The 57,671-nt window shown below is 41.1% G+C and carries 52 protein-coding genes, 1 tRNA gene and 1 pseudogene (2 of these 54 running past the window's edge); 34 read left to right on the top strand and 20 right to left on the bottom strand.

Features of this window, described 5'->3' with window-relative positions:
* A protein-coding gene (locus FTU35_RS04165; protein ID WP_154320881.1) for a helix-turn-helix domain-containing protein crosses the window boundary here: on the top strand, nucleotides 1-139 show its end. Its footprint begins 224 nt before the window's first position; the window shows 139 of its 363 coding nt (coding positions 225-363); its start codon lies off the left edge, out of view; its stop codon occupies nucleotides 137-139.
* Between the two features lie 64 nt (nucleotides 140-203).
* On the opposite strand, the gene FTU35_RS04160 is transcribed toward FTU35_RS04165, so the two are convergent.
* Complete coding sequence (locus tag FTU35_RS04160) at nucleotides 204-1,400, bottom strand: MFS transporter (RefSeq protein ID WP_167845911.1); 1,197 nt, start codon at nucleotides 1,398-1,400, stop codon at nucleotides 204-206.
* A 215-nt stretch (nucleotides 1,401-1,615) separates the two neighbouring features.
* Here FTU35_RS04160 and cgtA point away from each other — a divergent pair, with 215 nt between their 5' ends.
* On the top strand, nucleotides 1,616-2,830 hold the full coding sequence (gene cgtA / locus FTU35_RS04155; RefSeq protein ID WP_004971687.1) for an Obg family GTPase CgtA: 1,215 nt from the start codon (nucleotides 1,616-1,618) through the stop codon (nucleotides 2,828-2,830).
* Between the two features lie 27 nt (nucleotides 2,831-2,857).
* On the top strand, nucleotides 2,858-3,991 hold the full coding sequence (gene proB, locus FTU35_RS04150) for a glutamate 5-kinase (RefSeq protein ID WP_178865599.1): 1,134 nt from the start codon (nucleotides 2,858-2,860) through the stop codon (nucleotides 3,989-3,991).
* Between the two features lie 101 nt (nucleotides 3,992-4,092).
* Here proB and FTU35_RS04145 read toward each other — a convergent pair whose 3' ends face one another.
* Entirely contained in the window at nucleotides 4,093-4,797 is a 705-nt protein-coding gene (locus tag FTU35_RS04145; protein ID WP_179989310.1) for an SIMPL domain-containing protein, read from the bottom strand.
* Between the two features lie 494 nt (nucleotides 4,798-5,291).
* On the opposite strand from FTU35_RS04145, the gene FTU35_RS04140 reads away from it, so the two are divergent.
* From FTU35_RS04140 to FTU35_RS04100, 9 genes are all read left to right on the top strand, one after another.
* Nucleotides 5,292-6,665, top strand: coding sequence for a diaminobutyrate--2-oxoglutarate transaminase (locus tag FTU35_RS04140; protein ID WP_004971681.1), 1,374 nt, complete (start codon nucleotides 5,292-5,294; stop codon nucleotides 6,663-6,665).
* Nucleotides 6,666-6,669: 4 nt separating this feature from the next.
* Nucleotides 6,670-8,202, top strand: coding sequence for an aspartate aminotransferase family protein (locus FTU35_RS04135; protein WP_167845913.1), 1,533 nt, complete (start codon nucleotides 6,670-6,672; stop codon nucleotides 8,200-8,202).
* A gap of 476 nt (nucleotides 8,203-8,678) precedes the next feature.
* Nucleotides 8,679-9,701 carry a substrate-binding domain-containing protein gene (locus FTU35_RS04130; protein WP_096901088.1) on the top strand — a complete coding sequence of 341 codons (1,023 nt, stop codon included), beginning with the start codon at nucleotides 8,679-8,681 and terminating at the stop codon, nucleotides 9,699-9,701.
* Between the two features lie 100 nt (nucleotides 9,702-9,801).
* Nucleotides 9,802-11,181, top strand: coding sequence for a phosphate ABC transporter permease subunit PstC (gene pstC, locus FTU35_RS04125; RefSeq protein WP_004971674.1), 1,380 nt, complete (start codon nucleotides 9,802-9,804; stop codon nucleotides 11,179-11,181).
* Nucleotides 11,181-12,569 carry a phosphate ABC transporter permease PstA gene (gene pstA, locus FTU35_RS04120; RefSeq protein WP_167845916.1) on the top strand — a complete coding sequence of 463 codons (1,389 nt, stop codon included), beginning with the start codon at nucleotides 11,181-11,183 and terminating at the stop codon, nucleotides 12,567-12,569. The genes pstC and pstA overlap by 1 nt, the downstream gene beginning before the upstream one ends.
* Before the next feature lie 15 nt (nucleotides 12,570-12,584).
* Complete coding sequence (pstB, locus tag FTU35_RS04115) at nucleotides 12,585-13,511, top strand: phosphate ABC transporter ATP-binding protein PstB (RefSeq protein ID WP_004971671.1); 927 nt, start codon at nucleotides 12,585-12,587, stop codon at nucleotides 13,509-13,511.
* Nucleotides 13,512-13,606: 95 nt separating this feature from the next.
* Nucleotides 13,607-14,251: a hypothetical protein gene (locus FTU35_RS04110; RefSeq protein WP_004971669.1), complete on the top strand. Its 645-nt coding sequence runs from the start codon at nucleotides 13,607-13,609 to the stop codon at nucleotides 14,249-14,251.
* Between the two features lie 73 nt (nucleotides 14,252-14,324).
* Nucleotides 14,325-15,287, top strand: a complete 963-nt coding sequence (sohB, locus tag FTU35_RS04105; RefSeq protein ID WP_004971667.1) for a protease SohB — start codon at nucleotides 14,325-14,327, stop codon at nucleotides 15,285-15,287.
* Between the two features lie 172 nt (nucleotides 15,288-15,459).
* The gene (locus FTU35_RS04100; protein ID WP_004971665.1) at nucleotides 15,460-16,086 is read left to right on the top strand and encodes a cytochrome b/b6 domain-containing protein; all 627 of its coding nucleotides are present in this window, start codon (nucleotides 15,460-15,462) and stop codon (nucleotides 16,084-16,086) included.
* Between the two features lie 30 nt (nucleotides 16,087-16,116).
* Here FTU35_RS04100 and FTU35_RS04095 read toward each other — a convergent pair whose 3' ends face one another.
* From FTU35_RS04095 to FTU35_RS04075, 5 genes are all read right to left on the bottom strand, one after another.
* On the bottom strand, nucleotides 16,117-16,737 hold the full coding sequence (locus FTU35_RS04095) for a DUF2238 domain-containing protein (protein ID WP_004971662.1): 621 nt from the start codon (nucleotides 16,735-16,737) through the stop codon (nucleotides 16,117-16,119).
* A gap of 91 nt (nucleotides 16,738-16,828) precedes the next feature.
* Complete coding sequence (gene purB / locus FTU35_RS04090) at nucleotides 16,829-18,217, bottom strand: adenylosuccinate lyase (RefSeq protein WP_004971661.1); 1,389 nt, start codon at nucleotides 18,215-18,217, stop codon at nucleotides 16,829-16,831.
* Nucleotides 18,218-18,272: 55 nt separating this feature from the next.
* A complete protein-coding gene (hflD, locus tag FTU35_RS04085) occupies nucleotides 18,273-19,004 on the bottom strand; it encodes a high frequency lysogenization protein HflD (protein ID WP_004971659.1) in 732 nt (243 codons plus the stop codon).
* A gap of 12 nt (nucleotides 19,005-19,016) precedes the next feature.
* Nucleotides 19,017-20,150: a tRNA 2-thiouridine(34) synthase MnmA gene (mnmA, locus tag FTU35_RS04080; RefSeq protein ID WP_096901081.1), complete on the bottom strand. Its 1,134-nt coding sequence runs from the start codon at nucleotides 20,148-20,150 to the stop codon at nucleotides 19,017-19,019.
* A gap of 4 nt (nucleotides 20,151-20,154) precedes the next feature.
* Nucleotides 20,155-20,640, bottom strand: coding sequence for an NUDIX hydrolase (locus tag FTU35_RS04075; RefSeq protein WP_179991209.1), 486 nt, complete (start codon nucleotides 20,638-20,640; stop codon nucleotides 20,155-20,157).
* A gap of 133 nt (nucleotides 20,641-20,773) precedes the next feature.
* Between FTU35_RS04075 and FTU35_RS04070 the strand changes: the two genes are divergently transcribed.
* A complete protein-coding gene (locus tag FTU35_RS04070) occupies nucleotides 20,774-20,980 on the top strand; it encodes a DNA-binding protein (protein ID WP_104851773.1) in 207 nt (68 codons plus the stop codon).
* 42 nt (nucleotides 20,981-21,022) lie between these two features.
* On the opposite strand, the gene FTU35_RS04065 is transcribed toward FTU35_RS04070, so the two are convergent.
* The 4 genes from FTU35_RS04065 to FTU35_RS04050 all read right to left on the bottom strand — a co-directional run bounded on the left by FTU35_RS04065 (nucleotide 21,023) and on the right by FTU35_RS04050 (nucleotide 24,007).
* Nucleotides 21,023-21,553, bottom strand: coding sequence for a gamma carbonic anhydrase family protein (locus FTU35_RS04065; RefSeq protein WP_004971648.1), 531 nt, complete (start codon nucleotides 21,551-21,553; stop codon nucleotides 21,023-21,025).
* A 106-nt stretch (nucleotides 21,554-21,659) separates the two neighbouring features.
* The gene (dacC, locus tag FTU35_RS04060) at nucleotides 21,660-22,808 is read right to left on the bottom strand and encodes a D-alanyl-D-alanine carboxypeptidase PBP5/6 (protein ID WP_004971646.1); all 1,149 of its coding nucleotides are present in this window, start codon (nucleotides 22,806-22,808) and stop codon (nucleotides 21,660-21,662) included.
* Nucleotides 22,809-22,925: 117 nt separating this feature from the next.
* Nucleotides 22,926-23,318 (bottom strand): MCR_0457 family protein, encoded by a 393-nt coding sequence (locus FTU35_RS04055; RefSeq protein ID WP_004971644.1) that lies wholly within the window; start codon nucleotides 23,316-23,318, stop codon nucleotides 22,926-22,928.
* A gap of 317 nt (nucleotides 23,319-23,635) precedes the next feature.
* Entirely contained in the window at nucleotides 23,636-24,007 is a 372-nt protein-coding gene (locus FTU35_RS04050) for an MCR_0457 family protein (RefSeq protein ID WP_026438310.1), read from the bottom strand.
* A gap of 211 nt (nucleotides 24,008-24,218) precedes the next feature.
* Between FTU35_RS04050 and surE the strand changes: the two genes are divergently transcribed.
* From surE to FTU35_RS04035, 3 genes are all read left to right on the top strand, one after another.
* Nucleotides 24,219-24,995, top strand: a complete 777-nt coding sequence (gene surE / locus FTU35_RS04045) for a 5'/3'-nucleotidase SurE (RefSeq protein WP_180064518.1) — start codon at nucleotides 24,219-24,221, stop codon at nucleotides 24,993-24,995.
* A gap of 106 nt (nucleotides 24,996-25,101) precedes the next feature.
* Nucleotides 25,102-25,929, top strand: a complete 828-nt coding sequence (locus FTU35_RS04040) for a peptidoglycan DD-metalloendopeptidase family protein (protein ID WP_096901076.1) — start codon at nucleotides 25,102-25,104, stop codon at nucleotides 25,927-25,929.
* 95 nt (nucleotides 25,930-26,024) lie between these two features.
* A complete protein-coding gene (locus FTU35_RS04035; RefSeq protein ID WP_180064517.1) occupies nucleotides 26,025-26,918 on the top strand; it encodes a LysR family transcriptional regulator in 894 nt (297 codons plus the stop codon).
* A gap of 118 nt (nucleotides 26,919-27,036) precedes the next feature.
* On the opposite strand, the gene FTU35_RS04030 is transcribed toward FTU35_RS04035, so the two are convergent.
* Complete coding sequence (locus FTU35_RS04030) at nucleotides 27,037-28,248, bottom strand: aspartate aminotransferase family protein (protein WP_131261143.1); 1,212 nt, start codon at nucleotides 28,246-28,248, stop codon at nucleotides 27,037-27,039.
* Nucleotides 28,249-28,409: 161 nt separating this feature from the next.
* On the opposite strand from FTU35_RS04030, the gene grxD reads away from it, so the two are divergent.
* Nucleotides 28,410-28,751, top strand: a complete 342-nt coding sequence (gene grxD, locus FTU35_RS04025; RefSeq protein WP_019837647.1) for a Grx4 family monothiol glutaredoxin — start codon at nucleotides 28,410-28,412, stop codon at nucleotides 28,749-28,751.
* 123 nt (nucleotides 28,752-28,874) lie between these two features.
* On the opposite strand, the gene FTU35_RS04020 is transcribed toward grxD, so the two are convergent.
* On the bottom strand, nucleotides 28,875-31,568 hold the full coding sequence (locus FTU35_RS04020) for a Lon protease family protein (RefSeq protein ID WP_167845918.1): 2,694 nt from the start codon (nucleotides 31,566-31,568) through the stop codon (nucleotides 28,875-28,877).
* Between the two features lie 194 nt (nucleotides 31,569-31,762).
* Here FTU35_RS04020 and FTU35_RS04015 point away from each other — a divergent pair, with 194 nt between their 5' ends.
* The 4 genes from FTU35_RS04015 (at nucleotide 31,763) to rpmE (ending at nucleotide 35,981) form a co-directional block, all read left to right on the top strand.
* Nucleotides 31,763-33,961 carry an MFS transporter gene (locus FTU35_RS04015; protein ID WP_180064516.1) on the top strand — a complete coding sequence of 733 codons (2,199 nt, stop codon included), beginning with the start codon at nucleotides 31,763-31,765 and terminating at the stop codon, nucleotides 33,959-33,961.
* 1 nt (nucleotide 33,962) lies between these two features.
* Nucleotides 33,963-34,364: a lactoylglutathione lyase gene (gloA, locus tag FTU35_RS04010; RefSeq protein ID WP_179991207.1), complete on the top strand. Its 402-nt coding sequence runs from the start codon at nucleotides 33,963-33,965 to the stop codon at nucleotides 34,362-34,364.
* 190 nt (nucleotides 34,365-34,554) lie between these two features.
* Complete coding sequence (locus FTU35_RS04005; RefSeq protein ID WP_171062555.1) at nucleotides 34,555-35,553, top strand: bile acid:sodium symporter family protein; 999 nt, start codon at nucleotides 34,555-34,557, stop codon at nucleotides 35,551-35,553.
* Nucleotides 35,554-35,756: 203 nt separating this feature from the next.
* Nucleotides 35,757-35,981, top strand: a complete 225-nt coding sequence (gene rpmE, locus FTU35_RS04000) for a 50S ribosomal protein L31 (RefSeq protein ID WP_004971624.1) — start codon at nucleotides 35,757-35,759, stop codon at nucleotides 35,979-35,981.
* 86 nt (nucleotides 35,982-36,067) lie between these two features.
* Here the strand turns inward: rpmE and FTU35_RS03995 are convergent, their stop codons facing one another.
* From FTU35_RS03995 to epmB, 3 genes are read right to left on the bottom strand one after another with little or no spacing between them, the layout of a single operon-like run.
* Nucleotides 36,068-38,191, bottom strand: a complete 2,124-nt coding sequence (locus FTU35_RS03995; protein ID WP_180064515.1) for an EAL domain-containing protein — start codon at nucleotides 38,189-38,191, stop codon at nucleotides 36,068-36,070.
* Nucleotides 38,173-39,918 carry a GTPase gene (locus FTU35_RS03990; protein WP_096901069.1) on the bottom strand — a complete coding sequence of 582 codons (1,746 nt, stop codon included), beginning with the start codon at nucleotides 39,916-39,918 and terminating at the stop codon, nucleotides 38,173-38,175. Before FTU35_RS03990 ends, FTU35_RS03995 begins: the two co-directional genes overlap by 19 nt.
* Nucleotides 39,919-39,932: 14 nt before the next feature.
* Nucleotides 39,933-40,949 carry an EF-P beta-lysylation protein EpmB gene (gene epmB, locus FTU35_RS03985; protein WP_096901068.1) on the bottom strand — a complete coding sequence of 339 codons (1,017 nt, stop codon included), beginning with the start codon at nucleotides 40,947-40,949 and terminating at the stop codon, nucleotides 39,933-39,935.
* 312 nt (nucleotides 40,950-41,261) lie between these two features.
* On the opposite strand from epmB, the gene efp reads away from it, so the two are divergent.
* From efp to FTU35_RS03930, 11 genes and pseudogenes are all read left to right on the top strand, one after another.
* Nucleotides 41,262-41,831 (top strand): elongation factor P, encoded by a 570-nt coding sequence (gene efp, locus FTU35_RS03980; protein WP_004971615.1) that lies wholly within the window; start codon nucleotides 41,262-41,264, stop codon nucleotides 41,829-41,831.
* Nucleotides 41,832-42,097: 266 nt separating this feature from the next.
* The gene (locus tag FTU35_RS03975) at nucleotides 42,098-44,197 is read left to right on the top strand and encodes a carbon starvation CstA family protein (RefSeq protein WP_180064514.1); all 2,100 of its coding nucleotides are present in this window, start codon (nucleotides 42,098-42,100) and stop codon (nucleotides 44,195-44,197) included.
* Between the two features lie 10 nt (nucleotides 44,198-44,207).
* Nucleotides 44,208-44,513, top strand: a complete 306-nt coding sequence (locus tag FTU35_RS03970) for a YbdD/YjiX family protein (protein WP_171324790.1) — start codon at nucleotides 44,208-44,210, stop codon at nucleotides 44,511-44,513.
* Nucleotides 44,514-44,669: 156 nt separating this feature from the next.
* Nucleotides 44,670-45,629, top strand: coding sequence for a MoxR family ATPase (locus tag FTU35_RS03965; RefSeq protein ID WP_096901148.1), 960 nt, complete (start codon nucleotides 44,670-44,672; stop codon nucleotides 45,627-45,629).
* Nucleotides 45,630-45,636: 7 nt separating this feature from the next.
* Nucleotides 45,637-46,545 carry a DUF58 domain-containing protein gene (locus FTU35_RS03960; RefSeq protein WP_154320866.1) on the top strand — a complete coding sequence of 303 codons (909 nt, stop codon included), beginning with the start codon at nucleotides 45,637-45,639 and terminating at the stop codon, nucleotides 46,543-46,545.
* Between the two features lie 5 nt (nucleotides 46,546-46,550).
* Nucleotides 46,551-48,578 carry a DUF3488 and transglutaminase-like domain-containing protein gene (locus tag FTU35_RS03955; RefSeq protein ID WP_180064513.1) on the top strand — a complete coding sequence of 676 codons (2,028 nt, stop codon included), beginning with the start codon at nucleotides 46,551-46,553 and terminating at the stop codon, nucleotides 48,576-48,578.
* Nucleotides 48,579-48,610: 32 nt separating this feature from the next.
* Nucleotides 48,611-48,687 (top strand) — tRNA-Val (locus FTU35_RS03950).
* Nucleotides 48,688-48,912: 225 nt separating this feature from the next.
* Nucleotides 48,913-49,449 (top strand): annotated as a pseudogene (locus FTU35_RS03945) (ABC transporter permease); the annotation flags it as partial.
* A gap of 116 nt (nucleotides 49,450-49,565) precedes the next feature.
* Nucleotides 49,566-49,745: a hypothetical protein gene (locus FTU35_RS03940; RefSeq protein WP_180064512.1), complete on the top strand. Its 180-nt coding sequence runs from the start codon at nucleotides 49,566-49,568 to the stop codon at nucleotides 49,743-49,745.
* Between the two features lie 417 nt (nucleotides 49,746-50,162).
* Entirely contained in the window at nucleotides 50,163-51,485 is a 1,323-nt protein-coding gene (locus FTU35_RS03935) for an NCS2 family permease (protein WP_096901065.1), read from the top strand.
* 99 nt (nucleotides 51,486-51,584) lie between these two features.
* Nucleotides 51,585-52,586 (top strand): adenosine deaminase, encoded by a 1,002-nt coding sequence (locus FTU35_RS03930; RefSeq protein WP_096901064.1) that lies wholly within the window; start codon nucleotides 51,585-51,587, stop codon nucleotides 52,584-52,586.
* Between the two features lie 105 nt (nucleotides 52,587-52,691).
* On the opposite strand, the gene FTU35_RS03925 is transcribed toward FTU35_RS03930, so the two are convergent.
* Nucleotides 52,692-53,255, bottom strand: a complete 564-nt coding sequence (locus tag FTU35_RS03925; RefSeq protein WP_179991202.1) for a cytochrome b — start codon at nucleotides 53,253-53,255, stop codon at nucleotides 52,692-52,694.
* Between the two features lie 382 nt (nucleotides 53,256-53,637).
* Here FTU35_RS03925 and FTU35_RS03920 point away from each other — a divergent pair, with 382 nt between their 5' ends.
* Nucleotides 53,638-54,024, top strand: a complete 387-nt coding sequence (locus FTU35_RS03920; RefSeq protein ID WP_004971594.1) for a hypothetical protein — start codon at nucleotides 53,638-53,640, stop codon at nucleotides 54,022-54,024.
* A 93-nt stretch (nucleotides 54,025-54,117) separates the two neighbouring features.
* Nucleotides 54,118-54,699 carry a ribonuclease HII gene (gene rnhB, locus FTU35_RS03915; RefSeq protein ID WP_004971591.1) on the top strand — a complete coding sequence of 194 codons (582 nt, stop codon included), beginning with the start codon at nucleotides 54,118-54,120 and terminating at the stop codon, nucleotides 54,697-54,699.
* Nucleotides 54,700-54,855: 156 nt separating this feature from the next.
* Here the strand turns inward: rnhB and csrA are convergent, their stop codons facing one another.
* The 3 genes from csrA to alaS all read right to left on the bottom strand — a co-directional run.
* On the bottom strand, nucleotides 54,856-55,110 hold the full coding sequence (csrA, locus tag FTU35_RS03910) for a carbon storage regulator CsrA (RefSeq protein ID WP_004971589.1): 255 nt from the start codon (nucleotides 55,108-55,110) through the stop codon (nucleotides 54,856-54,858).
* Between the two features lie 250 nt (nucleotides 55,111-55,360).
* The gene (locus FTU35_RS03905; RefSeq protein ID WP_004971586.1) at nucleotides 55,361-56,641 is read right to left on the bottom strand and encodes an aspartate kinase; all 1,281 of its coding nucleotides are present in this window, start codon (nucleotides 56,639-56,641) and stop codon (nucleotides 55,361-55,363) included.
* Nucleotides 56,642-56,706: 65 nt separating this feature from the next.
* On the bottom strand, nucleotides 56,707-57,671 hold the 3' end of the coding sequence (alaS, locus tag FTU35_RS03900; RefSeq protein ID WP_179996937.1) for an alanine--tRNA ligase. Its footprint extends 1,729 nt past the window's final position; only the last 965 of its 2,694 coding nucleotides appear in the window; its start codon lies off the right edge, out of view; it ends in the stop codon at nucleotides 56,707-56,709.

The raw sequence follows: 57,671 nt of genomic DNA, 5'->3' as shown, positions 1-57,671 counted from the left end.
TACAGTTTACCCAACGGTGCCGCCTAAAGTGGAATATCAACTCACTTTTGAAGGCTCAAAAATTGCAGCAAGAGTGAATCAACTGATTGAGTATTTAGAACAGCATTTGCCTGAAACTTCACAGCAATCTTCTCACTAATGGATTACTCATCTTTTAGGGAAGTCGCTGTAGATGTTCCTACTCCAAAGCACATTCTGGATGATTAAATAGTGCGTCGATGTGAAAAATCATAACGATCAATCAGCAAAATCCCGATGGCAAATACCAAAATACTGACAACACAACCCATCCAGCCCCGGTGTTGCCATGCGTAGACCGCCGTCAGTGAACCAAGTGCTGCACCTGAAAAATAAATAGTCATATATACCGCATTAATGCGGGAACGTGCGGTGGCATCAATTCGGTACACCAAGTTTTGATTCAATACGTGAAAAGCAGTTAGACCAAAATAACTCATCAATACGCCAACGGCATAAGCCACAATATTCTGCTGTGCAAAAAAGAGTGGAATGCAAGAAAACAACATCAAGCCAATACATAATATTGCGACAAAATTCTCACGACCTTTGCCGACCGTTTTACCCGACCAACTTGACGAGAAAATTCCAATCACACCCAATAAACCAAAAAGCCCAATTTGAAAATCACTAAAATAATAAGGCGGATTGGCTAAAACAAAAGTCATGGAAGTAAAAACCAAGGACAAAATGGCAAAGCCCAAAGCGCCCGCGCACGCTCTACGAATTAAATGTGGTTGGGTTATAGCCAACTGAATTAAAGAACGATAAATGCCTGCCACAGTCAAATTTTTATTGGCAGCTGTAGAGGGAAGTTTTGTCCACATTAAGCCTGCAAAAAGTAGGGTGATGATGCCGCTGCTGAAATAGACAGCTTCCCAAGACCAATAGGTCGATACAAAACCCGCGAAAGTGCGCGATAAAATAATCCCCATTACCAAGCCACTCATCAATTTGCCGACAATGGCAGCACTCGATTCAGGTGGACTGATGCTAGATGCAAATGGAATAAGCACTTGTGCAGAAATCGCACCAAAAGTGGCACATACGGTAAAGAAATACAGCATGGCTAAATTGCTGCTAAAAGACAGCAAAATTTGCGAAAACGCAGCAAAAACCATCAGACTGACAATCAATTTACGCTTATTTAGCAAGTCACCTAAAGGCACGAGTAACATTAAACCTAGTCCATAGCCTATTTGTGCCAAAACCACAGCAAAGCCTGCCTGACTGGTGCTAATTCCTAAACTTTTTTCAATTGAATAAATTAAAGGCTGATTAAAATATGCCGATCCCGCACACAAGCCACAGGCGGTTGCTATGAGTAAAATAAATTTAGGCGATAAAGCAGGCGTGGTTGTGGTGGCAACAGCATTAGACATGGCGGCAGAAAGCAAACAAGGGTTAAAGCACTATAAGAACTTAGATGAGGAAGGAGAAATAAGAAAAAACGATCATATCATTGCTAAAAGAAATGAGTGTTTTGAACAATCAAGGATAAAAAGCATCTACGCATACGATTGCATAAATATAATTCGAGAAATTCTCTAAAATATGGCAGAATATACGGCTTTTAAAGTTTTAGAGGATTGGCAAGATGCGCTTTGTTGATGAAGCAGTCATTACCGTAGAGGCTGGCGACGGTGGCAATGGCGTAGCCAGTTTTCGCCGAGAGAAATTTGTACCATTTGGTGGGCCAGATGGCGGTGATGGTGGTCGTGGCGGCAGTATTTTTATTCAAGCCGACGACAACGCAAGCACCCTTGTAGATTATCGTTATACCCGTAAATTTCGCGCTGAACGTGGTAAAAACGGGTCGGGCGCAAACTGTGCAGGTCGTGGCGGTGAATCTGTCGTTTTGACCGTTCCAGTGGGCACAACCATTGTAGATACAGACTCTGGTGATATTATTGCAGATTTAGTCGAAAGCGGTCAGAAAGTATTGGTCGCTCAAGGCGGTGATGGTGGTTTAGGGAATACTCACTTTAAATCATCTACCAACCGAACACCGCGTAAATTCACGCATGGTACCAAAGGTGAATTCCGTGAAATCCGTTTGGAGTTGAAAGTCCTTGCCGATGTAGGCTTGCTAGGCATGCCAAACGCGGGTAAATCGACCTTTATTCGTGCCGTGTCTGCGGCAAAACCAAAAGTTGCTGACTATCCATTTACCACCATGGTGCCAAATTTAGGCGTGGTGGATGCAGATCGTCATCGTTCTTTTGTCATGGCAGATATTCCAGGACTAATTGAAGGTGCAGCAGAAGGCGCAGGTTTGGGGATTCGCTTCCTGAAACACTTGGCGCGTACTCGTATTTTACTGCACATTGTGGATGTTCAACCTATTGATGGTTCTGATCCTGCGTACAATGCCAAAGCAATTCTGCAAGAGTTGGAAAAATTCTCTCCAACTTTGGCAAAGTTACCAATCGTGTTGGTGTTGAATAAACTTGATCAACTTCCTGAAGATTCACGTGAAGAATGGTGTAAACACATTCTTGAAGAATTGCAGTGGGATGGTCCTGTGTTCAAAACTTCAGGCTTAATGTCTGAAGGTACACAGCAAGTGGTGTATTACTTGATGGATCAAATTGAGCAACAACGTGAACGCGAAGTTGAAGATCCTGAGTACGCAGCAGAAATGAAAGCATTCCGTGATCAGCTGGAAGCTGAAACACGTGAACAAACCATTGCCGCGAAAGAAGCGTATCGTGAGATGCGCCGTCAGCAACGTCTTGCAGGTATGCTGGGCGATGATGACGAAGACGATGATGGTGAAGATGGCGAAGTAGAAGTGTACTACGTACGCTAAGCGCTACAAAAAGTGACTGAGGACAAGATGATAGAAGTGGTAGATGGGCAACGTCAGCTCAAGGGTTGTAAACGAATCGTTGTTAAAATCGGATCATCTTTACTCACAGCCAATGGGCAAGGTTTAGATTTGGATGCAATCTCGCATTGGGCGGGACAAATTGCAGATCTACACAATGCTGGACACGAAATTATTTTAGTGTCATCGGGAGCTGTGGCTGAAGGTATGGTGCGAATGAAACTTGAGCATCGACCCACCGATCTACCCAGTCTTCAGGCATGCGCTGCCATTGGTCAAATGGGCTTGATTCAAACTTGGTCAAGTGTGCTGGAAAAACACCAGATTCAAACTGCACAAGTCCTATTAACCCATGATGATTTGGCAGATCGTCGTCGTTATTTAAACTCGTGCGATGCATTGCAAAACCTGATTGAATGGCGCGTGATACCAGTCATTAATGAAAATGACACAGTGTCTACTGACGAAATTCGCTTTGGTGATAACGACACTTTGGCTGCGATGGTGGCAGGGCAGGTACATGCAGATTTGTTGATTATTTTGACCGATCAGCAAGGCATGTTTGACTCCGACCCACGTTCTAATCCAAACGCAAAACTGTTCCATACTGTACGCGCTTTAGATGAAAGTCTGTTTGATATGGCGGGTGGTGGCGGCAAGTTCGGGCGCGGCGGCATGCTGACCAAAGTCCGTGCAGCGCGTTTAGCGGCTAAATCGGGTTGTCCAACTTTAATTGCCAGTGGTGAAAGTGACAACGTGCTTGCGCGTTTAATGGCGGGCGAAATGTTGGGTACGCTGTTCATTACCGACAATGACCGTATTACGGCGCATCAACAGTGGTTGGCGGCACACTTACAAACAGCAGGACGTTTGGTGATTGATGATGGCGCAGTCAAAGCCATTAAAGAAAACCACCGCAGTTTATTGCCTGTGGGTGTAAAAGCGGTAGAAGGGCATTTTGAACGTGGCGATGTGGTGGAGTGTGTAGATACACAGGGTCATCGTGTCGCTGTGGGACGTGTTAATTTTAGTTCGCGTTCAGCTGACTTGGTCAAAGGCTTGGCTTCTGACAAAGTGCATCAGGTGTTAGGCGAGGCACGTTCGTTGGAGATGATTCACCGCAATCACATGGCGATTTATTGATGATGCTGTAAGTTATCATTCAATTGAAGTTATCAAAAAAAACCGCTTGGAATATCCAAGCGGTTTTTTATTACTTAAGCAATTCATGTCATGCTTCAAGTTTATTTAAACTGAATCGTTCCATTTGCATTGACTGTAATTTTAGATTCACCTGCTGCCATATCTTGATCAGCTACAGCCGTTTCTGCGACTGCAAATTTTGCCATGCTTGCGCGCATAACAGGCTGCGGGAAATAAGAATTGGTGTTTAGGTTCAAGTTTACCAAGTTATAGCCCGATTTATTCCAAGCCTGACTTAACATTTGCGCACGTTGTTGAAAGTTTTTAGATGCTTCGACCATCAACTCATTTTCAACTTTTTTACGTTGTGCATCAGACACGCTAAAATTAATAGATTGGGTCTGAAAGTTTTGTTGTAGCTCGCTCACCAATTGGCTTGCGGCTTTAAAATCGGTACTTTGTACCCGTACCTCTGCACGACCGCGCCATTCTTTTAACTTACGACTGTCATTGTCGTAAATTGGATAGGTGGTTTGTGAGCCCGTTTCAACTTTCACTTGTGGATACTTACGTGCAGTTGCAATGGCTTGGTTCATTAACTGGTTAATTTGTGATGCAAGTTCAGCAGGCTGTTTGTGACTTTTTTCAATATATAACACAGCGTGCATTTGATCATTTGAAACTTCGCGTGTAGCTTCGGCTTGAACATTGACGATATTGTAATTTAAAGATTCATTTTGTTGGGCAAAAGCAGTGCTTGCAGCACCAACAGCCAACAGGGTAGCAGCGAGAGAAAGTAAGCGCATATTTTGACCTATTATTCAGGGGATCAGGATTTATGAAAAGCGTTTGAATTGATTTAAATAGTAACTTTGCTTTGTGAGGATTTTTAGTTGAATTTGTGGTGGCTTTGTAAAATATGCGTTAAAAATTGCAGCAAAAAAGCATTTATAAAATTCAATAAAAATAATGATCTATACTATTTTGAAAATAAATGCTGCATGACTTGAGAGATTGTGCAAAAAAACGTATAAAGGAAGTGGAAAGAGTTAAATTTTCTTTCCTTTGTCACAATGTAAGATGATAATTCAATCGAATCATCTGCAAGATATGTTTTTTCGATGAAATTAGGCAATATTTGGGTTAAACCTGTTTATTTTCTAGAAAAATTAGGTATTATCCCGCTTCCTAGTCTTGAAGAACAAAACTCTATCTCGCTAGATCAAAAAAGCACCGAGTCAAAGGACCGCAAGTCACCAGACTTATTTCTTTCAACCCATATCAGAGATGGTAATTCGATATGAGCGTTACTTCTGTAAACCCTGCCAACCATTCCACAAACGAATACTACTTGACTCGCCAAAGTCAGATGGAATCGAATGTGCGTAGTTATCCTCGTAAATTACCGTTAGCGATAGCGAAAGCACTGGGTTGTTGGGTTACCGATGTTGAAGGTACTGAGTACCTAGATTGTTTGGCTGGGGCAGGAACCTTGGCATTGGGCCATAACCATCCTGCGGTGGTTCAAAGCATCCAAGACACTTTAGCGAGTGGTTTGCCATTACATACCCTAGATTTAACGACACCTTTGAAAGATGCTTTTACTGAAGCGTTACTTTCACACATGCCTGGTGGTCAAGAAGAATACTGCTTGCAGTTCTGTGGTCCTACAGGTGCAGATGGCACAGAAGCGGCAATCAAACTTGCAAAAACCTATACAGGTCGTAGCTCAGTCATCAGCTTCTCAGGTGGCTATCATGGTATGACTCATGGTTCATTGGCGATGACAGGTAACTTGTCTGCAAAAAACGCAGTCAATGGTTTAATGCCTGGTGTTCAATTTATGCCATATCCGCATGAATACCGCTGCCCACTTGGTATTGGCGGTGAAGCGGGTGTAGATGCTTTAACGTATTATTTTGAAAACTTCATTGAAGATGTAGAAAGCGGTGTAACTAAGCCTGCAGCTGTGATTCTTGAAGCAATTCAAGGTGAAGGCGGTGTAGTAACTGCACCAATTAAATGGTTGAAAAAAATCCGCGAAGTGACTGAAAAGCACAACATCGTTTTAATTTTAGACGAAGTTCAAGCGGGCTTTGCACGTTCAGGCAAAATGTTTGCATTTGAACATGCAGGTATTGAGCCAGACGTGATTGTAATGTCTAAAGCTGTTGGTGGTGGTTTGCCATTGGCTGTACTTGCAATTAAACGTAAGTTTGACGCATGGCAGCCTGCAGGTCACACGGGTACTTTCCGTGGTAACCAATTGGCAATGGGTACTGGTCTTGTGGTGCTTAAAACCATTAAAGAACAAAACCTTGCACAAAATGCGCAAGAGCGTGGTGAGTTCTTACAAGCTGAATTGAAAAAATTAGCTGTTGAATTCCCATGTATTGGTAACGTGCGTGGTCGCGGTTTAATGATTGGTATCGAAATTGTAGATGAACGCCAAGAAAAAGACCGTTTAGGTGCTTATCCAGCAGACTCTCAATTGGCTGCTGCTGTTCAAGCTGCATGTTTTGACAACAAATTGTTGCTTGAGAAAGGTGGTCGTGGTGGTACGGTAATCCGTTTACTTTGTCCACTCATCATTACTCAAGAAGAGTGTGTAGAAGTCATCGCTCGCTTCAAGAAAGCAGTTGCTGAAGCGTTAGTCGCAGTTCGAGGCGCATAAGTTTATGGTAGATTTTGCAGAACATCGTAAAGCGTTACTCTGCAATGATGCTCAATCCATTGCTGACTACAGTGCAGCAATGGAACAAGCGACTCAAGCAGTCGCGGCATGGTTGCAAAATGACAAAATGTACACAGGCGGCAGCATTAAAGAATTGCGTGAAGCGATTTCTTTCCAGCCTGCAAAACAAGGTTTGGGTGTACAAAAGTCATTGGAACGCATGGTTGAGCTTTTCTTAAACAAAAGTTTAAAAGTTCATCATCCACATTCTTTGGCACATTTGCATTGTCCAACTATGGTGGCAAGCCAAATTGCAGAAGTTCTCATTAACGCAACCAACCAATCTATGGACTCTTGGGATCAAAGCCCTGCAGGTTCATTGATGGAAGTACAACTAATTGACTGGTTACGTCAAAAAGTTGGCTATGGTGCAGGTCAAGCGGGCGTGTTCACTTCAGGTGGTACGCAGTCTAACTTGATGGGTGTGTTATTGGCGCGTGATGCGTGTATTGCAAAGAACTGGAAAGATGAAAACGGTAATCCGTGGTCTGTTCAGCGCGATGGTATTCCAAGCGATGCAATGCGTAATGTGAAAGTCATTTGTTCTGAAAATGCACACTTCTCTGTGCAAAAGAACATGGCGATGATGGGTATGGGCTTCCAATCGGTTGTTACTGTACCTGTTAATGAAAATGCACAAATGGACGTGGTTGCACTTGAGCAAACCATGGCGCATTTAAAATCTGAAGGTAAGATCGTTGCGTGTGTGGTTGCGACTGCAGGTACAACCGATGCAGGCGCGATTGATCCGCTTAAAAAGATTCGTGACATCACTAATCAATATGGCGCGTGGATGCACATTGACGCAGCTTGGGGTGGTGCATTAATTCTTTCTAACAGTCATCGTGACATGCTTGATGGTATTGAGTTATCAGACTCTGTAACACTGGATTTCCATAAGCATTATTTCCAAACAATCTCGTGTGGTGCGTTTTTGCTAAAAGATGAAGCGAACTATCGTTTCATGCACTATGAAGCAGAATATTTGAACTCTGCTTATGATGAAGAACATGGCGTACCAAACTTGGTGTCTAAGTCATTGCAAACAACGCGTCGTTTTGATGCGTTGAAACTTTGGATGACGATTGAAGCATTAGGTGAAGAGCTTTACGGTTCTATGATTGATCATGGTGTGAAGCTAACCCGTGACGTTGCTGATTATATTAAAGCGACTCCAGGTTTAGAATTGTTGGTTGAACCACAATTTGCTTCAGTGTTGTTCCGTGTTGTGCCTGAAGGTTATCCTGCAGAGTTCTTGGATAGCTTGAACCAAAACGTGGCAGATGAATTATTTGCACGTGGTGAGGCCAATATTGGTGTAACTAAAGTCGGTAATGTTCAATCATTGAAGATGACGACTTTAAGTCCAGTGGCAACACTTGAAAACGTGAAAAACTTGTTAGGCCTAGTATTGGCAGAAGCAGATCGCATTAAAGATGCGATTGTCGCGGGTACTTATACGCCACCAATCGACTAATGCTTTCATTATTCAGATTGTTATGAAATACAACAAAAGAAGTCACTACGGTGGCTTTTTTTGTGTCTGATTAAAAATATTGCAGTGAAGTGTTGTACCGTTCTTGCTTGAATTTTGTGATGGATTGGGTGTTTTGGGCTCAAATAATGCACTGCGGATGTCATAAAAATTACGCAATTGGCGAATAAACCATCAATTTTGGTAGAAAAAACCATAAATAATTGATGACATTGGCATGAATTATTACAATTTGAAATTTAAATACTGAAAAAAAATAAGCACTCTAGTGTTTTATTAGTTATTGATTTTAAATCATTTAAAAATTATTTCAGATACGAAAAGCAAATATAACCAAAGCGTAACAAAGCTGTAACATGGTTGTCATATTATAAAACCACAATGCAGTTATCGAAATAAGTACAAAACTTAATAACAAGTGACGTACTCCGAACTTGCATACTATGAGAGAGAACAGAATGCGCTTTACTAACATCGCCATTGCTTTAGCCGTATCTGCAGCAGCTGTAACAACTGCTAACGCAGCTCGTGACACCATCCAAATCGCGGGTTCTTCAACCGTTCTACCATACGCAAGTATTGTAGCAGAAGAATTTGGTAATACTTTCCCACAATTCAAAACTCCAGTTGTTGGTTCAGGCGGTTCTTCAGGTGGTTTGAAGCAGTTCTGTACAGGTGTGGGTGATAACACAATCGACATCGCGAACTCATCTCGTAAAATTAAAGATTCAGAATTAGCTGCTTGTAAAAAAGCAGGCGTAAACCAAGTTTTAGAAATTAAAATTGGTTACGACGGTATCGTATTTGCTTCTAACGCAAACAAAGCGGCTTACAAATTAAAGCCTTACCATGTATATGCAGCAATTGCAGCTCAATTACCATCTAAAGGTAAAATGGTTGCTAACCCATATACACGTTGGAACCAAATTGACAAAACACTTCCAAACGAGCCTATTACACTTGTAATTCCAGCGTCTAACCACGGTACACGTGAAGTGTTCCAAGAGAAAATGGTTGATGCAGGCTGTGAAGCTTATGCTGCAATCAAAGCATTAGACAAAGATGCGCAAAAGAAAGCGTGTACTACTTTCCGTAAGGATGGTCGTGTAATCGAAATCGCGGGTGACTACACAGAAACACTGGCACGTTTGAAAACTTCTCCAAGCGCAGTAGGTGTATTCGGCTTAGGTTTCTATGACCAAAACCGTGACCGTTTACGTGTTGCAACTGTAAACAACGTAGCGCCATCTGAAAACACAATTTTAAATGGTTCTTACCCTGTATCACGTCCATTGTTCTTCTACGTGAAAGGTGAGCACCTTAAATCAATCAAAGGTTTACCGCAATTTACTGAATACTTCTTGAGCAAGAAAGTATCTGGTAAAGGTTCTAAATTAGACAAAGCAGGTTTGATCTCTATGTCTGACAAAGAGCGTGCACAAGTTCTTGCTAACTTCAAAGCTGGTAAAGCGGTTAAGTAATTTGAGTTAAAGCAGCTGATGGCAGGGAACAACCTGCCATCGGCTTTTTGCTAAGAAATGTTTTTTCAAAAACACAAATTGAAAAAACAGTGGAGAATACATGAATCTGCTACTCATAGGTGTGTTATTGGCGATTATCGCCGTAGCCTATCAAATCGGGTTAAGCAAGAGCCGTAACCTAGCAGGTAAGGGAAATAACTCTGCAATGTTACATTCACGCCCAGGATATTATGGCGCGTTGGTAGCATTATGGTGTGGTATTCCTGCTTTTTTAATTTTGATTGTTTGGAACTTGGTTGAACCAAGTATTCTAGAGCAAGTGGTAATTAATAATGTGCCAGCGCACATTGCTGCAAGCCTAGACCCTGCAAGTACAAGTGTTTTGGTTGATCGCGTACAAGCCATTGCATCTGGTTTTGGTGTAAGTGATACACCTGCTGCATACGAAGTTGCAGCGGCAGAGCAATTAGCGAAAATTGAAACCATTGGTTCTTATGCCAAACTTGCGGTGGTGATCTGTGCGGCCTTATTTGGTTTGCTGTGGGCAAAGAAACGTGTTTCACAACAATTCCGCGCACGTAACCAAGTTGAAAAAATCATCAACATTTCTTTGGCATTATGTTCTGGTGTTGCGATTCTAACTACGGTTGGTATTGTGATGTCCATGTTCAGTGAAGCGATGCGATTCTTTAGTTTCGTTAGCCCACTGGATTTCTTCTTTGGTACAGTCTGGAACCCTGGTTTTAGCACCTCGGGTAGTGCAGATGGCAGTTATGGTTTACTTCCATTACTGTGGGGCACATTGATGGTGAGTGGTATTGCTTTATTAGTTGCAGTACCTATTGGTTTAATGATCGCCATTTACCTTGCAGAATATGCATCGCCTAAATTCCGTGCATGGGCAAAGCCGACCATTGAAGTTTTAGCAGGTATTCCGACCATTGTGTACGGTGTATTTGCCATGATGATCATCGGCCCGTTCCTTAAAACTGCGGGTGCAATCATTGGACTAGATATTAATGCCACGAGTGCATTAACCGCTGGTTTAGTGATGGGCATCATGATTATTCCTTTTGTATCTTCATTGTCTGATGACATTATTACGCAAGTGCCGCGTGCGCTGCGTGATGGTTCTTTAGGCTTAGGTGCAACCAAATCTGAAACCATTCGTCGCGTGGTGATGCCAGCTGCATTACCAGGGGTGATTGGTGCATTCTTACTTGCTGCGTCACGTGCAATTGGCGAAACCATGATTGTGGTGTTGGCTGCAGGTAATAGTCCTTTACTACACGCAAACCCATTAGAAGCGGTATCTACGGTTACGATTACGATTGTGAACCAATTAACAGGTGATACAGATTTCGCAAGTCCGCAGGCATTGGTTGCTTTCGCACTTGGTTTGACCCTGTTCGTGATTACCTTAGGTTTGAACATTGTTGCACTATACATCGTGCGTAAATATCGTGAGCAATACGACTAATGAGTACTTCAAATACATCGTCTTTGGATCAGTTAGATCCACAAGCTGCTGCCGAATTACGTGAACAACGTAAAAAAACCATCGCCAGTTCATTGGGTAAGCGTCATCGTAAGGAAAAAACCTTCCGCTTGATGGGTTTCTCGGCAGTTATTGCAGGTTTATTCTTTGTCGTATTGTTATTCGGCAGTATCTTATCTAAAGGTTTGCCTGCGTTCTGGCAAAGCAGCATGAGCCTTCCAATTTACTTCGATCCAGCGATTGTCAATGCAGGTCCAAAACCTAAGGCGATTGCAGGCGAGTCACCAGCACAATACGAAGACCGTATGATTGCGTGGCAAACCGAAATGGGTATGGTCGATTGGGATGCTTTAATTGTGAATGGTATTGTAGCGAAAGACAAAGCGCTAGAAGCTAAGCGTGATGATCTTGGTTACTTATATACCAGTTCTGAAGCATACCGTCTTCGTGACATGGTCTTGGCAGATCCTTCTTTAATTGGCCAAACCAAAGAAGTGAAAGTGCTTGCAGATGCCAACGTCGATGTATGGCTAGAAGGCAAGATTGACCGCAGCTTACCAGATGAGCAGCAACAATTAAGCCCTGAAGTACGTCAATTGGCAGATCAGCTCGAATCACAAGGTATTATTGAAAGTACTTTCAATACCAATATTTTTGTTAGCCCAGACTCACGTAGTTCTCCAGCGACTTCTGGTTTGGCAGGTGCATTCATGGGTTCATTATTCATGATGCTGATTGTGATCTTTATTTCGATTCCAATTGGTGTTGCATCAGCAATTTACTTAGAAGAATTTGCGCCAAAAAATGCGATTACTGATATTATTGAAGTGAACATCAATAACTTGGCCGCTGTACCTTCTATTGTATTTGGTTTGTTGGGTGCTGCGATCTTTATTGGTTGGATGCATTTACCATTGTCTGCACCATTGGTCGGTGGTTTGGTACTGAGTTTAATGACTTTACCAACCGTGATTATTACCACGCGAGCATCATTAAAAGCAGTGCCACCGTCTATTCGTCAAGCTGCTTTAGGTTTGGGTGCTTCTCGTTTACAAACTGTGTTCCACCACGTACTCCCACTTGCATTGCCGGGTATTTTAACGGGTGCAATTATTGGTGTCGCACAAGCTTTAGGTGAAACCGCACCATTGTTATTAATTGGTATGAGTGCTTTCGTTGCCAGTGTACCAGCAACTCCACTTGATCAATCTACTGCGTTACCTGTGCAAATTTTCTTATGGCAGGGTAATGAATTGCGTAACTTCTTCGAGGGACGTACCGCTGCAGCCATTATCGTACTACTTGCGCTAATGATTGGCTTAAACAGCCTTGCAATTTGGTTACGTAAGAAGTTTGAAGTACGCTGGTAATTGAGGGCAGAGAATATGAATGCTGTAGCAAGCACAGAAAAACAGAATTCCTTAGAACAGGATAAGCAAGTGAATCCACAACAAAGCCAATTTACATCTACCGATGTAGAACAGAAGCAATCATCGACTTCGTTTGTTTCACAATTTGATACGCAAACTTCAAGCAAAAAAGAAGCGAAATCTTCAAATGTAAAGTTAAGCACCAATGACGTGCATGTGTATTATGGTGAGTCTGAAGCCATCAAAGGTATTGATTTAAATATCTATGAAAATGAAGTGATTGCATTTATTGGTCCATCGGGTTGTGGTAAATCGACTTTCTTGCGTACTTTAAACCGTATGAACGACACGATTGATAGCTGTCGTGTGACGGGTAAAGTAATGTTGGATAACCAAGATATTTACGATCCGAACTTAGACGTGGTGTTATTGCGTGCACAAGTGGGCATGGTGTTCCAGAAACCAAACCCATTCCCAAAATCAATTTTTGAAAACGTAGCCTATGGCCCTAAACTGCATGGTTTAGCACGTGATAAGTACGATTTAGAAGAAATTGTAGAAAACAGCTTGCGTAAAGCAGGTTTGTGGGATGAAGTGAAAGATCGTTTGAATCAACCAGGCACAGGTCTTTCTGGTGGTCAGCAACAACGTCTTTGTATTGCGCGTACCATTGCGGTAAGTCCAGAAGTAATTTTGATGGATGAACCATGTTCGGCACTTGACCCAATTGCAACGGCAAAAGTAGAAGAGCTAATTTCTGAACTTTCTACTCAATATACGATTGCGATTGTAACGCACTCAATGCAACAGGCAGCGCGTGTATCTGACCGTACCGCATACTTCCATTTAGGTGATTTGATTGAAGTGAATGCAACTGAAAAAGTATTTACTCAGCCAGACCATCAATTAACAGAAGCATATATTACAGGTCGTTTTGGTTAATCTGCTTAAGTCCTGAAAGCTATTAAAACAGAATCTTAGGATTCTGTTTTTTTGTTATAGTATTGATTGTTTTGTACGCGCAGCGAAAATAAAAAATGCAGTTTCCTTCACAAGAAGAACGACAACAGGCAAAACCAGCACGCCAAGCCACGAAAAAAATAATCGATGCCTTGTTTGGATTTCAACATAGTGCAGAGACGATAGCAGCACTTTTGGTTTTGCTGAGTATTTTATTGGCAACGTTTTTTAACCATGATGGGTGGTTTCCAACTTCTCAAAGCCCCAATATGAGCAATTATCATCGTTGGTTGTATGATCAATTTGTGATAGTTTCAGGTGTGATAGTGCTTGTTGTTTATTTTAGGGTACAGCAGCAAGCAAGTGATCCCCATTTTCGGCAGGCTTGGCGAGACTATATTGATGCCAATGCTAAATTTAAGTTTTATCGCTATGTAAAAGCACAACAAAAAAATAAGTTACCGTTCTTGCACAGTGCAGTAGGTGAATTTCTTTGCGTAATGTGTTTCTGCGTAGGTTTAGTGTGTTTCTATTCAATGCTTACACCTTCAGATCATGAGCGTAGAGGTAGTTTTCTACTGTTTGGTTGGTGGCCGATCAACGCACTTATTATTGGGATTTGCTATCAGGGGCAAATTTGGTTTGCTGTACGTTTAATGGCTGTTCGGCAGATTTCTAAACGATATTTACGATTGATTCAAAAAGAAGCTGCTTTAAGATAGAAAAAGTATTGAAAAAGTCGAAATTGACCTAATGTAGTCCTAATAAACCGAATTAAATTGAGAACTCATTTTTATGTTATTTCATTTACCTAAACTACCTGCCGAAATTCGGATTAGTCATTTGAATGCGCGAATTAATGAACAACGAAAAAAAATTGCGCAAACCACGGCATCTAAACTCGAGCTATTACAACTTTCACAACAAATGGCACGTGAAGCGCGCGCCCGTAAAAAGAACAATCAAAAAATTTATGTGTTGGATTTTAAAGGTGATACTGCTGCGTCTGCTGTAGAGCAATTGCGTGAAGAAATCACCCTAATTTTGGCAACGGCCAAAGCTGGACGTGACCGTGTTGTGGTACGTTTGGAAAGTCCAGGCGGTATGGTGCATGGTTATGGGCTTGCAGCTGCACAATTGGTACGTTTGCGTGATGCAGGTTTCCATCTCACGATTTGCGTCGATAAAGTCGCAGCAAGTGGTGGCTATATGATGGCATGTATTGGTTCAGAAATTGTGTCAGCGCCATTTGCGATTTTGGGTTCTATTGGCGTAGTGGCACAAGTGCCTAACTTTAATCGCTTGCTCAAAGAAAAAAATATAGATTTTGAGATGTACACAGCAGGTCAATACAAACGCACTGTGACCATGTTTGGTGAAAATACCGAAGAAGGCAAGGCTAAGTTTGAAGAAGAATTGCAACAAACTCATGTACTATTTAAACACTTTGTCGAAAAATACCGTCCACAACTGAATGTTGAAAAAGTGGCAACAGGTGAGCATTGGTATGGTCAGGATGCACTGGATTTAAACTTGGTAGATAAGTTACAAACCTCAGATGAATACTTACTAAGTTTGTTGCCACAGCATGATATTTATGTGATTCAAACCCGTAAAAAGCCAACTTTGGGTGAAAAACTGGGTTTGCAAGCTGCACAAATGGCAGACAGTTTGATTCCTGCAGTGATGAATAAACTGGTTGATAGCCTAAGCAAAGCCAACAGCAGTTTGTTGCAAATCCGTGATCCTAAACTGTAATAGTGATGATCTAACTTCTAAAATTTATCTAAAAATTGCGCTCAATTGAGCGCAATTTTTTTATTCACTTTTATTCAAAAATATAGGGTCTTTGATTTAAGCATCTTAATTTTCAATTCAGCTTGATGTTATATCTTTGTGATAAGAACAAAACCACCTTGATAGATTGAATATGCAAACAAATAGTGTGCCCGCGAAGCAATCAACATCTACAGATTTAATGATTCGCTTTTTGCATGTGGTGATGCTGCTAAGTTTTACAGGGGCTTACTTAACAGGTGATGCGGAAGAATGGCATCAGTTACATATGGCTTTTGGCTATACGTTGGGGATTAGTTTAGCTTTACGAATCGTATGGCAGGTGTTGAGTATGTTGAACAGCACACAGCCGACAGGAATTTCTAAACGTTTAGGCATGATTCAACAATTTGTAAAACGCGATTGGAAACAGCCACAGCAGTTTTTTTCATTACCGTTTTTAAAGTCAGGCAGTTCCAGTGCGTTTCAATTCAGTATTTTGTTGATTTGGTTGGCATTGCCTTTAACTGTGTTGGTTGGATTTTTCACCGATTATACCCAAAGTCATACTTTAAAAGAGCTACATGAATTTGCAGCAAATTTATTCTTAGCTGCGGTATTGGTGCATTTAGCGAGCTTAACTTTAAGCAGCGTATTGTTTAAAAAATGGCTTGCCAAAACCATGTTTTGGGGTTCAGGTAAACCTGCAGTATTAACGGTGTTGATCTGGATGATTTCAGTCGCAAGTTTAGCTGGCTTCTGGTGGTGGTATTGGCAATAAATTTGGATTTAGTACGAAAGAGGCATCCTGTTAGGGTTTCTTGATCAAGTAGAAGCATCCCATCAGCATTGCTCCTATCGTTGCTAAAAGCATATCCATGTGTGCATCCCAAATATCACCTTGCTGACCATTATAATTTTCAGCATCTTCTGGCGATAAGCCAAGCGCAATGAGCCATTCCACCCATTCATAAATTAAACTGCTTGCCATGATAAATTGAATGACCAAAAGATATAAAACGATAGGTTTGTTTTTTGGAAACCAGACTTCAAACAAGCGCAATAAAACAGGATAGAGCAAAATACCATAAGCCAAATGCACAAAACGGTCATACATATTGCGTGACCAACCCATGCTCTGATCTAAATTGAAGCCAAAGCTGTGCAAAATCCAATCATTATAGGGCACATAAGAATACAGATAATGTGCTCCGACAATATGAATCAGTAAAAATATTAAATACAGCACAAAGCTAGAAAAACTCAGTCCTACTTTTTTAAATGCAATCAATAAAGCCGCGAGCATAAAAACTGTGCCTGCCTGATGCAGTAGATACGATTCAAATTCCAGTGGTTGAATACTGGCAGCAAGCATGGCGAGTATAACCAAGCCTAAAGCACAGTAATGTTGAATGCGGAATTGATTTTGCATGTGATGTTTAAGTTGGAAGATTTGTTTTATTCTAATAAAAATGCGAAGCCGAAGCTTCGCATTTTTGTATTGTGATGAATGCTTTTACAAATTAGATTTTAGCAATTAAATCTTGAATTTGTTTTGCTTGTTCAGCTGCATTACCTGTGTAAGTTGCAGGCGTCATTGTCGCTAAACGTGCGCGATCTGCTGCAGGAACGCCTTCCAACTCATTACCATTCACGAAATCTAGCATCATGTCACGTGTCATAGCTTGACCACGTGTAAGAGCTTTTAATTTTTCGTATGGTTTTTCGATGTTATAACGACGCATCACAGTTTGAATTGGCTCAGCCAATACTTCTTGAGCATTGTCTAAATCTTCAAGAATACGTTGTGCGTTCAATTCAAGTTTGCCAATACCTTTAGAGCAAGCTTCAAATGCGATCAAGCTTTGTGCAAAACCAACACCCATATTACGCAATACAGTCGAGTCAGTTAAGTCACGTTGCCAGCGAGAGATTGGTAATTTTTCGCCTAAGTGAGCCAAGACTGCATTGGCGATACCCAAGTTACCTTCAGAGTTTTCAAAGTCAATTGGGTTTACTTTGTGCGGCATGGTTGAAGAACCAACTTCACCTTCTTTCAGTTTTTGCTTGAAGAAACCAAGTGAGATGTAGCCCCAAACGTCACGGTTGAAGTCGATTAGAATGGTGTTGAAACGACGTAGCGCATCAAACAATTCTGCCATATAGTCGTGTGGCTCAATTTGAGTCGTGTATGGGTTAAAGCTTAAACCTAAAGATTCTACAAATGCTTGAGAATGTGCAGGCCAGTTGATTTCTGGGTATGCAGAAAGGTGAGCGTTGTAGTTACCTACTGCACCATTGATTTTGCCCAAAAGCTCAACTTGCTTGAACTGTTTGATTTGACGTGCAAGACGATATGCCACGTTTGCCATTTCTTTACCCAAAGTTGTTGGGCTTGCAGTTTGACCGTGAGTACGTGACAACATTGGTTGATCTGCGTGTTTTTCTGCCAATGCAACAATCGAATCAATGATTTGCTGCATGGCTGCAACCAATACTTCACGACCATTTTTAAGCATTAAAGCATGTGACAAGTTGTTGATGTCTTCTGAAGTACAAGCAAAGTGAATGAACTCACCTGCATTTTTTAACTCATCAATGTTGGCAATTTTTTCTTTTAAGAAATATTCAACTGCTTTTACGTCATGGTTGGTGGTGCGTTCAATTTCTTTAATGCGATTGGCATCATCTTCAGAGAAATCTGCAACAATTGCATCTAATGCAGCATTCGTTGCAGCACTGAAAGCAGGTACTTCGGTAATTTCAGGACGATTGGCAAGCGCTTGTAACCAACGCACTTCAACAGTCACACGAGCATGGATTAAACCAAACTCAGAGAGGAAAGGGCGGAGAGCATCACATTTGCTTGCATAGCGCCCATCTAATGGAGAAAGTGCGGTTAAAGCGTTCATATCGATTCCTTAAACTTTGGAATTAAACCTAAAACAAAAGCGTGTTCAGCATGGTTTAAACCACCTGATACTGTAAACGCGCCAGATCTTGAATATCACGTAATAATTTACGTTTGCTAAATACCATGCCCCATGAACTGCCACCAAGTTGACGCCAAAGGTGTGCCATTTGTAAGCCTGTAAAAAGCGAAGCTCGAATTCGGTTGGTATGTGCAGAATCCTTAAATGCTTCTGCATTGCCACGTACCATAATGCGCGGGTTAATTTGTCCCGCAGTATCGACATAGGTTTGGGCTAAATTGGCAATAATACTGGGATGCAAATAGTTATGATCAAAAAATGAAAGTTGTTTTAAGATTTTTTGCTGTGACTGCTCAATAATTTCGACGTATTTAGGATTGCTATACACTTTCTTTTCTAATTGTAAGAGTGCCATCGCATACGACATGGGTAGTTTGGTATTGGATAGTTTAGGTAAACGCGATTTAGGAGCAGTATTAAAAGGTTGGTTGATGCTGCTTTCTAGCGTTTTTAAACCCAAAGAAATATCGGCCAAATGATTAAAAAAATCCAAAGTTTGCGAACTGTGATTGCTACTTGGACGGATATTTAAACTGGCTTTAATTAATTGCTCAAAATAAAAGTTACCGCTTTCACCAATACTTTGTCTGCCTGTGAGTGCAGTCATGTGCGTGAGCTGGGTGGCTTGAAACACACCCGCTAACGCCAAGGCACGATTTTGGCGAACATTCAGAGTTGGTGACTGTTGAAACGGTAACTCTGTCATCCAAAACAATCCTTAAATAAAATCGGGTTTAGGGGCATTGGTATGGTGAATCACACCACCGCCTAAACACATTTCGCCTGAATAGAATACGACACTTTGACCAGGAGTGACTGCACGTTGTGGTTCATCAAATTCCACACGTACACCGCCAGGCATGCTGTCATCATTGAAAATTACACAGTCCTGATCATCTTGGCGATAGCGAGTGCGACAAGTACAACGGAAGCCTGACGCTGGAATTTCTTGTTCACCTGCCACCCAATCAATTGCTTCGCTCCATAAAATAGTGCTTTGCATGAGTGGATGTTCATGACCTTGACCAATCACTAAACGATTGTTTTCAATATCTTTATGCAGGACAAACCATGCACCTTCAGCAACACCTTTTAAGCCGCCAATACCAATCCCGCCACGCTGACCGAGCGTATAGTACATTAAGCCGTGATGTTCACCAACCTCTTTGCCATCGTCTAAAACAATTTTTCCAGCTTGAGCAGGCAAATATTGTTTTAAGAAATCATTAAAGCGACGTTCACCAATAAAGCAAATCCCTGTCGAGTCTTTTTTCTTGGCAGTGACTAAATCTAGTTCTTCGGCAATTTTTCGGACTTGCGGCTTTTCAATTTCGCCCACAGGGAACAAGGTTTTATTGATTTCACGACCATGCACTGCATGTAAGAAATAGGTTTGATCTTTATTTTTATCTAAACCACGTAACAGTGGAGCGTATGCTTCACCTTTGGAGTTGTACTGCGTTCCACCACGACGAGCGTAGTGACCTGTGGCGATAAAATCTGCGCCTAAATTCATGGCGTGATCTAAAAAGGCACGGAACTTAATTTCTTTATTGCATAAAATATCTGGGTTTGGCGTGCGTCCTGCGGCATATTCGGCAAGAAAATGCTCAAAAACCCGATCCCAATATTCCATCGCAAAGTTGGCTGTATGCAACTTAATGCCTAGCTTGTCGCACACCGCTTGCGCATCGGCAAGATCTTCCATCGCGGTGCAATATTCAGTGCCGTCATCTTCTTCCCAGTTTTTCATGAAAAGCCCTTCAACCTGATAACCTTGTTGAAGTAGAAGTGCAGCAGAAACAGATGAATCTACACCACCTGACATACCGACGATGACACGTTGTTGCATAGGATTAGGCATCCAAACTAGAAATAAGGGGAGAATTTTGGTGCTCGTAAATGAGCGATAAAGGATAAGATTGACCACTGAGCGCATCTTGAACCGCTTTCAGTACCAACGGACTTCGGGCACGTGCTGATTCAGCCAGTTCGTCTGCAGACATCCATACTGTACCAATAATATCGGGATCGAGCTGGGCTTGCGCATCATGTTGCAGCGATTCGGCTAGAAAGCAGAAGCGATAATAGGTGCGGTCAGGAAACATAGGCGGAGTATAGCTATAAATACCGAGTAAGGCATTAATTTTCACCCGATGCCCAGTTTCTTCCATGGTTTCACGTATTGCTGCTTCAATTAAGCTTTCGCCAGCTTCAACATGCCCTGCAGGCTGATTAAACACGCTATGCGTCACACCTTCTGTACGTTCTTCAACAAACAGGAATTTTCCGTTTTTTTCGATAACGGTGGCGACAGTAACGTGAGCAGTCCAAGCGGTCATTGAAAAGCACCATGGGGTAAAACGCATATTCTACAAAATTTAGGGGGATGTGGCTATGTTGAAAGGGGATTTCTTTAAAACTGTAAATGTAGGTTTGTGTAGTTGTGGGAAGATGTGAGGGGTACTTTGTTCTTTGATTCATTTGGTGATGCTGGATGTGATCTCATTTGCGCTAGGTGTTGTTGCCAAAGTCAAAGCTATTGCACAAATAGAAAAAGAGGCAGATATTGACCGTAAAGCTTTGTATAAAACTCTAAGTCAAGATTCAGCCTCTCGATTTGATAAGATTAATCATGTCATTCATACACTGAGTTTAAAATTAACGGTGCAGAACGTGTAATCCCTCAAATTACAACAATCAAAAAGAACTTTGAGGGGTGGATTATTGATAATTCCCCGCCACTTTTACATAGTGCCGTGCAGAATAAGGCAAAAACTCTTTTTCCTTGTCGGTTAAAGGACGAACTTTTTGCACAGGGCTACCCACGTACAAATATCCACTTTCCAAACGCTTACGCGGTGGCACTAAAGACCCTGCGCCAATCATTACATCATCTTCAATAATGACATCATCCAAAACAATTGTGTTGATGCCCAATAACACCCGATTGCCAATGGTGCAGCCGTGTAAGGTCACACCATGTCCAACTGTGACATCTTCGCCAATAATCAGCGGTGAACCTTCAGGTTTGTCGGCTTTTTTATGGCTAACATGCAGCATGGCATGATCTTGCACATTGGAATTTTGACCAATCCGAATATGGTTAACATCACCACGAATCACGGCAAATGGCCAAACCGATACATTTGCGGCCAAATGCACATCACCAATCACCACCGACAATTCATCTACATAACAGCTTGCGTCAATTTTTGGGGTTTGCTCTAAATAAGCACGCACATTTTTTTTCATGATGGACAAATCTTTAGCTTATAAATTTAGGATTGAGGACAGTATAAAATAAAAAAGCACACATGCGGGCATGTGTGCTTTGCGCTTTAGTCTAAGCTTATGAATCTTAGAATAAGTTGCTAAAGAATTGTTTGATATGGTCTAGCATACGTGCAAAGAAACCCGCTTCTTCCACTTCCTGCAACGCCACCAATGGTTTTTCAGCAATCACTTTACCATCTAAGGTTGCGACATATTTACCAATCACTTGACCTTTTTTCAAAGGAGCAGTCAATTTAGGTTGAACCACCAATTGAGTTTTAATTTGGTTGGCTTTGCCTTTTGGCATGGTCACGTTAAAGTTTTCTGGCAAACCAATTTGTGCTTCTTTGCTTTTACCGTACCATACTTTTGCTTTAGCTAAGACTTGGTTGGCAGGCTGTACACGTACAGTTTCGTAGTTTGCATAACCCCAAGCTAACAATTCACGAGTTTGAGTTGCACGAGCTTGCATGGTTGGCGCACCAAAAATCACCGAAATTAAACGCATTGGGCCACGTTTAGATGAAGTGGTTAAGCAGTAACCCGCTTCGTTGGTATGACCTGTTTTTAAACCATCCACGCTTGGGTCGGTATATAACAGGGCATTACGGTTGCCTTGTTTAATTCCATTAAAAGAAAACTCTTTTTCAGAATAAATTGGGTAGTATTTTGAGCTGTCATGGATGATGTGCTGCGCTAAAGTCGCCATATCTTTTGCGGTAGAAAAGTGACCTTCAGCAGGCATACCCGTAGAGTTCATAAACTGGGTATTGCTCATGCCAATACGTTTGGCTTCTTCATTCATCATGTGAACGAATGTGCCTTCATTACCTGCAATGTGCTCTGCCATGGCTTTAGATGCATCGTTGCCCGATTGCACGATAATTCCGCGTAGCATTTCAAGTACGGTTGCTGTGCCATTTAAAGGAACATACATACATGATTCTGTGCTGCTGCCACGACACCATGCAGACTCATTCATGCGGACTTGTTCATCTTCCGTGAGTTCGCCTTTTAATAACTTTTGTTCAATGATGAAACTAGTCATCATTTTGGTCATTGAGGCAGGGGCGAGTTTTTCGTTTTCATTTTTTGAAGCTAAAATTTGTCCCGTCTCATAATCCATCAAAACGTATGATTTGTTATTGAGTTCTGGTGGTGTAGCTAAGACAGTTGCTGCATAAGAAAAGCTTGGTAATAGTAATAATGCAGCAAGGGCGCTTTTTGGGGTCATTCTAAGAGGTTCCAATACTTGAGGTATGCACAAAAGAGCTAGCATTTTAGGGCAAAGCTCAGCCGACTTCTATGGGAGAAATCGGCTTATTGATAAAAGTATTGTAACCAAATTGTATTATCTGCTATATGCTGTCAATTCTTGGCAAATTGCTTGGTTTTTGGCTGTTCCAGCAGCTTTGGCATCGGCACGGGCTTCTTTTAAAATTGGCTGGAAGCTTTTTTGTTTGCTGAGTTTACTTAAGGCAGTAACAGCGTCTTTTTCTTTAGGCATATATTCTTGGGCAAGTTTTGTATAACCCTGATGAAATTGATCTTGTTCTTTGACTAGTGAAGGGCAAACTTCAGATAACACATAAATAGCGGCTAATTCTTGCTGAGTCACTTGTTGTAATGGCGTCACTTCAATATTTTCTTCTTGCGCAATTGCGGCTTGACTTAAACCCAAACTGAGCGCAACTGCGCCAAAAAAATGAACTGCACGTGAATTTTTTAAGCCAGAAAATTGCATATCAAGTACCTTAAATATTGTTTGAACTGAATCTACCGATTCATTTAAGTGCTTATAAGATGAATCATTTATTTGCGAATTGAAAGAGTGAAAATGTATTAAAGCTGTGTGATCTGAGCGCAAATCATGTATAAAAAGTGAAGATTAAAGTCTGAAATTTGAAAATCAGTGGCTTGATATAAAGCGTAAAATAATAGTGGAAAAATACCAGATATAAAAACTAAGCATAAAATTTAAGGCAAACTTTGAAAGTTTGCCTTAAAGGGTGAGTATGCAAAATTATTTACAGGCTCAAAATAGTATTTAAATCATGTGATTTAAAGTGCTAATTCTAAAGCTTCCTGACACACTACTTTTTGCTCTTCTTTGGCTGTATCTTTTGCTGCTTCACGCGCTTCAGCTAAAACGGATTGATATTCTGCGTCGGCTTGTAGTTTGGCAAGCGTCATGTTCGATTCTGAATAATCTTGTAGATAAGTTTGAATCAGTGCTTGAATATTGGCATCTAATTTTGCATTTTTTCCAATCAGTGCAGGGCACATTTCAGTCATGACTTGTGCCGCTGCAACATCTTCTTTCACAATCGTATTGGCTTCTGCTGCAGTCAAATCTTCTGCAATTACAGACTGCGTTAATACAGCAGCAAAACCTAGACCCAATAAACGACGAAATGACAAAGCTAAAATCATGAGAATCACATATATTTTTGGATGGATGTTAAGCGCTAAATATATATAATCTTTTGTATATTTCAATGAAATGTGCTGATCAGTCATTTTGTTGTCGTGTGCTTATTAAATGTGCTTAGGCATGAATCAGGCACAAACAAGTTTAAGATTGAACCGACGTTGCTATATTTTAGTATATAACCTTTATATTTGTTTTATCTGAGATTTTTCTGTGAATATTTTGATAGCCAATGATGATGGCGTGTTTGCACCTGGTATCCAAGCTTTGGCGAAAGCCTTAAAACCTTTGGGTCGCGTGGTGATTGTTGCACCCGAAAGTGAACGCAGTGGTTTTTCGAGTGCGCTGACTTTAGACCGACCATTACGTCCTGTGCAAATTGCTGAAGATGTCAGGGCAGTGAATGGTACACCTGCAGACTGTGTCTATTTGTCGATGAATGGATTGTTCGATTTCGAATTTGATTTGGTGGTCAGCGGCATTAACAGCGGTGCAAATCTAGGGGATGATGTACTGTACTCAGGCACAGTCGGTGCGGCATTTGAAGGACGTTTGATGAAACAGCCTGCGATTGCGGTATCACTTGCAGGGCATAATGTACGTGCTTATCAGCATCCGCAAGATTATATGCAGGCAGCGCAGTGGGTACATGACTTTATTGCTCAAGGTTTACCAAGTTTACCTGCACGACATATTTTTAATGTGAATATTCCAGATGTGCCAGTGTTGCAGGGCACAAAAATTACCTATCAAGGACAGCGTACCCAATCTAAGCCAATTACTAGTCAGGTCGATCCACGAGGGCGTCAAGTGTATTGGATTGGTTTGTCGGGCGAGGCAGTGGCTGCACCGAAAAAAGGCTTAACAGAAATTGAGTCTGATTTTTTTGCGGTAGCAAATGGCTATGTCAGCGTGACACCAATTCAGATGGATGCCACCAATTATGACGTTTTGCAATCATTGCACAGTCAATTTTCCCAAATTGGCTAACTAATGTTATAACTTTGTGAAAAAGTAGCTTGTAAGCCTCATTACAAGGACTTTTTTGCTACTCTTAGCGCAATAGAAAATATTTAGAATTTGTAGAGAGGAAAGAATGCCTGTGGTGTTTCAGTATCGTTTATTTAGCACACCAACAGCATTGTTGAAAACCTTAGTGTTATCAAGTGCTGTTGTGGCTACCGTCGTGTTGAGTGGTTGTGCCTCTAAACCTCAAGTGAATAATTCTGCGCGTTATGCAACAGCGCCGAATTTTTATACTGTGCGTTCGGGTGATACTTTAAGTGGTATCGCTGCACGTTATGGTTTGAGCTATCTCAGCATTGCAGAAATGAATGATATTGCACCGCCGTATCGTATTTATGTCGGGCAGTCGATTCGTTTGAAAGCGGGCAATGCACCACGTACAACAAGCACTCGCCCTGTAACACAGGCTGCACCAATTCAACGTCAAACAGTCACATTACCAACGACACCTGTGACACCTGCACCGGTAACATCGACTACAACCACGACCACTAGCTCAACCACACCAAGTACACCTGTGCGTAGCAGCACATTGCGCTGGGTGAAACCATCACAAGGTGCTGTGATTGCACAGTTTAATTTGGCAAGTAATATCAAAGGAATTCGTTACGGTGGCAATGTGGGCGATCCAATTTATGCCGCAGCAGATGGGCAGGTGGTTTATGCTGCAGATGGATTAAAAGAATATGGGAACTTGATTTTAATCAAGCACATTGATGGTTATATCACCGCCTATGCACATAACAGTAAGATGAATGTGAGCAGTGGTCAAAATGTCACAGCGGGTCAAAAGATTGCTGAAATGGGTTCTTCTGGTGCAACACGTACCATGTTGGAGTTTCAGGTACGTCTAGATGGCAAGCCAATCAATCCAACTAATGTTTTACCAATAAATTAAATATCACGAATACAAAGCATAAATTTCACCGTATAATACAATAAGTTGCTTTTATCGATAGATGAGGGCAACGATTATAATTTCAGAGGGAATTTATGTTAGATCAACTTCGAGCAATGGGTGTATTTGCTTGTGTTGTTGAAAAAAGCTCGTTTAGCGGTGCAGCACGTGATTTAGGGATCACCACCAGCGCTGTCAGTCAGCAAATCCGTTCATTAGAACAAGATATGGAAGTCACGCTTCTGCATCGTTCTACTAGAAAACTGAGTTTGACTGAAGCAGGACAAGCTTTTTTCCACAGTTGTCAAGAAATGCTCGCCGCTGCTGAGCGTGGTAAAATACGCATTAATGAGTTAAGAGATGATTTGGTCGGTGATTTAAGAATTGCCACCACTCCAGAATTAGCCGCGAACCATGTGATTCCCGCACTTTCTCATTGGCTGTCTGCCCATCGTGGCTTGTCTGTACATCTAGAAACCGACAATCAATACATTGACCTGATTGATGGTCGTATTGATATTGCGCTGCGTATGAGTCCAATAATTGAAGATCAAAACCAGCATGTGATTCCTATTGCACTTATTGACCAAGTTTTAGTCGCATCACCTAGTTATTTAAATCAAACCGCGCCCATTTCACGTCCTGAAGATTTAAAACATCACGAGTTAATTCCATTAACCATTATGAAGAATTTTCAGCAACTCAATTTTAAGCATATCAGCACTGCTGAAAATGTGGATGTAGAGTTGGGCTCGCGTCTATCGACCAATAATGTGTTGGTGTCTAAATCTTTGTGTATGCAAGGGCATGGGCTTGCGCGAATTTTGCATTTGGATATTCAAAAAGATTTGCTTAATGGCAGTTTGGTTGAAATTTTGCCTGAGTGGAAATTACCCGCATTTACCTTGTATGCAATCATTTCCAAACATGAGCAACAACCGATGAAAGTACATCGTTGTTTGGAAGCCTTAAAACAATATTTTTCTTAATTGCCGGGTGGGCGAGTGTTTCAAGAAGCATCTTAATTGAATGTTGATAATATACTGATCGACCATTTAGTTAGCAAAAAGCCGCAGTTCAAACTGCGGCTTTTTGTTAGGGATTTATTTAAGCCAAGAATTTTTTAATCATTGCTACAAGGCGTTCAATCAATTGATCTGCCTGGGCTTGAGTAATATTTAATGTTGGCAATAAACGCACTACAGAACCTGCAGTTACGTTAATAATCATTTTGTATTCATCGCGGGCAATATCGACCAACTCTGCACATGGTTTTGGTAATTCAATACCAATCATCAAGCCAAAACCACGCACGCTTACATTTTGGTCTGCGAGTTGTTGACGCAATTGTTCCACAATGTAGCCACCCATTTTTGCTGCATTTTCTACCAAGTTTTCTTTCTGGATGGTGTCAATAACAGTGTAAACCACGCGTGAACCTAACGCAGTACCACTGTAGGTTGAGCCATGATTACCAGCAGTAAGAACGCCCACACCACGACCTTGAGTCATGACTGCACCAATTGGGAAGCCATTGCCCAAACCTTTCGCTGTAGTCAATACATCAGGCACAATATTGGTGTGCTGATAAGCAAAGAATTTACCTGTACGACCATTTCCTGTTTGTACTTCATCCAGCATCATCAGCCAGTTGTGTTGATTACAAATACGGCGGATGTCTTCTAGGTAGCTAAAGCCTTGTGGTGCAGTATTCACACCGCCTTCACCCTGAATCGGCTCGACTAAAATAGCCACAATATCAGGATGCTGAATCGCAGCTTCTTCAATGGCTTCGACATCACCAAAAGGCACACGAATAAAGCCTTCAACCAAAGGTGCAAAACCTTCCTGAACTTTTTTATTGCCAGTTGCAGACAGGGTAGCCAAAGTACGACCGTGGAAAGAGTGATCTGCAACAATAATTTTAGGATTGGCTACGCCTTGCATATGACCGAATTTACGTGCAATTTTAATTGCACCTTCGTTAGACTCTGCGCCACTGTTTGAAAAAAACACTTCTTCCATGCCAGCAACTTGCGCCAATTTTTGTGCAGCAGCAGTCTGCCACGGCACTTCAAACAAGTTACTGGTGTGAATTAAGGTAGCCGCCTGATCTGCAATGGCTTCGGTAATTGCAGGGTGTGCGTGACCTAAACCACATACGGCAATGCCTGTAAGTGCATCTAAATATTCTGTGCCATCTTCAGTATAAAGATAAGAACCTCGACCGCGGACAAAGCTGATCGGCTGACGGCCAAATACAGGCATCAAATGTGATGGTTGATCAGTTTGCACAGGAGCAAGGGTAATGTTATTCATGACTAACTCTTATCTGTTAGGTTGGAGGGAAAAACTTATATAAGCAAAATCTACTGCAGATGAAAAGCCTAATTGTAAATAAAATTGGATTTATTGCTTTAGACGCACTGTTTTGCTCGGTTTTGGGTATAATGCCACACAGATGAGTTGAGGATTTACCAATGACTGAACAAGTACGCGATACCGAAGCGTTAATTCGTGAACAAATTGCTAAACATGCTGTTCTTCTTTACATGAAAGGCACACCACAATTTCCACAATGCGGTTTTTCTGCGCGCGCAGTAGAAGCACTCAGTCAAATTGGTCGTCCTTTTGCTTATGTGAATATTTTAGAAAATCAGGATATTCGTACCACTTTGCCAAAAATTGCCAACTGGCCAACTTTCCCACAATTGTGGATTAACGGTGAGTTGATTGGTGGTAGCGATATTATGTTGGATATGTTCCAGAAAGGTGAGTTAAAGCCTTTAGTTGAGCAATACAGCCCAGCACCTGAAGCTTAAAGTATTGGACTTGGGTCACACTAGACCAAAGTCATCCATACAAAAAAGTTGATATAAAAAAAGCGCCTTGGCGCTTTTTTTATATCTGGAATTCACTTGAATAGCTGATTTGAATCACTGCACTTAGTTTACCGCAGTACTTTCAGTTGCAAGTTCAGCAGTTTCAGCCGACTCAGCAGTGACTTCATCAGAAGTTGCCGCATCAGATGGTTCAGCCGATTTCTGTTTTTTCTTGGCTTTTTGCGCTTTTTCCTTTTTCTCTGGGTCTTTTTTGTCCTTTTCTTTCTTGGACTTTTTCTTTTTCTTTGGCTCTTCTTCAATTTCAGCACCATCTTCAATGGCTTGCCAATACTCAAGTTGTTCCATCACTGCAGCGTAAATTGAACCTTTACTGTAACGTCCTTTTTTAGTGAGTTTACCCACAGGACGCGCCATTAAAATTTCTAAGGCTTGGTCAATGGTATCAATGGCGTGAATGTGGAACTGACCTTGTTCTACCGCTTCAATCACATCTTTACGCAACATAAGGTGCTGCATATTTTGACGTGGAATAATCACGCCTTGCTTGCCAGTTAAACCTTGCAGTTTGCAGGCATCAAAGAAACCTTCAATTTTTGCATTCACGCCACCAATTGGCTGTACTTGACCAAGTTGGTTCATGGAGCCTGTAATGGCCCAAGATTGGTCAATAGGTAGTTGGCTGATTGCAGAAATCAAAGCAGAAAGCTCTGCCACTGTTGCACTGTCACCATCAACCTGACCATAACTTTGCTCAAAGGCAAGGGCAGCAGAAAAATGTAAAATTTGCTCACGGCCAAAATGTGCTTTGAGGAAACTGGCCATCAACAACACGCCTTTGGCATGTAAAGAACCGCCAAGTTCAACACTGCGTTCAATATCTAAAATATCGCCGCCGCCTTGATAGACTGAGGCGGTTAAGCGCGAAGGTAAGCCAAACTCGACATCGGCATAGTGAATGACCGACAGGGCATTAATTTGCCCTAAACGATGTCCGCGAGTTTCTATTAACTGCGTACCGCGTGATAAATCTTGCCAGTACAGTTCTCTTAAATAGCCTAAGCGATATTTGCGATGATCCAGTGCGGTATTGATATGCTGTTCGGAAACCGTTTTATCGCCCGCCTGTGCCGCATGGTGATGCGATTCACGAATTAAATCCCCCAAGGTGAGGGCATGTAAGGAGAGTGAGCTTTGATCTTCAGCTTGACGACTTGAGTCAGTAAGTAAAGCTGCCAAAGCAGAACGGTCAAATGGTAATAATTTGTCAGATTGCACATAGTCGGCAATCAGCTGCATATATGCCTGCTCGTTTTCGTCATTACGTTGTAATGTATCGGTAAAGTCGGCACGGATTTTAAACACGCTGCCAAGTTCGGGTTCTAGCTCTAAAATTTCATAATAAATTTCAGGCTCTGCCAGTAAAATCACTTTAATATTTAGTGGAATGGCTTGTGGTTCAATTGAAATGCTGCCTGTTAAAGTTAGCATGTGTTCCAAAGATGAAAGTTTCAATTGCCCCGATTTTAAAGCGCGTTTCAGTCCTTGCCATGCATAAGGCTGTTCCAGTAACTGCTCTGCTTCGAGCATCAAAAAGCCGCCATTGGCTTTATGTAAGCTACCTGCACGAATTAAGGTGAAGTCAGTGGTAATGGTGCCGTTTTGCGTGAGTTGTTCTACATGCCCCAATAAATTGTAATGGGTTGGAAAATCTTCAAAAATAACAGGTACACCGCTGTTGGGTTTGTGCGTCACAATAATATTGGCTTGGTAGCGCGCAGGAATACGGCTAAAGGTGCCAGGACGGAAATCATCTTCTTCCTGTTCTAAAACAAACTCGACATTATTAATAATATCTTCGGCATAGTATTGTAAATATTCAGTCAAACCTTCGACACTAGGATATTTATTTTGAATAATATCAATGCGTGGCATTACCACTTGTTTGGCAATATCACGGTTCAGGTCTTGTACTTTGTCACGTGCGTCATCTTCTAAATCGCCTAAATGCAAACCCAAACGCTCCAGTTTTTTATTCATATAACGAATATTGGACGCAATTTCTGCACGGGTTTTGCTGTCCAAGGCGTTAATATCTTCCTTAGACATTTCCTGCATTTTGTCATTTTTCAGATGCACGGGTACAAAGCAATGTTCATCTTCCTGCGCAATCAGTTTTAAATCGAGTTCTTCACCTTCACTGGTCAGCTCAATTAAGGCTTGTTGCTGTTCATCACCCGCTTGCTGACGAATCATTTCAATGCGGTTGTGATAGGTTTCTGCGGTAAAGCGACGTTCGAGTTGCTTTAAAATAGTTTGCCAAGTTTGATGTAACAAACTTTGAAATTTAGGCGCTTGACCTGCAGGCAGTTGCAAGGCAATCGGTTGGCGCGGGTGTTTGAAATTATTGACATAAACCCAGTCATTCGGTGTGGGCATGCTCTTGGCATGTTGCTGCAGCAAACGCTTGACCATGGTACGTTTGCCCAATCCCGCCGTACCCACTGCAAAAATATTGTAGCCAGAATATGGCAGGGAAATACCTGCTTCCACCGAAGCGCGTGCCCGATCTTGTCCTAAAAAATTATTCAGCGGTTTAATGCGTCGGGTCGAAGCGGGAATGTTATCGTAATTTGGAATATGGGTTAGTTGTGTTGCTTTGAGTCGTGTATTTTCTAAAGTCGTTTGTATTTCGCTTTGTTCAAAGGCAGAGCTGAGAAGCGGTTGTTGTTCATCTTGCGCTGCTGTTGTTGTGTTGGTTGTCATTGATGGGGTGATTTGATCAAGTCTTTGGGTCACTGTAGAAATCCAAAACGAAATATTGCAGTTAGAAGTTTAAAGGTATACAGGTTTAAGCGGAAAATTCAAGCTAAGCCGTAATTTTTACTACAAAATGACAAGGCTGTTGTGGATAATTTCATAAATACTGTTGAAACAGAAGCTATTCCGCGATTGAATAACAACAATTTGACTTGATAGAAAATAATAATCGAATGACCACACAACAGACTGGGCAAACTTCAGCACAAAATACAGGGTGGAAAGCAGCATTTACGGCATTTTTAGACCGTCGTGCGCTGATCATGCTGTTTTTGGGCTTCTCTGCAGGTATTCCAATTTTACTGATTTTTTCCAGTCTATCTTTGTGGTTGGGCGAAGCAGGCATTGACAAAAGTGCGGTCACTTTCTTTAGTTGGGCTGCCTTGGGTTATTCCTTTAAATTTGTCTGGGCACCATTAATTGATGAATTACCCGTACCCTATTTAACCAAAAAACTAGGGCGACGTCGGGCATGGCTGCTCATTGCTCAATGTTTAATAGTCTGTGCAATTGCAGTCATGGCATTTTCTGACCCAGCTTTGGGGCAGGCACATTTATATCAAATGGCATTGGGTGCAGTATTACTAGGCTTTTCTGCAGCCACGCAAGACATTGTGATTGATGCTTACCGTATCGAATTGGCTGAAACTCAAATGCAAACCGTGTTGGCATCGACTTATAACGCGGGCTATCGCATTGGGATGATTGTTGCAGGGGCAGGTGCTTTATTTTTGGCTGCATCTTTAGGTACTGCTAAAGGCAACTATATTTATAGTGCATGGAAAATTACTTATTTGGCGATGGCTGCGGTGATGCTGATTGGCATTATCACGACTTTGGTGATTCGTGAACCGCAAGTGAATCGGGTCAGCAAACATTATCAACGACGCGACTATTTTCGTCTGGTGACAGTATTTTTTGTTGCGGTATTCAGTTTTGTATTGTGCTACGTCTTTTCGGGTAATTTTACCGAAGCCTTAATACAACAATTCCAACTCAAAGATGCATTTTTATTATTTTCTATAGAAGCTTTACGTTTTATTGCATCGGGTGCGGCTGCTGTAGGCATGGGCACAATTTTGGTCAAATTGGGCGCAGTCAATAAACAGATGGCATTTGAAACATGGGTGCATCCTGTTGCAGATTTCTTTAAACGCTACGGCATGAAACTGGCACTGGTGTTATTACTCTTGATTGGTTTTTATCGAGTTTCAGACATTATTGCAGGTGTAATTTCCAATGTGTTCTATCAGGATTTGAACTTTAGCAAAGAACAAATTGCCGAAGCGGTTAAGGTTTATGGGGTCATTTTCAGTTTAGTGGGTGGCTTCTTGGGCGGTTTACTGGCACAGCGTATGAACATTATGAAATTAATGTTTGTTGGCGCGGTGTTGGCATCATCCACCAATCTTATTTTTATTGGTCTGGTGAAGTCAGGACAGCAACTGAGCGATGTGCAAGTTTCTGTGGGGCAGCAACAATATCAAACCCAGGCCGATGAAGTTGGATATTGGAAAGTGGCTGTGCCTAGTCAGGTTTTAGCAACACAGGATGAAATTCAGGTACGTGCGCAATACCAAACGGGCGATACGCCGTCACGTTTAGTGTCGATGCCGTATTTGCACCAAACTGAGATTGAAACTGCACAACTCCAGTTTTTACCACTGACTTCGGATAATCGTATTAGCGAAAATGAAGCCAGCAACAGTATTGTCGTACGTGGGCAATATGCAGGGCCTGCCTTAACCGAACAGCAAAAAATTGTACTGCAGCTAGATGGTCAAAATTTTGATGCAAAACTAGATGCACAAGGAATTTTTACGGCAGCGATTGCAGGGCAGCTTTTGGCAGACTCACCAAGTAAACAACTGCAAGCCGTATTATTGAATAGACAGCAAACAGTACAACAACACAGCCAAACCTATCAGGTCGATTTAAACACACATGAAGGCAATGCTTTGGATGTAGATATACAACCTTTGCCGATCGTTCAATCATCTTCAAACAATATGGTTGAAATTCAGGGCAAGGTGATTAAGCCATATAGCACAGCATGGTTATATTTTGCGATTATTGTCGATAACTTGGCTTCAGGTTTAGCGGGCGCGGCTTTTATCGCATTTTTATCCAGTTTAACCAGTGTGTCATTTACTGCTGTGCAATATGCAATTTTTAGCTCACTCATGACCTTGACTCCTAAGATTTTAGGTGGTTATTCAGGTACTATAGTGACCAATATTGGTTATCCAAACTTTTTCCTCATGACCACATTAATTGGAATCCCTATTTTAATTTTAGTGGTGTGGGTGGCGAAATTGTTACGTGACCATCAACACATACAAGCAAAACCGATTGAACAAAAGGATGAATGACATGCGCATGCTGCATACCATGTTACGTGTAGGTAATTTAGAGCAATCATTAAAATTTTATACAGAAGTTTTAGGCATGACTTTGCTGCGTAAGCGTGATTATGAAGAAGGTCGTTTTACCCTTGCTTTTGTAGGCTATGGCGATGAAGAAAATCACACCGTTTTGGAGTTGACGCATAACTGGGATACAGACAGCTATGATTTGGGCAATGGTTATGGTCATATTGCAATTGCGGTAGACGATGCCTACAAAGCATGTGAAGAAATTAAAGTGCGCGGCGGCAATGTGGTACGTGAAGCAGGGCCAATGAAAGGTGGTGTAACTGTCATTGCTTTTGTTGAAGACCCAGATGGTTATAAAGTTGAATTGATTCAGCAAGATCAGAACGCACGTAATAACTAAGTCTTCATCAGTGAAGCAGTAAAAACCAAACCTTTATGGCGCAATAAACTGAATGTTGTTCAGTATTCATTTTGAAAATATTGAACATCGCCTGAAAATGCTCGCTTTTTGAATATTGCTCAGTAATATACCTTTATCGAAAGGTAAAAATTGCTGGGCTTTTTTGCAACAGTAAAAGAATATACAGGATGTGTTTATGTTGAAGTTATTGGCATTGGATCGCTTTACCATTCTTTTGTTTGTGATGGTCATCCTCGCCAGTGTCGTGCCTGTGTCAGGGCAAGCAGCCGAAGTTTTTAGTGTGATTACGACAGTTGCCATTGCAATCTTATTCTTTTTGCATGGGGCGAAATTATCACGTGAAGCTGTCATTCAGGGCATGATGCATTGGAAATTGCATGCGTTGGTATTTACTTTTACCTTTGCGTTATTCCCAATTTTAGGTTTGCTGGCAAAGCCAATTCTAGTGCCAATGCTCGGGCAGGAGCTGTATTGGGGCTTTTTGTTCATGTGCTTTTTGCCTTCAACCGTGCAATCTTCAATTGCCTTTACGTCAGTGGCAAAAGGCAATGTTGCCAGCGCAGTCTGCAGTGCGTCATTCTCTAATTTAATTGGGATGTTTATTACCCCAGTTTTAGTAGGCATCTTTATTTTAGGGCAGTCTGAACACGGTTTTGACCCGACAAATTCGATTATTCAAATTACTTTATTGTTATTGGTGCCATTTATTTTGGGGCAGTTATTACGTCCTTATGTTTTTCCTCAGATGTTGAAATTACCAAAGCTGGTCAAGGTATTTGATCAGGGTTCGATTTTGATGGTGGTTTATGGTGCATTTAGTGGGGCAGTGGTAGCAGGATTGTGGCATCAAGTTAGTGGTATGACTTTATTGCTGTTGATTATTGCTTGTTCCGTGTTATTGACCCTTGTGATGTGGTTGGCGTGGGTTGTGCCGCAATGGTTGGGTTTTGCACGTGAAGACCAAATTGCCGCATTTTTTTGTAGCTCCAAAAAAACCTTAGCCAGTGGTGTACCGATGGCGCAAATTTTATTTATTGGGCAGCCGTTGGGGATGATTGTTTTACCGATCATGATTTTCCATCAAATTCAGTTGATGGTGTGCGGTGTGATAGCCAATTATCTCGAAAAGCAGCCCGATTCGACTGAACCTCAGGAATTAAATTCCTAAGAATAATTAGCTTTAAAATATTTTATTCCGTATAATATTGCCCAACTTGTTGTGCTTAGCTCTGACGGTATCCGTCTCGGTGGGCCAAAAGAATGGTCTGTTGTGGTGTTGGTCTGCTTTTAAAGCATGTCCTCATTTTTTTAATGAGAGTGACCAATTGCGATGACAGCTTAAGCCTTCTTAAATCTTAGGAGTAATCGACGATGCGCGCCGATATTCACCCAAAATATGAAAAATTAGTTGCAACTTGTTCTTGCGGTAACGTAATCGAAACTCGTTCAGCAGTTGGTAAAGAAACTCTTTATCTTGACGTATGTTCTGCATGCCACCCGTTCTACACTGGTAAGCAAAAGAACGTTGACACTGGCGGTCGTATCGACAAGTTCAAACAACGTTTTGCTGGTATGTCACGTTCTATCAAACGTTAATATCCAGTACGAAAAAAACGGGCAATTGCCCGTTTTTTTGTGCCTTAAATTTTAGGGTCTACAAATAGACCCTAATGCACAAGACCTTATTGGTCTTGCACATCAATTAAATGATCGAGTTTTTTCTGGAAATAATCACCCTGAATAAAGCGCGCATCGACATTCCACGCATTCGCAAACAGGTTCATATCATTTAAGTCACGCAATAACACTTCTACAGGTTTAATTTCACTATAAATGCTCAATTTTTCCTGTAATTCTTGCGTCGAGTCATCAGCAGCCAGTTTTTCAGTCAGTGCACTGTGCAAGGTCAAGTAGTGAATATCGACTTGTTTCAAGATAGATTCACTATAAATCGAATGACCAAAATCACGCAGAGAAATTTCAGCGCCGTGCTGACGTAATAAACTGATTTGTTTCTGCGCATCACCTAAGTTTTGGCTGATGTCTTCTTCAGAGAATTGCAAAATTAATGGATGGCTGAGGCGGCTACCAATAATCGTTATCAGTTTAGACACAAACTCAGGGAAGCTGCGGTCTTGTAATAAAACAAATTTGTTTAAATTGATAATCAGCTTCGCTTCAGGATATTGGGTGATGAAGTTGTGCAATTGTTTACAAGCTTCGACCAAAATCCAACGATCCAGTTTAATGGATAATTCTGGGTCTTCAGCCAAATCTATTAAGCCTGTCAGTGATTTCCATTCACTATTGAAAATAAAGCCACTAGTTACTTCATAGGTATATAAATTGGTGTCTTGCTTATCATAAAGTTGTTGATACTTCAGATGAATTTCACCACGATCAAGACTTTGACGTATCGCTGCAATAATCGCAGATTCACTATACGATTGTGGTACAGCTGCAGCAGATTCAATTACATTTAAGTTAGATTCACCAAAGGACAAGTCTAAGGTTAAACCTGAGTTATGTTGTTCTTGCTGTTGTGGTAATGCGTTGGCAAAACCTTGGCTAATCAGTTGCTCAAAACTGCTTTCATTTTGAATGTCTGGAGTGAATGGCACATAACCAATACGCAAATTAAGTGGGTAAGTATGTTGATCTACCGTAAGTAATTGCGGTTTCGTGAGTGAATTTAAGCCAATCAGTTTCGATTCTAAAATTGCAGGCGATTCTGCTTGGAACAAACCAACCACTAAACCATTACTCACATTAAATAATGGTACATTGGTCTGTTCTTTTAAAAAATTTTGAATGTTGGTAAAGTAATTTTTTGTGGTTTGCCAGTCGGCTTGGAAAATTGATTCAGGACAGTTCGCCAAAGAAAACACCACCAAAGCATTGGCACTAGAAGGCTGTTTGGCTAAAGTGCGATTTACCAATTGGTATGTGCTTGGTTTTGCCGCTGCTTTGTCTGCTGTCGTTTGAGCAGGGACAGTATTTTGCGCCGTATTTTCAATATCTATGGTGATTTGTATGGCGTCGTCAGCTGCTCCAACAAATTCAATTTTGAGCGGGTTTTGTTTTGCCAGAAGCGGGTTTTGGCTATGAATATCAAAACGGCCGTGTTCAAATTGTCCTTGACTGACTTTCTTAAAGCGGAATTTAAAATCTGTAATATCTTGCGGTTGCAATAAATCCAATAATGGCAAGCCAATAAGGTCATCTTCACTTTTTAAACCAAATAGCTGTAAATATTCAGCATTGGCTTGTGCATGAATTCCTTCCTGAATAATGGCTACTGCTTTGCTACTGTCTTCGACCAACGCCTGAGCTTGTGATTGTGCATTTTCCAGTTCAGTCATAAGTTGTTCTTGTGACTGCTGTAAGCGACTAAAAGACAGTGCGCGAATTAAGCCAAAATAGAAGCGTTCGGGGTAATCTAAATTGATAATGTCATAGATGCCTTTGCGCACATAACTGGTGTATTGCGTGGCATCGTAATCGTCTGGTTTGAGCAAAAGTAGCGGTAAATTTGGTTGCTGTGATGCACGAATTAAAGTGAGTGCCTGATCGACTTTTAGGTCATAAGCACGACCAAAGATCACCAAATCCCAAGTTAAATGTAATTGTTTTTCAAAGTTTTTAATGTCATCTAATAGATAAGCCTGAACACGGTGCTCATTTGCAGTGAGTTGTTCACAAATTTGATTAAAACGTATTTGGTTGTCATCGATTATGAGTAAACGTGTTTCGGTACGTTTGAGCTTTTTAGACAATAATGGATTTCTCACTTTAATGCTTCCCATAAATCGTGATTTTTAACTTCATTCACTTGTTTCTGAATAAAACCATCAAGTAAAGGCTGTTGTTGGTCATTCAACAACTCAAAATCAAAGCGCATAAAGCTTTGGGTAATCAATAACGGCTTAATTAAGAACACTTTTAGTTCTTCTTCACCTAAACGTAGCTGTACGGTTTGTTTGTCACGTAATAATTGCAGACTTGGCAAAATCAATGAGGTATTGACTTCATTGACCTGCGTACTTTGTACCAATAATGCTGGATGATAATGTCCTGTATGCCGATCTGTTTTAACAAAAACAGCACAAGGGTAAATATCTTGGGTTAAAATTTCCAAGCCAAGTTCTAAGCTTTTTTCAGCAGATTGTTTAATCCAGCGAATGACACCACCACGCCACGGACTTTGGCTATTTTCCTGAACCAGAATAAATTCACCTGTTTTAAGGTTTTTCGGTGTTTCACCCGTCCATTTAATACGATAGCCATTGACACTAATATCTAAAACATCGGCATTGTAAATTTGTTTGGCTTCACGGTCTAAGGTTTTAACAGCGCTAATATCTACCGTAGAGTTGGTATGCATGGCATTGATAAACTGGCTTTCATTCTGGAATTGGTAGTTATCGCCCAAAGCCAGCGTTTCATTGAAGTTTTTACCATTAGACAGATAAAAATGTGCCACAGTCAAACCAAAGCAAATTTTAATCCGTGCCGAATATTCATAACGCTCATGCACACGTTCTGCTGTATTGGTCAAAATATTGTGCAAGTGGAAATGCAAAGCAGGGGTTAAGAATAGCTTTTCATTGCGTGATAAATGTTCACCTTTACGACCTTGAGCTTCATTTAAATGATCGAGTAGGGGTTGAGTTGCAATAAAAATATTGGCATGAAAACCTTGGCTTTGGTGCGTATTGTAAATAGGTGGATGATCTTTGCTTGCATCGACCACATAACGTGAAAGCGTCGTTTCTTTGGGTAAAACTTGAATCAGTTTTGCCCAATCAAAGCTACAGAGATATAAGCCTTGAATTTCTGCAGGTCGAATTTGATGGGTATTGAAAATTTCCAATAAAATCAGCTGTGCATAGGCTTGAGCAATATTAATCAGTTGATGTTGTGTGCCTTGTAACTGATTAATATTATTTAAATAATAATGTTGTTGAATGGCTGTATCTAAAAGTTGGTGTGCAATTAACCACTGATTTGGCAAGGCGTGGCTATAAAGCATGTGTTGTTGATAGCGCAGTAGAGCTAATTGTTGTAAAGCATAATAGCTAGATAGAACTCGTGCAGTTTGTAAGTTCTTTTTTAAATTAAAGGCAAATAAAGAAAATTTTTGTTGGGTGAGTTGTTGGTGGCTACGTCGGGAAATATTAATATAGACTTTGGCGAAATGACTGCGTAATAACAGCGCGAGTTCAATAATATGATCGTTGCGGTCATTACTAATCAAAGCTTGGTTGAAAAAATGCTTTTCCAGACTGGTAAGCACATTTTCAAGTGTCGGATGAATAGCTTGAATTAAGTCAAAACGTAATGTTTCCTGACATTTCAGTTCTGAAATTTCTAAAAGTGCATTAAATAGAGCTTGGGAAGAATCACCCAATTGTAAAATGGATAAATCCGCTGCCCATGCCTGAATGCTTTTAACCGTATTTTGACAAAAACTCAATTGCTCCAGCTTTAGTTCGCTGGGAACTAGAAAAAGATCTGAAGTATTCATATTCATGATTGTTATTTAACTCAATAAGTTGAAACCCCAAAAAGCGGTGTCTTGTTTTTTTCGCCCGCAATTTCCCTAACGAGTTTAGGAACTAAATAGCCGGGTAAGTTCGCTAAAAGCTCTTTATAGATGTGATCAATGTCTTGCGGCATTAAATCAAAATGATGCGCTCCTTTTACTTTATCTAACACGTGTAAATAGTAAGGCATCACCCCCGCATCAAAAAGACGATAGCTTAAATCGACCAAGACCTGAGCAGAATTATTGACCCCATTTAATAAGACTGCTTGATTCAGAACGGTGATGTTTTGTTCGACTAACTTGGCAAGTTGCGAACAGGTAAAGTCATCTAATTCTGATGCGTGGTTCGAGTGTACCACTAGAATAATACGCAGCCTACTATTTTTTAGTAAGGAAATCAGTGATTCATCGACACGGTTGGGAATAACAATCGGAACTCGTGAATGAATTCTCAAAAATTTTATTTGTGGAATAGACGCTAAACGCTCAATCCAGATATTTAATTTACGATTTGACAAAGTGAGTGGGTCGCCACCACTTAAAATCACTTCATTAATATCGGGCTGGCTTTCAATGTAATTACGGATATTGTCCCAGTCTTCAGTTTTTGGCAGATTTTCCTGATAAGGAAAGTGCCTGCGGAAACAATAACGACAATGTACTGCGCAAGCACCAGTCAAGGTCAGCAAAAAGCGTGATTTATATTTGTGTAAGACTCCAGGTTGTTGATTGGCTTGTTCCTCACCCAAAGGGTCGGTCACAAATCCAGGATGATCTTCCAGTTCTAAATGATGTGGCAGAACCTGTAACAGTAAAGGATCGAGTGGATTGCCTTTTTGCATTTTGGCCACAAATGCACGCGGGATACGCAATTTAAACTGATTGGATGCCAGTAAAGCACCTGACAGCAACTGCTGTTCAGACAGCTCTAAAATATTTAACAATTCGCGTGGGTCGGTGATCAAGTCACTGAGTTGAGATTGCCAGTTTTGTTCTTGGTACAGGTAGTTGATCATGCCAGAAAAGATTTAAATATGAGGTGAAAGGAACCAAGTACAGATCTATTTAGCGTAGATGAATTCTTTGTTCATTGAGCGTGAATGCCGCGAATGATTAATCGCTTTGAATCAGAATCATTACAAAACAGCTGATTTTACCGATATCTTGAGGTGATCGGTAGTGGATTTTCATTGCTTCGTTATGGCTTGCTCATTTACAATACGTCCGATGAAAAAAGATGTTGCAAGATGGCGAGCATCGCAAAGCTGCGTTGGTCATTTGCTTTGTAACATAAATAGTTAAGTTAGTCAGTTTGGAGTGTGCCAGTCATGGCCTATTATTCTACGAATGATTTCAAGTCAGGCCTTAAGGTTATGCTTGATGGTAACCCATGTTCAATCATGGAAAATGAATATGTAAAGCCAGGTAAAGGTCAAGCGTTTAACCGCGTAAAACTTCGTAACCTTCGTTCTGGTAAAGTTTTAGAAAAAACATTTAAGTCTGGTGATTCACTAGAAGCAGCTGACATTGTAGAAGTAGAAATGGAATACCTCTACAACGATGGCGAAATGTGGAACTTCATGGATCCTGTATCTTTTGAGCAAATTGCTGCTGACAAAACCGCAATGGGCGATGCTGCAAAATGGTTAAAAGATGATTCAAACGAAAAATGTACCATTATGTTGTTTAACGGTGTGCCTTTAACTGTAAACGCACCAAACTTCGTGGTATTAAAAATTGTCGAAACTGATCCGGGTGTACGTGGCGATACTTCTGGTGGTGGCGGTAAACCAGCGAAATTAGAAACAGGTGCAGTGGTACGTGTTCCTTTATTCGTACAGCAAGAAGAAAGCGTTCGTGTAGATACACGTACAGGTGAATACCTAGAACGCGCATAATGATTTATTGATAAATCATAAGTAAAAGAGGGGGATGATTCGCGTCATCCCCCTTTTTTGTTGATTTGATTATGTGGTAAAAGAATAGGTGAAAAGTATAGGAAACTGTTGGTGCTCCATTTAAGTGTACGGTAGCGCACACTATGGATGTAAGGGCAGCAGACATCAAAATAAAAGGAGCAGGATCAACCAAGGATTTAGGAAATAAAGCTACATCTCGACAATAAAAGTAACGCTTAAAAAATGTAACAAGAAGAGAGATTGACATGGAAACAGTTCAACCGAAGTCAGGTCTGACTTCAAAAATTATATGGCTTTTGGTCGCTATATTGGGTGCAGTATCTTTTGGGATATTGGCAGTCAGTAGAGGCGAACACGTCAATGCAGTCTGGTTAGTTTTAGCTGCGGTCTGTGTCTATAGCATTGCATACCGCTTCTACAGTTTATTTATTGCCACCAAAGTATTTGAGTTAAATGAGCGACGCTTAACGCCCGCACATCGTTTGGCTGACGGTTTAGATTATGTGCCCACCAATAAAAGTGTGTTATTTGGTCACCACTTTGCCGCGATTGCAGGTGCAGGCCCTTTAGTTGGGCCTATTCTTGCAGCACAAATGGGTTATTTACCCGGCACGATCTGGCTTTTAGTCGGGGTGGTGTTGGCAGGTGCAGTCCAAGACTTTTTGGTTTTGTTTATTTCTACACGTCGTGATGGGCGTTCTTTGGGAGAAATGGCAAAACAAGAGTTGGGTTCATTTGCTGGTGTGATTGTCATGCTGGGTGCGCTGGGCGTGATGGTGATTATTCTTGCCGTACTCGCTTTGGTTGTCGTGAAAGCTTTAACCAATAGTCCGTGGGGCGTATTTAGTATTGCAGCCACCATCCCAATTGCGATTTTCATGGGCATTTATATGCGTTTTATTCGTCCGGGGAAAATTGCTGAGGTTTCCATTATTGGTTTTGTCCTGATGATGATGGGTATTATTTATGGTGAAAATGTTGCACAGCATCCATTCTGGGGGCCTTTATTTACTTTAAGTGGCACAGAATTAACGTGGTGTTTAATTGCCTACGGTTTTATTGCTTCAGTTTTGCCAGTGTGGTTGTTATTGGCGCCACGTGATTATTTATCGACGTTCTTAAAAATTGGTGTTATAGCGGGTTTGGCTGTCGGGATTGTGTTTGCAATGCCTGAAATGAAGATGCCTGCGGTGACCCATTTTATTGATGGTACAGGGCCAGTATTTGCGGGTTCATTGTTCCCATTCTTATTTATTACCATTGCCTGCGGTGCGATTTCAGGTTTCCACGCCTTAGTGTCTTCAGGTACGACGCCAAAACTAGTCAATAACGAAAAAGACATTCGGATGATTGGTTATGGCGGCATGTTGATGGAGTCTTTCGTGGCAATCATGGCAATGATTTGTGCCACGGTGCTAGACCCAGGCGTGTACTTTGCCATTAATGCACCCACTGCAGTTTTAGGTACAACGGTGGAAAGTGCAGCAGAAGCGGTACGAAATTTAGGCTTTGTAGTGACTCCTGAGGCTTTAACCATTTTGGCAAAAGAAGTCGGTGAAAGCTCGATTCTGTCACGTACGGGTGGTGCGCCAACGTTTGCAATTGGTATGGCACATATCATCACCGAGATTTTTAATAACCGCTCAATGATGGCATTCTGGTATCACTTTGCCATTTTATTTGAAGCCTTATTTATTTTAACTGCAGTAGATGCAGGCACACGTGCTTGCCGTTTTATGGTGCAAGATACTGTAGGTATTGTTATTCCTGCAGTGAAAAATTCACATAACTTCTTTGGTAACTTGCTTGGCACAGCAGTTGCGGTGGCTGGTTGGAGCTTCTTCGTCTATCAAGGCGTGGTCGATCCTTTAGGCGGTATTAATAGCTTATGGCCTCTATTTGGTATTGGTAACCAAATTTTGGCAGCGATGGCGCTCATTTTAGGTACAGTGATTCTGTTTAAAATGAAAAAAGAAAAATATGTTTGGGTGACGATTATCCCTACAGTTTTCTTGTTCATTACTTCAATGACTGCAGGTTGGCAAAAGATTTTCCACGACAATCCCAAAATTGGTTTCTTGGCGCAAGCAGATCGTTTCAATGCTGCAATTCAACGCAATGAAATTTTAGCACCTGCAAAAACAGTGACTGAAATGCAAACCATTGTCATGTCCAATCAAATTAATGCCGTGTTATGTGGTTTCTTTATGATTGTGGCATTTGTGATGTTGTTCGCTGCCATTGGGGTGATTCGTCGTGCCTTGGCAAGTCCAACACCAACTGTACATGAAGCTGAAGCGATTTATCGTGATCCTGAAACGATTCAGCCGAATAGTGGTCATTAGGAGTGAGCACATGATTAAGCTTAAATTTGCCCAACAGGGTAAAACGGTGATTTACAACATCATTAAAATGACCATCATGTCGCAAAAGGATTTGATTCTGAATCCGAAAAACTGGTCGCGTATCGCTACTTTATGGCAGCGTTTGCAACAAAGTTTTCGTTTAATGGTGGGTGTACCTGATTATCAGAACTATTTGGAACACATGCGTAAGCATCATCCAGATTTAGAAGCCATGGATCCGAAGACTTTTTATCGTTACTGTGTCGATGCGCGTTATCCATCGGCAAAAGGTGGTTTGAAAAAGTGTCCGTGTTAATCCCGTATCACCATGGAAATGTATAGAGATAAGAGCTGTTTAAAACTTACTTTTTAGGCAGTTTAGAATATCTTGAGGATTTCTTTGGAAATTTAGCAAAACGGTGTATGTTTAAACATGCGCCGTTTTTTATTGGGGATAAGGGGATTTACTGTGATTTGGGGTACAGAAAAAGTTCAAAAACAACAACTGACGCAAGCGCAGCAACAGCTCAATGCACAGATTGAATCTTATGCGGGTAAAATTCAGGCTTTTTTGACTGAAATTAATACCATTATTTTAGATAAAGAACAGCAGACCAAATTGGCCTTAAGTTGTTTGTTGGCAGGCGGGCATGTGCTTTTTGAAGATTTACCCGGATTAGGTAAAACCACCTTATCGAGTGCTTTATCGCACTTGGCGGGTCTGCAATTTCAGCGTATTCAGTTTACCAATGACATGCTGGCCAGTGATGTGATTGGCGTGAATATGTTTAATCAAAAAGAACATCAATTTGAGTTTAAGCAAGGCCCTATTTTTACCCAAATTTTATTGGCAGATGAAATTAACCGTTGTTCGCCTAAAACCCAAAGTGCCTTGTTGGAAGCGATGGAAGAAGGCGCGGTTACGGTGGATGGTGTGCGTTATAGCTTGCCGCAACCTTTTTGGGTGATTGCCACACAAAATCCACTGTTTCAAAGTGGTACTTATGCGCTGCCAGAATCACAGCTTGATCGTTTTTTAATGCGTCTGTCTTTGGGTTATCCATCGCGTTTTGCTGAAAAAATGTTGCTGCAACAAAACTCCAGACATGCGCTGATTGCCAGTTTGGCCCATATTTTTACTGAAACAGAAATTTTAAATTTACAGCAATTGGTCACGGAAATTTATGTGTCAGATACCGCGCTAGATTACTTACTCGACTTAGCCACAGAAACCCGTAAAGCGCGTCACGGATTATCTACCCGTGGTGTTTTGGCATTGAAAAAAGCAGCACAAGCACATGCTCTAATTGAGCAACGTAGTTTTGTCACTGCCGATGATATTCAAGCGGTATTTGTGGCAGTTGCTGCACATCGTATTGGATTGAGTGAGGCAGAAACTTTGTATGTGATGCAACAGGTTAAAGTGAGTTAGTACACGCATGTTTAAGCAGGCATGGCAAAACTGGATCAAGACACGTTTTAAATTTGATCGACACAAGGCCTTAAAACAAAAAGATATTTTGGTTTTTATTTACCAACAGGGCTATCTGTATTTAGTGCTGATTTTGATCACGTTTATTGCAGGCGTGAATTATGGCAATAACCTGATTTTAGGCTTTTGCTTTTTGATCAGTGCCATTTTATGTATCAGTTTTTATTTGACCTTTAAGCAGCTGCATGAATTAGAGATTGAAATTGTGACCACCGAAGTTGGGCAAGTAGGTGAAGTATTGCAATTACAATTGCATTTCAAACAAGAGGTCGCGCAGGCACGCTATTTATGGATTAAAGCCGATCATCAATTAGAAAAGGTTCTTATTCAAGACACTCAGCAGCAGTATGTGTTGACATTTTTTGCAGCGCAACGTGGGCAGTTTCATTATCCTTATTTACACATTTATTCGGTTTATCCTTTTGGCTTGGTACGTGCGTGGACTTATTTGAATTTGTCACGTACCGCGTGGGTGGCACCCAAAGCCGCCATGTATAGCGCAGAGAATAAACAGCATCAACACAGCTTTCAACCCGATTTAGACGAGTTTCGTGAGCTGCGTGATTTTCAATTGGGCGATTCCTTACAAGCCGTGTCGTGGAAGCAAGCGGCACGCGGTCAGGGCTTATATGTCAAAGTTTTTGAACAATATCAGGATCAACAGAGTATCGACATTCACTATGAACACATGCCTGCACCGACCCACGAAGAAAAACTAAGTTTGATGATGGGCTTAGTTGAACAATGTGAACAACAACAGTTGAATTATGCGATGTTTTTGCCGCATGCGACCCTTGAAAAAGGCGTAGGCGAGCGGCAGTTGAAACAGGCAAAAATTCTTTTGGCACAGGCTTGATGATCATGCACAATTCGATTCAGCAATCTATTCTGCTTAGCCTGATCTTAATTTTGGCTGCTCACATGCTGTTTAGCCCTGTGGCATTGAGTGTCATTTTCGGACTCATGTTGTTGCTGTTGTATCTTCACTATAAAAACAAGACAGCGCGTATTTCTAAAGTTTGGACTTATGGATTGACCTGTTGTGCCTTAGCCAGCATTTATTTGAGTTATAAAAGCCTGATTGGTGTAGAGGCAGGGGTTGCCTTATTAAGCACCTTTTTGTTTGCCAAAGCTTTAGAAAGTCATACTCAGCGCGACCTGATTATTTTATTTAATTTTGCGCTTTTTGTGAGCGCCAGTTCATTTTTATACAGCCAGAGCATGTGGATGACCGTGTTGGTTATTCTATGTTTAATCAGTTGTTTAATTGGGTTATATCGGATTCAAAAAAGTGCATTTTCAGATTATGCGTCGCGTCATTCGAGCAGGCAAGATGCAAAGCATGACCTTAAAAATGTCGCCAAGTTTATCGCATACGCTTTGCCATTCTTTTTATTATTGTTTTTATTCTTTCCACGTTTACCGCCATTGTGGCATGTACCTATTCCTGATGCCAAAGGCGTGACAGGTATTAGTGACACGATGTCACCGGGCGATATTGCCGAATTATCACAATCTTCTGCTTTGGCATTTCGTATTGTGGGGAATATGCAGCAACTGCCGCCACGTTCAAAACTATATTGGCGGGCGATGGTACTGGATCAATATGATGGTCGCACATGGACAAGCAATTTTAGCAATCAACAACCCGTTCAGGCAGCACAATTACAGCCAGAGCAAGTCGATTTTCAGTATCAATATATTGCAGCAGACCCACGTGCACAGTGGATTATGGCGCTGGAAAAATCTGTACCGAATCAACACGGTTATGTATTACGCCGTGATTGGAGTATGGTGCCACAGCGTCAAAATGGTCGGATTCAACCGATTGCTTTGCAGTGGGTTGGGGAATCCGCACGTATTCAAGGGGATGATGCACAGAACGAGCGTTATCGACGCTTTAGCCAGCGTTTAAATGTTCAGGTACAGACGCAATCTGACCCAAAAGCTCAGCAATTTGCCCTGCAGATGTTTGCTCAAAGTCAGCAACAACCTGAACGCTACGTGCAGAATGTATTGCAGTGGTATCGCAATAATGGCTTTAGTTATACCTTAAAACCTGGAATGCTCGGACAAAACCGAGTCGATGAATTCTTGTTTCAGAGTAAGCAAGGTTTTTGTGAACATTATGCCTCAAGTTTTGCCTTATTGATGCGTTATGTCGGGATTCCAGCGCATGTAGTCGTGGGCTATCAGGGTGGGGAACTTGCACCCGATGGACAAAGCTGGGAAGTACGACAGCAAGATGCACATGCTTGGACAGAAGTGTTGCTCAATCAACAATGGGTACGCATAGACCCGACAGCCATCATTGCACCTCAACGTATAGATGATGGTATGCAAAACCTAATGGCAGATGATCGGGCCGTTTTGGGTGCTGACACACAAATGTGGCAATACCAACATTCTAATTTTATTCGTTCTTTACGGGTGTGGAGTGATTATGCAAGTTATCAATGGCAAAGCAAGGTCGTGGGTTATGATGCCGAGTCACAGCGTCACTGGTTTGGACGCTTAGGGCTGCACTCAAACTATGCTTTGGCAGCGGTGTTGGTTTCAAGTATTCTCATGATCTTAGCAGGGTATTTTGGCTGGATTTTTTGGAAAAAACGTCAGCAAGGTTCTCGCATAAATCGTGCCTTAGACAAATTTTCTAAAAGATTGCCTGCTCAGTTGCAAAAACAGGATGCAGAAACAGTGAGTGTGTGGATGCAGCGTTTAGCAGCGCAGGTAGATGCAAATGAACAAGAGGCATTTAAGCGTTTAGGCGTGTGCTATCAACAATATTCTTATGCGCCTGAACATGACCGTGTTTCAGAGCAGGTGTTTTTTGATTTGCTTAAAACTTGCTCGGATGTGTTGAAAAAACACAGAAAGGACTTGTCTTAAAAATCAAAACTGAATATGATGCGAAGCACTTTAGGCGTATAGCTCAGTTGGTTAGAGCGCTACGTTGACATCGTAGAGGTCTCCAGTTCGAGTCTGGATATGCCTACCAATACATTAAAATTATATGTTGTTACATAACTTCATATAAGTAATAAAGCTCTGAATTATAACGATTTAGGGCTTTTTTATTGCTTTTCTAAAAGATACATAAATTCGCTTATAGTTTAAAAATATGTACACAGTGGTGTACACATGTAAGTTTTCGGCTTATTTTGCACTAATTGGTTTTTATTTTGCACTAGAGCTTTGAAGCCTCTTTCCACATTTCATTTGTGCACTGATTCGTGAGCGAGAACATGGCACCATTGAGCATTTAATGGTTATGCCAGTCACGGTTTTTGAAATTATGCTGGCAAAGGTTTTATCGATGAGCCTTGTGGTGCTTTTAGCAGCTTTTTTAGGCTTAAAAGTAGTGGTGCAGGGGGCATTGCAGGTACCCATAGAAGGAGGTTTGTTGTTGTTTTTCTTTGGAGCCTTGCTGACCTTATTTGCAACAACCTCAATGGGTATATACATGGCAACCGTGTCTAAATCGATGCCGCAATTTGGTTTGCTGATGATGCTTATTTTGATTCCCTTGCAAATGCTGTCTGGGGCAAGTACACCAAGAGAAAGCATGCCAGAAATCATTCAAAATATCATGCTGATTGCACCGACAACGCATTTTGTAACATTGGCTCAAGCAATTTTATACCGAAATGCAGGATTGGATGTGGTCTGGCCTTCGTTTCTATGGCTAATCGCAATTGCAACAATTTTTTTCTATGTATCTTGGAAACGCTTTAAAAATACCATCCATACAATGGCTTAATGTGATGAATTAAGTTTGATGGTTGAAGCAAAAATTTTGATTAAGGTGTATTAAAAGTTACACTAGGCATAATTTTTGCTAATATGTATGAAAATTGTTCAATAAAAGTAAATGACATGAAACACATTCTTGTACCAGTTTTGGTGGTGTTGGTCGTTTTATTAGGTTATCTCGTTTACTTGGAAGAGGAAACGCGAAAGCAGACAGAACTGAACCAAGTTTTGACTGAATCTGCAAATTTATCGCTAGAAAAAACAGAAGCGGCTACACCACAGATTTTGCAAGTCACAGAATAAGCGTAGAAATCTCTAACATGTTGTGTGGTAATTGCTTTATTCATCACACTTTTGTGTGCTTCACTTTATCGTAAAATTTTATCTTTAATTCAAAAAACTAGAATTTTTAAAAAATCCCTATGGTATAATTTGCCAATTGAAACTGCTTCATCACAACTCAATTGCATTACTTTTGAGAGTGGTTGAAGTAAAAAAAGATGAACAAAGCTGCATAAAATTTATGCGGCTTTTTTATTTAGCATTCCGAAATTTTGATTTTGATAAAATCAAATGCTTGATTGTGAATTAAGTTTATCTCTTTTGTGTAATTTCACATGCTTATTGGGCAAATCTATTGTTGCAACTAACACAGGCTTTTAAGTGCTGACTTAAAATTCAGTCATACTGCAAATTCAGTTTATTTACAGGGGCTAGGTCATGACGACTCCTAATCCATCCTCAGCGGGAATGCTTGAGCGCTTATTCAAATTAAGCGAAAACAAGACCACATTCCGTACCGAGATTTTGGCGGGTGTAACCACCTTCTTAACCATGTGTTACATCATTATTGTCAATCCAATGATTTTATCTGAAACAGGAATGGATCATGGAGCTGTCTTTGTCGCCACCTGTTTAGCCGCAGCTATTGGCTGCTTGGTGATGGGAATTGTTGCCAATTACCCAATCGCACTCGCACCAGGCATGGGGCTAAACGCCTATTTCACTTACTCGGTTTGTTTAGGCATGGGTGTGCCTTGGCAAACGGCTTTGGCTGCAGTTTTTGTATCAGGGATTATTTTCATTGCCATTAGCATGTTTAAAATCCGTGAAGCCATTGTTAATGCCATTCCCATGTCATTAAAACTAGCCATTGGCGGTGGTATTGGTTTATTCCTAGCTTTAATCGCCCTAAAAAATGCAGGTGTTATTGTTGATAATCCTGCGACTTTGGTGGGCTTGGGTGACTTAAAACAACCATCAGTACTGTTAGCGCTACTTGGCTTTTTAATGGTTGTAGTAATGCATCACTTTAAAGTACGTGGTGCAATTATCATCAGTATTTTGGTGCTGACTGCTATTTCAACAGCTTTAGGTTTAAGCGAATTTAAAGGTGTGGTTGGTGAAATTCCATCTATTGCACCTACTTTTATGCAAATGGACTTTGAAGGTCTATTTACAGCAAGTTTAATTGGCGTAATTTTCGTATTTTTCTTAGTCGATTTATTCGACTCTACAGGTACTTTAGTGGGTGTTTCACACCGTGCAGGCTTGTTGCAAGATGGTAAATTACCCCGTTTGAAAAAAGCACTTTTTGCCGATTCTTCTGCAATTGTTGCAGGTGCGGCATTGGGTACATCTTCAACAACGCCGTATATTGAATCATCTGCAGGTGTTGCAGCGGGTGGTCGTACAGGCTTAACCGCAGTGATTGTTGGCTTGTTGTTTATTGCCTGTTTGTTCTTGGCACCACTTGCGCAATCGGTACCAGGTTTTGCGACTGCACCTGCCTTGTTATTTGTGGGTGTGTTGATGATTCAAGGCATTGTGCATATTGATTGGGATGACATCACCGAAGCCGTGCCTGCATTCTTAACAGTCGTGTTCATGCCATTTACTTATTCTATTGCCGATGGCATCGCTATGGGCTTTATTAGCTATGCGCTGATTAAACTACTCACTGGCAAAGCCAAGTCTGTACCTTATATGGTGTGGATTATTGCTGCACTTTGGGCATTAAAATTTGCCATGTTTGGCGGTTAATATTCTTAAACTGAAAAGGGGTGTAAACTCAGTTTGCACCCTTTTTTATTTTGATCAATTTTTTAAAATTCTCCCATAAAATAGCAAAAAGGACAGAACATGAATCAACTTGAGCTAATCTGTGCATTACCTAAAGCAGAATTGCATGTGCATATTGAAGGTACTTTTGAACCTGAATTGATGTTTGCCATTGCGCAGCGCAACCAAATAGACATCCCTTATCAGTCCGTAGAAGAAGTCAAACAAGCCTATAACTTTCATAACTTGCAGTCTTTTTTAGATATTTATTATGCAGGCGCACAAGTGTTGGTGCATGAGCAAGATTTTTACGATTTGGCTTGGGCATATTTTGAAAAATGTGTTGAAGACCGTGTGGTACATACCGAAATGTTTTTTGATCCGCAAACCCATACCGAGCGTGGTGTGGCATTTGCAACCGTGATTAATGGCTTACAACGTGCTTGTGATGATGCGCAAACAAAATTAGGCATCAGTTCAAATTTAATTATGTGTTTCTTGCGTCATTTAAGCGAAGATGCAGCATTTGCCACACTTGAACAGGCTTTGCCTTATAAAGATCAAATTATCGCAGTGGGTTTGGACTCAAGCGAAGTTGGACATCCACCTTCAAAGTTTGAACGTGTCTTTGCCAAAGCACGTGAAGCAGGCTTTTTAGTCGTGGCACATGCAGGCGAAGAAGGGCCAGCCGAATATGTTTGGGAAGCATTAGATTTACTGAAAGTAAACCGTATTGATCATGGTGTGCGTTCTGAAGAAGATCCTGTATTAATGCAACGTCTAATTGCAGAGAAAATGCCGCTCACGGTCTGTCCATTGAGTAATTTAAAGCTATGCGTAGTGGATGATATGGCACAGCACAACATCCGCCGTTTATTGCAGCAGGGTGTTAAAGTGACAGTTAATTCAGATGATCCATCTTATTTTGGTGGTTATATGAATGATAACTTTGTTGCTATTAGCCAAGCTTTAGATTTAAGCAATGCTGAATTAAAACAATTGGCGGTTAATTCTTTTGAAGCTTCATTTATTTCGGCTGAAGAAAAGCAAAAATGGATTGAGCAAATTCAAGCATTGGGATGAGTTAAACTGAATTTAGATTAGCTTAGACTACAAAAAAGCAGCTTAATTTAAGCTGCTTTTTTGTGGGAGAACGATTTGAATCGCTTTAAACTCAAGCTTTAAAAATTATTTACCTTGTTGCGTCATACTACGCAATACATCGTCTTTATCTATAAAGTGATGTTTAAGTGCTGCAAGCATATGCCCAACCACCATTGCCCCTGCAAACCATGACAAATAAGTATGCACAGGTTTAACAATTGCTAATAGTTCGGGGTTCTTATCCACCAAGGCTGGAATTTCAAATAAATACAGCACAGGCACAGGTTTACCCACGCTCCAGCTAAACAAACAGCCCGTAATTGGAATCGCAATCAGCATAAAATACAGCCCTAGATGCCCTAAATGCCCTAAATGCGCTAATGTTTTCATCAACGGTGACATGCTGTTAGGCAGTTGCGGTGCAGGGTGGGTATAACGCCAAAATAAACGAATTACCAATAAAAATATAATTGGTGTGGCGACATTTTTATGCAGGGTAATCACATCACCTTTGAAGCTGCCATCGGCTTCATAGCTTAAAAAGTTGCCACTAAAAAAACCGATTGCCCATGCGGCAATAAAAATAATCGCCATGAGCCAATGTAAAACTTGTGCGGTACGGGTGTAATATGAAGTGGAACTGTTCATGTTGTATTTCAGGCGAATAGTGTGCTTGCATGCTAAACAACAGCATGTAGCGAAAAAAGTATCCACCTGCAACGGAGTGTTGAAAATCTGCGACGCTGCAAAAAAATAGCGTTCTTGAGGGAACGAGCATATTTTTTGCTGCTATTGCGTTATGAGTCAGTCATTTAGAATGACTAATTTCCTGCCTCATGCTTTATATCGGCTAAAAAACGTTGCGAGATATATCTCTCATGTCGCAAACATAGAAGAATTATCAACAGCCTCTAGCCTAAGCACTTGAATGTAGAAATTGCAAAAAGCTATTCCTTCGCCAAACAAGTTTAGGCACAATAGCGGCATTGTTTCACCCAAATGACTTGAATATTAAATACAGGAAATATCCATGAAAAAACTACTCGCTGTATTGGCACCTATCGCTTTGGTTTTATCTGCATGTACCACCACTACAGGTACTACTACAGGAACGACAACTGCACCGACAGCAACTCAACAATTGGGTATGGCGGCGATTAAAATTGCAATTAATGCCAAGTGTGTGACTGAATTAAACAACATTCCTGCATGGCACACTGCGACACGTGTTATGACACCAACGCAAAAGCAAAATGTTCAAGCGGAAATTTGTGGTTGTGTCAGTGAAAAAGCACCACAAAACGTGACTGCAGTAGATTTAGCCACTGCAGCAATTGACCCTGCTGCACGTGCAACGATTGTGAGCAATGCAGTATCAAGAACCATTAATGCATGTGTGGCAGAAGCAGTAAGATAAGTTTACTGATTCTGTAAAATTAAAGATGGTGCGTGTTGATTCGCATCGTAAGATAGGCTGAAGATTTCAGCCTATTTTTTCTGGAAAAAGATGATGAAAATTGCAGGTGTAGATGAAGCAGGGCGTGGGCCTTTAGTGGGTTCTGTTGTCGCTGCGGCAGTTATTTTAGATCCGAATAACCCGATTGAAGGTTTAAATGATTCTAAAAAACTGACAGAAAAAAAGCGTGAAAAGTTATTTGTTGAAATTCAGGAAAAGGCTTTGGCTTGGGCAATTGCAGAAGCATCTGCAGCCGAAATTGATGAACTGAATATTTTGCAAGCGTCGTTATTGGCGATGCGTCGTGCGGTGGAAGCCTTATCTATTCAACCTGAGCATGTCTTAGTCGATGGCAATAAAATTCCGCAGGGTTTAGCGATGTCTTGTGATGCCGTTGTTGGGGGAGATGCATTACATGCAGAGATTTCGGCAGCCAGTATTTTAGCTAAAGTGGCGCGTGACCGTGAAATGGTATTGCTTGATCAAGCATTTCCACAATTTGGTTTTGCCAAACATAAAGGTTATCCAACCAAAGCACATTTTGAAGCCATTGCACAGCATGGCGTGATTGCGGCACATCGACGTAGTTTTGCACCTGTGCGTAAAGCTTTAGAATTAATGGAAAACTCACAGTAATTTTCATGCAAAACTTGTGCTGAGTTGCCTGTAAAATAGTCTTTACATGCTTCGAATCAGCGAGCAACTCTGAAATGATGCGAGTTTTTAAAAAGCATTCAGCAGAAAAATTTAAAGCGGCAAATGAGCCGCTTTATATTCAATTACCTTAATCGTTTAACGATTAAAGTCATTTTGCGAGTAGTTATCTTCTTCAAATGAAGGTTGATAATCTTGATCTAAATGTTGCAAATGCTCATGCATGGCACGCTCGTGTTGAATACGTTGATAGATTTCTTCACGATGAACCGATACTTCTTTCGGGGCATTTACACCAATACGAACTTGGTTACCTTTGACACCAAGCACAGTCACGCTGACTTGGTCCCCAATCATTAATGTTTCTCCGACACGTCGGGTCAGAATCAGCATGTTTATCTCCTTGCAAAATGCTAAACCTGCATTGATTTTTAAAGCAATTTAAAAGTCACAACCAAATAAAAACCAGTAAATTTTAACGGAACGTATCATTATTTATTTTATAAGATACAGCGCTGCCAAAATTTATGAAAGCATGTTGCTCAATATAACAGAGCCACTATAAAAAAAACTATAGTGGCTCTATTTTTTTGTACTTTTTCGCAAAATTTGTCAGACAATTACATTTTCTGACAGGGGCGTATTAAGCGCGTGCGCTAGACTCACCGCTTTCACGATCTAGACCAAATACAGTGTGTAAAGTACGTACTGCAAGCTCTAAATAGTTTTCTTCAATAATGACTGAAATTTTAATTTCAGAAGTAGAAATCATTAGAATGTTGATGCCTTCATCTGCAAGTGCAGTAAACATTTTGCTTGCAACACCTGCGTGTGAACGCATACCTACACCTACGATAGATACTTTCACGATGTCACCACGTGTAGCGACTTCACGTGCACCAATTTCTTTGGCAGTTGCTTCAAGAATTGATTTTGCTTTGGCAAGTTCGCCACGGTTTACAGTAAAAGTAAAGTCGGTAGTACCATCTTCTTCTACGTTTTGGATGATCATGTCAACTTCAACATTGGCAGCGCCAATAGGTGACAAGATTTTAGATGCAATACCTGGCTCATCAGGCACACCTAAAATAGTTAATTTTGCTTCGTCACGGTTAAACGCGATACCTGAGATGATAGGTTGTTCCATGTTGTCTTCCAATTCAGTAGTAATGAGTGTGCCGACATTTTGTTTAAAATCTTCGTCGAATGCGCCATCATTGTCATTATCAAAACTTGATAATACACGTAAAGGTACTTGGTATTTACCTGCAAATTCAACCGCACGAATTTGCAATACTTTAGAACCTAAAGAAGCCATTTCTAGCATTTCTTCAAAAGAAATACGATCTACTTTTTTGGCTTTTGGTGCAACGCGTGGGTCTGTGGTGTAAACGCCATCTACGTCAGTGTAAATTTGACATTCATCGGCTTTCAATGCAGCAGCAAGTGCAACGCCAGAAGTATCAGAACCACCACGACCTAAAGTAGTGGTGTTACCTTCAGCATCAAAACCTTGGAAACCAGCAACCACAATCACACGGCCTGCGTCTAGGTTTTCAGTTAACACGTCAGTATTAATCGCTTCAATACGTGCTTTGGTAAATGCGCTGTCAGTTTGAATACCAACTTGGCGACCAGTTAGTGATTTTGCCGCAACGCCAATAGAATTCAGCGCCATCGCTAACATCGAAATCGTCACCTGTTCGCCTGTAGACACCATTTGGTCTAATTCACGCGGATCAGGGGTTTCGGTAATGGCTTTCGCGAGAGCGAGTAGGCGATTGGTTTCGCCACTCATGGCAGAAACGACAACCACTACTTTGTGGCCATGATCATGCCAGCGCTTCACACGACGAGCAACATTTAAAATGCGCTCGGGAGTACCCATTGAGGTACCGCCATATTTTTGAACGATTAGTGCCATAGTTGTTCCATATAAGCCATGACCCTGAATTTACCTGCTCAGGGTCAGTTACACAAAAAGTGAGATTATTTTGCCGCAAGCCAAGCAGTTAAACCTGCCATCACCGTTGCAAAGTTCTCGTTAAGTGGCGCGCCACCTTGTGCCAAATCAGGTTTACCACCACCTTTACCACCTAGTTCTGTAGCCAAGTGTTTGATGATGTCTCCTGCTTTAATCGTAGCAGTAAAGTCTGGTGCAACAGAAGCGATTAAGCTGACTTTATCGCCTTCTACACCTGCAAGTACAATCACTGCTTGGTCGAGTTTGGATTTTACACCGTCGTGCAAATTACGCAGTGATTTTGCATCCATATTTTGTACAGTGGTAATGAGCGTGGTACGTCCAGCAAGTTCTTGTACTTGACTTAAAAGTTCAGCTGCTTGGAAGTGCGCTAATTTTTGATTGAGCTGTTCAATCTGCTTTTGAAGGCTAGATGCTGTATCGACCAATGTATTCACTTTTTCTAAAGTTTGGTCTTTTTGTGCTTTCAACAAAGCATTGATGCTGTTGATATCGCGTTCAGTTTTTTGAACGGCTTCAACGGCTTTGCTGCCTGTAATTGCTTCAATACGACGTACACCAGCTGCAACACCACCTTCAGAGATGATTTTGAACAGACCAATATCACCTGTACGTTTCACGTGAATACCGCCACAAAGTTCAATGGAGAAGTTTTTATCTTCAATGATTGAACCCATAGAAAGTACGCGAACTTCATCGCCATACTTTTCACCAAATAGCATCATTGCGCCTTTGGCTTTGGCTGCTTCAATATCCAGTAATTCAGTAGAAACTGCGGTATTGGCAATGACTTCTGCATTTACCAAACGCTCAATTTCTTGCAATTGTTCAAATGACACAGGTTGGTCATTGGCAAAGTCAAAACGTAAAATATCAGAAGCAACCAACGAACCTTTTTGCTGTACGTGTGCACCTAAAACTTGACGTAGGGCAGCGTGCAATAAGTGTGTTGCAGAGTGGTTGCGTGCAG

Source organism: Acinetobacter sp. YH12095 (genome assembly GCF_013419245.1).
Lineage (GTDB): Bacteria > Pseudomonadota > Gammaproteobacteria > Pseudomonadales > Moraxellaceae > Acinetobacter > Acinetobacter towneri.
This window is presented reverse-complemented; position numbering and strand designations above follow the sequence as displayed.

Excerpts from the sequence above, each read along its gene's own strand:
- FTU35_RS04160 (WP_167845911.1), bottom strand. The coding sequence starts at position 1,400 with ATGTCTAATGCTGTTGCCACCACAACCACGCCTGCTTTATCGCCTAAA.
- cgtA (WP_004971687.1), top strand. The coding sequence starts at position 1,616 with ATGCGCTTTGTTGATGAAGCAGTCATTACCGTAGAGGCTGGCGACGGT.
- proB (WP_178865599.1), top strand. The coding sequence starts at position 2,858 with ATGATAGAAGTGGTAGATGGGCAACGTCAGCTCAAGGGTTGTAAACGA.
- FTU35_RS04145 (WP_179989310.1), bottom strand. The coding sequence starts at position 4,797 with ATGCGCTTACTTTCTCTCGCTGCTACCCTGTTGGCTGTTGGTGCTGCA.
- FTU35_RS04140 (WP_004971681.1), top strand. The coding sequence starts at position 5,292 with ATGAGCGTTACTTCTGTAAACCCTGCCAACCATTCCACAAACGAATAC.
- FTU35_RS04135 (WP_167845913.1), top strand. The coding sequence starts at position 6,670 with ATGGTAGATTTTGCAGAACATCGTAAAGCGTTACTCTGCAATGATGCT.
- FTU35_RS04130 (WP_096901088.1), top strand. The coding sequence starts at position 8,679 with ATGCGCTTTACTAACATCGCCATTGCTTTAGCCGTATCTGCAGCAGCT.
- pstC (WP_004971674.1), top strand. The coding sequence starts at position 9,802 with ATGAATCTGCTACTCATAGGTGTGTTATTGGCGATTATCGCCGTAGCC.
- pstA (WP_167845916.1), top strand. The coding sequence starts at position 11,181 with ATGAGTACTTCAAATACATCGTCTTTGGATCAGTTAGATCCACAAGCT.
- pstB (WP_004971671.1), top strand. The coding sequence starts at position 12,585 with ATGAATGCTGTAGCAAGCACAGAAAAACAGAATTCCTTAGAACAGGAT.
- FTU35_RS04110 (WP_004971669.1), top strand. The coding sequence starts at position 13,607 with ATGCAGTTTCCTTCACAAGAAGAACGACAACAGGCAAAACCAGCACGC.
- sohB (WP_004971667.1), top strand. The coding sequence starts at position 14,325 with ATGTTATTTCATTTACCTAAACTACCTGCCGAAATTCGGATTAGTCAT.
- FTU35_RS04100 (WP_004971665.1), top strand. The coding sequence starts at position 15,460 with ATGCAAACAAATAGTGTGCCCGCGAAGCAATCAACATCTACAGATTTA.
- FTU35_RS04095 (WP_004971662.1), bottom strand. The coding sequence starts at position 16,737 with ATGCAAAATCAATTCCGCATTCAACATTACTGTGCTTTAGGCTTGGTT.
- purB (WP_004971661.1), bottom strand. The coding sequence starts at position 18,217 with ATGAACGCTTTAACCGCACTTTCTCCATTAGATGGGCGCTATGCAAGC.
- hflD (WP_004971659.1), bottom strand. The coding sequence starts at position 19,004 with ATGACAGAGTTACCGTTTCAACAGTCACCAACTCTGAATGTTCGCCAA.
- mnmA (WP_096901081.1), bottom strand. The coding sequence starts at position 20,150 with ATGCAACAACGTGTCATCGTCGGTATGTCAGGTGGTGTAGATTCATCT.
- FTU35_RS04075 (WP_179991209.1), bottom strand. The coding sequence starts at position 20,640 with ATGACCGCTTGGACTGCTCACGTTACTGTCGCCACCGTTATCGAAAAA.
- FTU35_RS04065 (WP_004971648.1), bottom strand. The coding sequence starts at position 21,553 with ATGAAAAAAAATGTGCGTGCTTATTTAGAGCAAACCCCAAAAATTGAC.
- dacC (WP_004971646.1), bottom strand. The coding sequence starts at position 22,808 with ATGACCCCAAAAAGCGCCCTTGCTGCATTATTACTATTACCAAGCTTT.
- FTU35_RS04055 (WP_004971644.1), bottom strand. The coding sequence starts at position 23,318 with ATGCAATTTTCTGGCTTAAAAAATTCACGTGCAGTTCATTTTTTTGGC.
- FTU35_RS04050 (WP_026438310.1), bottom strand. The coding sequence starts at position 24,007 with ATGATTTTAGCTTTGTCATTTCGTCGTTTATTGGGTCTAGGTTTTGCT.
- FTU35_RS04040 (WP_096901076.1), top strand. The coding sequence starts at position 25,102 with ATGCCTGTGGTGTTTCAGTATCGTTTATTTAGCACACCAACAGCATTG.
- FTU35_RS04035 (WP_180064517.1), top strand. The coding sequence starts at position 26,025 with ATGTTAGATCAACTTCGAGCAATGGGTGTATTTGCTTGTGTTGTTGAA.
- FTU35_RS04030 (WP_131261143.1), bottom strand. The coding sequence starts at position 28,248 with ATGAATAACATTACCCTTGCTCCTGTGCAAACTGATCAACCATCACAT.
- grxD (WP_019837647.1), top strand. The coding sequence starts at position 28,410 with ATGACTGAACAAGTACGCGATACCGAAGCGTTAATTCGTGAACAAATT.
- FTU35_RS04015 (WP_180064516.1), top strand. The coding sequence starts at position 31,763 with ATGACCACACAACAGACTGGGCAAACTTCAGCACAAAATACAGGGTGG.
- gloA (WP_179991207.1), top strand. The coding sequence starts at position 33,963 with ATGCGCATGCTGCATACCATGTTACGTGTAGGTAATTTAGAGCAATCA.
- rpmE (WP_004971624.1), top strand. The coding sequence starts at position 35,757 with ATGCGCGCCGATATTCACCCAAAATATGAAAAATTAGTTGCAACTTGT.
- FTU35_RS03995 (WP_180064515.1), bottom strand. The coding sequence starts at position 38,191 with ATGGGAAGCATTAAAGTGAGAAATCCATTATTGTCTAAAAAGCTCAAA.
- FTU35_RS03990 (WP_096901069.1), bottom strand. The coding sequence starts at position 39,918 with ATGAATATGAATACTTCAGATCTTTTTCTAGTTCCCAGCGAACTAAAG.
- epmB (WP_096901068.1), bottom strand. The coding sequence starts at position 40,949 with ATGATCAACTACCTGTACCAAGAACAAAACTGGCAATCTCAACTCAGT.
- efp (WP_004971615.1), top strand. The coding sequence starts at position 41,262 with ATGGCCTATTATTCTACGAATGATTTCAAGTCAGGCCTTAAGGTTATG.
- FTU35_RS03975 (WP_180064514.1), top strand. The coding sequence starts at position 42,098 with ATGGAAACAGTTCAACCGAAGTCAGGTCTGACTTCAAAAATTATATGG.
- FTU35_RS03970 (WP_171324790.1), top strand. The coding sequence starts at position 44,208 with ATGATTAAGCTTAAATTTGCCCAACAGGGTAAAACGGTGATTTACAAC.
- FTU35_RS03960 (WP_154320866.1), top strand. The coding sequence starts at position 45,637 with ATGTTTAAGCAGGCATGGCAAAACTGGATCAAGACACGTTTTAAATTT.
- FTU35_RS03955 (WP_180064513.1), top strand. The coding sequence starts at position 46,551 with ATGCACAATTCGATTCAGCAATCTATTCTGCTTAGCCTGATCTTAATT.
- FTU35_RS03940 (WP_180064512.1), top strand. The coding sequence starts at position 49,566 with ATGAAACACATTCTTGTACCAGTTTTGGTGGTGTTGGTCGTTTTATTA.
- FTU35_RS03935 (WP_096901065.1), top strand. The coding sequence starts at position 50,163 with ATGACGACTCCTAATCCATCCTCAGCGGGAATGCTTGAGCGCTTATTC.
- FTU35_RS03930 (WP_096901064.1), top strand. The coding sequence starts at position 51,585 with ATGAATCAACTTGAGCTAATCTGTGCATTACCTAAAGCAGAATTGCAT.
- FTU35_RS03925 (WP_179991202.1), bottom strand. The coding sequence starts at position 53,255 with ATGAACAGTTCCACTTCATATTACACCCGTACCGCACAAGTTTTACAT.
- FTU35_RS03920 (WP_004971594.1), top strand. The coding sequence starts at position 53,638 with ATGAAAAAACTACTCGCTGTATTGGCACCTATCGCTTTGGTTTTATCT.
- rnhB (WP_004971591.1), top strand. The coding sequence starts at position 54,118 with ATGAAAATTGCAGGTGTAGATGAAGCAGGGCGTGGGCCTTTAGTGGGT.
- csrA (WP_004971589.1), bottom strand. The coding sequence starts at position 55,110 with ATGCTGATTCTGACCCGACGTGTCGGAGAAACATTAATGATTGGGGAC.
- FTU35_RS03905 (WP_004971586.1), bottom strand. The coding sequence starts at position 56,641 with ATGGCACTAATCGTTCAAAAATATGGCGGTACCTCAATGGGTACTCCC.